The sequence below is a fragment of the Methylobacterium sp. WL119 genome (assembly GCF_008039875.1).
Taxonomy (GTDB): Bacteria; Pseudomonadota; Alphaproteobacteria; order Rhizobiales; family Beijerinckiaceae; genus Methylobacterium.
Map to the genome: position 1 here is coordinate 110397 of NZ_VRUU01000003.1, position 48854 is coordinate 159250.

General features: G+C 70.2%; 53 protein-coding genes (1 of these 53 only partly in view). 32 read left to right on the forward strand and 21 right to left on the reverse strand.

From position 1 onward, the window contains the following. Positions 1 to 387 carry the 3' portion of a hypothetical protein gene (locus tag FV227_RS29630; protein WP_243949321.1) on the forward strand. The gene continues 33 nt to the left of window position 1, outside the view, so only the last 387 of its 420 coding nucleotides appear in the window; its start codon lies off the left edge, out of view; its stop codon occupies positions 385 to 387. Positions 388 to 436: 49 nt separating this feature from the next. Here FV227_RS29630 and FV227_RS02730 read toward each other — a convergent pair whose 3' ends face one another. Next, the gene (locus tag FV227_RS02730) at positions 437 to 682 is read right to left on the reverse strand and encodes a hypothetical protein (protein WP_147726754.1); all 246 of its coding nucleotides are present in this window, start codon (positions 680 to 682) and stop codon (positions 437 to 439) included. A 646-nt stretch (positions 683 to 1328) separates the two neighbouring features. On the opposite strand from FV227_RS02730, the gene FV227_RS02735 reads away from it, so the two are divergent. From FV227_RS02735 to FV227_RS28800, 3 genes are all read left to right on the forward strand, one after another. Further along, positions 1329 to 1637, forward strand: a complete 309-nt coding sequence (locus FV227_RS02735; RefSeq protein ID WP_147726752.1) for a DUF1488 family protein — start codon at positions 1329 to 1331, stop codon at positions 1635 to 1637. 145 nt (positions 1638 to 1782) lie between these two features. Next, on the forward strand, positions 1783 to 2016 hold the full coding sequence (locus FV227_RS02740) for a hypothetical protein (RefSeq protein ID WP_147726750.1): 234 nt from the start codon (positions 1783 to 1785) through the stop codon (positions 2014 to 2016). A 12-nt stretch (positions 2017 to 2028) separates the two neighbouring features. Next, positions 2029 to 2199 carry a hypothetical protein gene (locus tag FV227_RS28800; protein ID WP_187274663.1) on the forward strand — a complete coding sequence of 57 codons (171 nt, stop codon included), beginning with the start codon at positions 2029 to 2031 and terminating at the stop codon, positions 2197 to 2199. 188 nt (positions 2200 to 2387) lie between these two features. Here the strand turns inward: FV227_RS28800 and FV227_RS02745 are convergent, their stop codons facing one another. Then, a complete protein-coding gene (locus FV227_RS02745; RefSeq protein ID WP_147726748.1) occupies positions 2388 to 2765 on the reverse strand; it encodes a DUF4440 domain-containing protein in 378 nt (125 codons plus the stop codon). Positions 2766 to 3176: 411 nt separating this feature from the next. Between FV227_RS02745 and FV227_RS02750 the strand changes: the two genes are divergently transcribed. Then, positions 3177 to 3419 carry a hypothetical protein gene (locus FV227_RS02750; RefSeq protein ID WP_147726746.1) on the forward strand — a complete coding sequence of 81 codons (243 nt, stop codon included), beginning with the start codon at positions 3177 to 3179 and terminating at the stop codon, positions 3417 to 3419. Positions 3420 to 3492: 73 nt separating this feature from the next. Here FV227_RS02750 and FV227_RS02755 read toward each other — a convergent pair whose 3' ends face one another. Continuing rightward, the gene (locus FV227_RS02755) at positions 3493 to 4764 is read right to left on the reverse strand and encodes a hypothetical protein (protein ID WP_147858230.1); all 1272 of its coding nucleotides are present in this window, start codon (positions 4762 to 4764) and stop codon (positions 3493 to 3495) included. Between the two features lie 232 nt (positions 4765 to 4996). Continuing rightward, a complete protein-coding gene (locus FV227_RS02760; RefSeq protein ID WP_147726742.1) occupies positions 4997 to 5296 on the reverse strand; it encodes a hypothetical protein in 300 nt (99 codons plus the stop codon). A gap of 298 nt (positions 5297 to 5594) precedes the next feature. Here FV227_RS02760 and FV227_RS02765 point away from each other — a divergent pair, with 298 nt between their 5' ends. The 8 genes from FV227_RS02765 (at position 5595) to FV227_RS29640 (ending at position 13956) form a co-directional block, all read left to right on the forward strand. Then, the gene (locus FV227_RS02765; RefSeq protein WP_246686412.1) at positions 5595 to 6386 is read left to right on the forward strand and encodes a DUF3108 domain-containing protein; all 792 of its coding nucleotides are present in this window, start codon (positions 5595 to 5597) and stop codon (positions 6384 to 6386) included. Positions 6387 to 6516: 130 nt separating this feature from the next. Beyond that, entirely contained in the window at positions 6517 to 6906 is a 390-nt protein-coding gene (locus FV227_RS02770) for a hypothetical protein (RefSeq protein WP_210246690.1), read from the forward strand. Positions 6907 to 7141: 235 nt separating this feature from the next. Beyond that, complete coding sequence (locus FV227_RS02775; RefSeq protein WP_147726737.1) at positions 7142 to 7345, forward strand: hypothetical protein; 204 nt, start codon at positions 7142 to 7144, stop codon at positions 7343 to 7345. Positions 7346 to 7505: 160 nt separating this feature from the next. Continuing rightward, on the forward strand, positions 7506 to 7700 hold the full coding sequence (locus FV227_RS02780) for a hypothetical protein (protein ID WP_147726735.1): 195 nt from the start codon (positions 7506 to 7508) through the stop codon (positions 7698 to 7700). A gap of 345 nt (positions 7701 to 8045) precedes the next feature. Next, positions 8046 to 8336: a hypothetical protein gene (locus FV227_RS02785; RefSeq protein WP_147726733.1), complete on the forward strand. Its 291-nt coding sequence runs from the start codon at positions 8046 to 8048 to the stop codon at positions 8334 to 8336. 146 nt (positions 8337 to 8482) lie between these two features. Beyond that, a complete protein-coding gene (locus tag FV227_RS02790; protein ID WP_147858232.1) occupies positions 8483 to 11401 on the forward strand; it encodes a bifunctional [glutamine synthetase] adenylyltransferase/[glutamine synthetase]-adenylyl-L-tyrosine phosphorylase in 2919 nt (972 codons plus the stop codon). Positions 11402 to 11527: 126 nt separating this feature from the next. Further along, on the forward strand, positions 11528 to 13003 hold the full coding sequence (locus FV227_RS29635; protein ID WP_246686413.1) for an MASE4 domain-containing protein: 1476 nt from the start codon (positions 11528 to 11530) through the stop codon (positions 13001 to 13003). Continuing rightward, positions 13000 to 13956, forward strand: coding sequence for an ATP-binding protein (locus tag FV227_RS29640; protein ID WP_246686414.1), 957 nt, complete (start codon positions 13000 to 13002; stop codon positions 13954 to 13956). Before FV227_RS29635 ends, FV227_RS29640 begins: the two co-directional genes overlap by 4 nt. Here FV227_RS29640 and FV227_RS02800 read toward each other — a convergent pair. Next, complete coding sequence (locus FV227_RS02800) at positions 13940 to 15043, reverse strand: OpgC domain-containing protein (protein ID WP_243937115.1); 1104 nt, start codon at positions 15041 to 15043, stop codon at positions 13940 to 13942. The genes FV227_RS29640 and FV227_RS02800 overlap by 17 nt on opposite strands. A gap of 390 nt (positions 15044 to 15433) precedes the next feature. On the opposite strand from FV227_RS02800, the gene oxlT reads away from it, so the two are divergent. The 3 genes from oxlT to FV227_RS02815 all read left to right on the forward strand — a co-directional run bounded on the left by oxlT (position 15434) and on the right by FV227_RS02815 (position 19440). After that, positions 15434 to 16720, forward strand: a complete 1287-nt coding sequence (gene oxlT, locus FV227_RS02805) for an oxalate/formate MFS antiporter (RefSeq protein WP_147726225.1) — start codon at positions 15434 to 15436, stop codon at positions 16718 to 16720. Between the two features lie 138 nt (positions 16721 to 16858). Beyond that, the gene (oxc, locus tag FV227_RS02810; RefSeq protein WP_147726226.1) at positions 16859 to 18622 is read left to right on the forward strand and encodes an oxalyl-CoA decarboxylase; all 1764 of its coding nucleotides are present in this window, start codon (positions 16859 to 16861) and stop codon (positions 18620 to 18622) included. A gap of 125 nt (positions 18623 to 18747) precedes the next feature. Further along, on the forward strand, positions 18748 to 19440 hold the full coding sequence (locus FV227_RS02815) for an esterase (protein ID WP_147726227.1): 693 nt from the start codon (positions 18748 to 18750) through the stop codon (positions 19438 to 19440). Positions 19441 to 19452: 12 nt separating this feature from the next. Here FV227_RS02815 and FV227_RS02820 read toward each other — a convergent pair whose 3' ends face one another. From FV227_RS02820 to FV227_RS02830, 3 genes are all read right to left on the reverse strand, one after another. Further along, positions 19453 to 20643, reverse strand: a complete 1191-nt coding sequence (locus tag FV227_RS02820) for an HPP family protein (protein ID WP_147726228.1) — start codon at positions 20641 to 20643, stop codon at positions 19453 to 19455. A gap of 293 nt (positions 20644 to 20936) precedes the next feature. Continuing rightward, positions 20937 to 22187 (reverse strand): formyl-CoA transferase, encoded by a 1251-nt coding sequence (gene frc, locus FV227_RS02825; protein WP_147726229.1) that lies wholly within the window; start codon positions 22185 to 22187, stop codon positions 20937 to 20939. Between the two features lie 204 nt (positions 22188 to 22391). After that, a complete protein-coding gene (locus FV227_RS02830; protein ID WP_147726230.1) occupies positions 22392 to 22811 on the reverse strand; it encodes a PAS domain S-box protein in 420 nt (139 codons plus the stop codon). 377 nt (positions 22812 to 23188) lie between these two features. On the opposite strand from FV227_RS02830, the gene FV227_RS02835 reads away from it, so the two are divergent. Next, entirely contained in the window at positions 23189 to 23632 is a 444-nt protein-coding gene (locus tag FV227_RS02835) for an OsmC family protein (protein WP_147726231.1), read from the forward strand. A gap of 50 nt (positions 23633 to 23682) precedes the next feature. After that, positions 23683 to 24057, forward strand: coding sequence for a nuclear transport factor 2 family protein (locus FV227_RS02840; protein WP_147726232.1), 375 nt, complete (start codon positions 23683 to 23685; stop codon positions 24055 to 24057). On the opposite strand, the gene FV227_RS02845 is transcribed toward FV227_RS02840, so the two are convergent. Then, positions 24045 to 25055 (reverse strand): NAD-dependent epimerase, encoded by a 1011-nt coding sequence (locus FV227_RS02845; RefSeq protein WP_147726233.1) that lies wholly within the window; start codon positions 25053 to 25055, stop codon positions 24045 to 24047. The two genes, FV227_RS02840 and FV227_RS02845, sit on opposite strands and share 13 nt — an antisense overlap. A gap of 353 nt (positions 25056 to 25408) precedes the next feature. Between FV227_RS02845 and FV227_RS02850 the strand changes: the two genes are divergently transcribed. The 6 genes from FV227_RS02850 (at position 25409) to FV227_RS02875 (ending at position 29871) form a co-directional block, all read left to right on the forward strand. Beyond that, positions 25409 to 25666 carry a hypothetical protein gene (locus FV227_RS02850; protein ID WP_147726234.1) on the forward strand — a complete coding sequence of 86 codons (258 nt, stop codon included), beginning with the start codon at positions 25409 to 25411 and terminating at the stop codon, positions 25664 to 25666. Positions 25667 to 26288: 622 nt separating this feature from the next. Beyond that, positions 26289 to 27965: a cache domain-containing protein gene (locus FV227_RS02855; RefSeq protein WP_147858233.1), complete on the forward strand. Its 1677-nt coding sequence runs from the start codon at positions 26289 to 26291 to the stop codon at positions 27963 to 27965. A 210-nt stretch (positions 27966 to 28175) separates the two neighbouring features. Then, positions 28176 to 28466, forward strand: a complete 291-nt coding sequence (locus FV227_RS02860; RefSeq protein ID WP_147726922.1) for a hypothetical protein — start codon at positions 28176 to 28178, stop codon at positions 28464 to 28466. Positions 28467 to 28938: 472 nt separating this feature from the next. Beyond that, positions 28939 to 29124 carry a hypothetical protein gene (locus FV227_RS02865; protein ID WP_147726923.1) on the forward strand — a complete coding sequence of 62 codons (186 nt, stop codon included), beginning with the start codon at positions 28939 to 28941 and terminating at the stop codon, positions 29122 to 29124. A 16-nt stretch (positions 29125 to 29140) separates the two neighbouring features. Then, entirely contained in the window at positions 29141 to 29434 is a 294-nt protein-coding gene (locus FV227_RS02870) for a hypothetical protein (protein ID WP_147726936.1), read from the forward strand. Between the two features lie 182 nt (positions 29435 to 29616). Further along, positions 29617 to 29871 (forward strand): hypothetical protein, encoded by a 255-nt coding sequence (locus FV227_RS02875; RefSeq protein ID WP_147726925.1) that lies wholly within the window; start codon positions 29617 to 29619, stop codon positions 29869 to 29871. Positions 29872 to 29879: 8 nt separating this feature from the next. Here FV227_RS02875 and FV227_RS02880 read toward each other — a convergent pair whose 3' ends face one another. From FV227_RS02880 to FV227_RS02890, 3 genes are read right to left on the reverse strand one after another with little or no spacing between them, the layout of a single operon-like run. Then, positions 29880 to 30638: an ABC transporter ATP-binding protein gene (locus FV227_RS02880; RefSeq protein ID WP_147726937.1), complete on the reverse strand. Its 759-nt coding sequence runs from the start codon at positions 30636 to 30638 to the stop codon at positions 29880 to 29882. 28 nt (positions 30639 to 30666) lie between these two features. Further along, positions 30667 to 31419, reverse strand: coding sequence for an ABC transporter permease (locus FV227_RS02885; protein WP_147726938.1), 753 nt, complete (start codon positions 31417 to 31419; stop codon positions 30667 to 30669). Next, the gene (locus FV227_RS02890) at positions 31416 to 32456 is read right to left on the reverse strand and encodes an ABC transporter substrate-binding protein (protein ID WP_147858234.1); all 1041 of its coding nucleotides are present in this window, start codon (positions 32454 to 32456) and stop codon (positions 31416 to 31418) included. The genes FV227_RS02885 and FV227_RS02890 overlap by 4 nt, the downstream gene beginning before the upstream one ends. A 332-nt stretch (positions 32457 to 32788) precedes the next feature. Here FV227_RS02890 and FV227_RS28805 point away from each other — a divergent pair, with 332 nt between their 5' ends. Then, entirely contained in the window at positions 32789 to 32941 is a 153-nt protein-coding gene (locus FV227_RS28805) for a hypothetical protein (RefSeq protein WP_187274661.1), read from the forward strand. A 90-nt stretch (positions 32942 to 33031) separates the two neighbouring features. Then, the gene (locus FV227_RS02895) at positions 33032 to 33439 is read left to right on the forward strand and encodes a DUF3597 domain-containing protein (protein ID WP_147726929.1); all 408 of its coding nucleotides are present in this window, start codon (positions 33032 to 33034) and stop codon (positions 33437 to 33439) included. Between the two features lie 86 nt (positions 33440 to 33525). Here FV227_RS02895 and FV227_RS02900 read toward each other — a convergent pair whose 3' ends face one another. Together FV227_RS02900 and FV227_RS02905 are read right to left on the reverse strand one after the other, a co-directional pair. Then, positions 33526 to 34632 carry a polyamine ABC transporter substrate-binding protein gene (locus FV227_RS02900; RefSeq protein WP_147726930.1) on the reverse strand — a complete coding sequence of 369 codons (1107 nt, stop codon included), beginning with the start codon at positions 34630 to 34632 and terminating at the stop codon, positions 33526 to 33528. Continuing rightward, positions 34629 to 34988: a RidA family protein gene (locus FV227_RS02905; protein ID WP_147726931.1), complete on the reverse strand. Its 360-nt coding sequence runs from the start codon at positions 34986 to 34988 to the stop codon at positions 34629 to 34631. The genes FV227_RS02900 and FV227_RS02905 overlap by 4 nt, the downstream gene beginning before the upstream one ends. A 225-nt stretch (positions 34989 to 35213) precedes the next feature. On the opposite strand from FV227_RS02905, the gene FV227_RS02910 reads away from it, so the two are divergent. Further along, positions 35214 to 35480 carry a GlsB/YeaQ/YmgE family stress response membrane protein gene (locus tag FV227_RS02910; protein ID WP_147726932.1) on the forward strand — a complete coding sequence of 89 codons (267 nt, stop codon included), beginning with the start codon at positions 35214 to 35216 and terminating at the stop codon, positions 35478 to 35480. Between the two features lie 83 nt (positions 35481 to 35563). Here FV227_RS02910 and FV227_RS02915 read toward each other — a convergent pair whose 3' ends face one another. The 3 genes from FV227_RS02915 to rpsO form a co-directional block, all read right to left on the reverse strand. Then, positions 35564 to 35785: a YgaP-like transmembrane domain gene (locus FV227_RS02915; protein WP_147726933.1), complete on the reverse strand. Its 222-nt coding sequence runs from the start codon at positions 35783 to 35785 to the stop codon at positions 35564 to 35566. Positions 35786 to 35933: 148 nt separating this feature from the next. Then, positions 35934 to 38153, reverse strand: coding sequence for a polyribonucleotide nucleotidyltransferase (gene pnp / locus FV227_RS02920; protein ID WP_147840990.1), 2220 nt, complete (start codon positions 38151 to 38153; stop codon positions 35934 to 35936). 210 nt (positions 38154 to 38363) lie between these two features. Next, positions 38364 to 38633 (reverse strand): 30S ribosomal protein S15, encoded by a 270-nt coding sequence (gene rpsO, locus FV227_RS02925; RefSeq protein WP_147726935.1) that lies wholly within the window; start codon positions 38631 to 38633, stop codon positions 38364 to 38366. Between the two features lie 295 nt (positions 38634 to 38928). Between rpsO and FV227_RS02930 the strand changes: the two genes are divergently transcribed. The 4 genes from FV227_RS02930 (at position 38929) to FV227_RS02945 (ending at position 42919) form a co-directional block, all read left to right on the forward strand. Continuing rightward, the gene (locus FV227_RS02930; RefSeq protein WP_147840989.1) at positions 38929 to 39129 is read left to right on the forward strand and encodes a hypothetical protein; all 201 of its coding nucleotides are present in this window, start codon (positions 38929 to 38931) and stop codon (positions 39127 to 39129) included. A gap of 18 nt (positions 39130 to 39147) precedes the next feature. Then, the gene (locus tag FV227_RS02935) at positions 39148 to 39720 is read left to right on the forward strand and encodes a DUF1003 domain-containing protein (RefSeq protein WP_147858235.1); all 573 of its coding nucleotides are present in this window, start codon (positions 39148 to 39150) and stop codon (positions 39718 to 39720) included. Positions 39721 to 39870: 150 nt separating this feature from the next. Then, positions 39871 to 41157 carry a phosphoglycerate dehydrogenase gene (gene serA, locus FV227_RS02940; protein ID WP_187274662.1) on the forward strand — a complete coding sequence of 429 codons (1287 nt, stop codon included), beginning with the start codon at positions 39871 to 39873 and terminating at the stop codon, positions 41155 to 41157. Between the two features lie 325 nt (positions 41158 to 41482). Further along, positions 41483 to 42919, forward strand: a complete 1437-nt coding sequence (locus FV227_RS02945) for an amino acid permease (protein ID WP_147858236.1) — start codon at positions 41483 to 41485, stop codon at positions 42917 to 42919. A 215-nt stretch (positions 42920 to 43134) separates the two neighbouring features. Here the strand turns inward: FV227_RS02945 and xth are convergent, their stop codons facing one another. Next, entirely contained in the window at positions 43135 to 43944 is an 810-nt protein-coding gene (gene xth / locus FV227_RS02950) for an exodeoxyribonuclease III (RefSeq protein ID WP_147728932.1), read from the reverse strand. Between the two features lie 175 nt (positions 43945 to 44119). On the opposite strand from xth, the gene FV227_RS02955 reads away from it, so the two are divergent. Beyond that, a complete protein-coding gene (locus FV227_RS02955) occupies positions 44120 to 44836 on the forward strand; it encodes a lysophospholipid acyltransferase family protein (RefSeq protein ID WP_147858237.1) in 717 nt (238 codons plus the stop codon). Positions 44837 to 44842: 6 nt separating this feature from the next. Here FV227_RS02955 and FV227_RS02960 read toward each other — a convergent pair whose 3' ends face one another. From FV227_RS02960 to FV227_RS02970, 3 genes are all read right to left on the reverse strand, one after another. Continuing rightward, a complete protein-coding gene (locus tag FV227_RS02960) occupies positions 44843 to 45313 on the reverse strand; it encodes a cupin domain-containing protein (protein WP_147728930.1) in 471 nt (156 codons plus the stop codon). 167 nt (positions 45314 to 45480) lie between these two features. Beyond that, complete coding sequence (locus FV227_RS02965; protein WP_147858238.1) at positions 45481 to 46422, reverse strand: outer-membrane lipoprotein carrier protein LolA; 942 nt, start codon at positions 46420 to 46422, stop codon at positions 45481 to 45483. A 189-nt stretch (positions 46423 to 46611) separates the two neighbouring features. Continuing rightward, positions 46612 to 48854 (reverse strand): DNA translocase FtsK (locus tag FV227_RS02970; protein ID WP_281407531.1); only part of this gene is annotated, 2243 nt, incomplete at its 5' end.

Sequence of the window (48854 nt, forward strand, 5' to 3'; positions counted from 1 at the left end):
CTCGGCTGCGTCGCCTGCCTACTGGGGCCGGCATGGCCTGCCGCGGCGCAGAGCACGGGCTACGTCACCGGCTTTCCGGGCAAGGATCCGGCCGGCGACGACGAGATCGGGTGGGGGCCGGCCTACAGGCCGGAGACGAGCTTCTCGCAACCCGGCACGCCGCCGACGCCCGGCGATTTCGCGGGCGCGGCCTATCGGGCGCGCACGGGCCGCGGGCCCTACGACGACGTGCAGAACGTCCGTAGCATGCGGCAGGTCCGTACAGAGCCCAGCGAGCGGTTCGCGACGGCATCGCAGCGCATCGTCCGCGCGCGTCGGATCGGCAAGCGGTCAGCGGCCGCACACGGTCACGTCCGGCACCGGGCGGCACGGCAGGCGATCCGATGAAGGGGCCCTTTCGCGTCGACCGCGACGCGTCTTCCGCGCGAGGGCGACGCTACAGGAAGTCGATCTTCCGGGCGAAATAGTCGCTGTGCGGATTGACGCCCATCGGCTCGGACGAGACGAAGGGCCGGGCCGCCTGGAACACGATCATCGCCATGATGGCCGCCATCGACCCACCGACCGGTGCCGATACGATGGCCAGGACCGGCGAGTATTTCCAGAGCAGCAGAGTCGTGATCGCGAGCCCGACGGCCGACGCCAGCACGATCCGAAAGATGCAGCATTCCGACGGTTGCATGCTTGCCTCCCAACCTGGGCACGTAAATCATAGGTTGTTAACATTGCCAAACATTCAATCGTGCCGTGTGTGCGTACTCATCCGCAAGGCATGACCGTGGCTTACCGCGTGCAGGCTGCGGCCTCGCGGTTTTTCGGAAGGCTGTTGCACCCCGGTCACGCTGGATCACGGCGGGCAACGATCCGCCGGCAGCGTCTCCTGCAATCATCCTGGCACCGACCTTGCTCCGGATGGTGCACCGCGACGTGTTGCGACGCAGCGTGCGCACCGGCACGTCACGGCCGAGGTCGGATCGCCATCTCTGGATCGACGCAGATCGCGGTGCGGCTGCACCGCCGGCGGATCGCTTCGCCACAACCGGTAAGGATGCCAAGCATGAAACTGAAGCTGTTCAGCTACGCGATGATCGGGGCCTTCGCTTTCGGCCTCGTTGCGACCGTCATCGGGACGGCCAGCGTGATTGTCGGCTTCTGACCGAAGGACTTGGGGCGCGATTCGAGGCGTGCGCGAGGGGACCGGGTCCCGCCGCGCGCGTCCCATGCTGGATCGGACCCACGCATTCAGGGCCCTGGTTCGGCGGTGATCGAACGCTAGGTGCGTGTGCCTGAGCGACGGCGATCCGCCGGCGCGAGCCGGATACCGTCCCATGGCCCTGGAAAAGCATTCCGATCAGGATGCGCACCTTTCCGCCACCGATCCGAACATCGTGGTCTTCGCAATGATCGAGGGTGGGCGGGTGATCCACGTCGAGATCCCGGTTGACGTGATGCATGCCGAGTTCGGCGCGACCAAGCTCGGGCCGGTCGACTTCTTCGAGTCGCATCGTGCCGTGATCGAGGGAACCGCGAAGCAGATCTATGAGCGCCTGTCCGAGCCGAGCGACCGCGTTCGGATCGGTGCTGCGGATTTTGCCGCGCCGGGCTCGCGGGCCAATGCGGCGGATGAGGTGACCTGACCGAGGACGACCCGTCGAGGCTCCCCGGCTCGGACGCGATCGGCACCGCGGATCATGCCGCCGGCGCCGCTCGGAACATCGCGACGCGCTTGCGAGAACCGCGACCGATCGCAGGACGTTGCTCTTCCGAACCGGAGAGTCCCCCATGCCCTATCAGGTCGCCAACACCGAAGATCTCGCGAACACCACCTACGACGCCGGCCGTCCCGCCGACGCTGGGGAAACGCGTGATGCGCCAGCCGCCCGGAAGCTGGAGGAAGGCCTGACCGACGCGACCAGTTCCGAGCCGCTCCCGGTGCCGGGAGAGGATGCCGAGGTCGGCTTGGCCCAGAAGGGCACCGGCGAGGCCGCGGTCGTCCGCCGCGAAACCGAGATCTGAAGGACCGCCCGCATGACCGCCGACACAACCGACACCCAGGCCCAGCGGATGCCGCAGGGAAAACCGAAGCCGGACGGCGCGGCGATCACGCCCCAGGACACCGTCACCGGGGAGACCAAGCCGGGCGCGGGCCCGATGGACCGGCCGGGAACGGAGGCCGAGGATAAGGCTCGGCGTCCGTAGGCCGCCAGGCGCGGCTGGACCCGACGACGCGAACTCGCAACCTGTCCCGAACGCGGATCGGCGCGAGCCGCTGGGTTCGCCATGCCATAGGGTTCGATCGGCGAAGCGACGCCGCCACGCGGTCGCGTCGAGGCCGCGAGGCCTCCGGCAGCGTGACGGCATCGGCGCTCTCGGCGAGACGGACCCGATCAGCCGGTCTTCTCGACGGCGCTCGGCAGGACGAGCGGCGGCGTCTGCTGGTGCTGGATCACGCGCCAGACCTCGTGCGACACGCGTCGATAGGTCGAGGTGCAGTTCGCCTGATACGCCTCGTCGTCGCGCGCGGCCTCGACGTGGTAGGCGACCACGATGATGCCCTCCTGCGGCCGGGCGATCTGGCCCTTCGAGAACGCGAGCTCGGTCCATCGCGGCGTATGAGCGACGGCCTCGATCGCCTGGGTGCCGCTGAGCACGAAGGGCGGGTGCGGCAGCACCATGAGGCATTCCTCGTCGACGAGCTCGCGATAATGGTCGGGACTGCCGTCCCAGAGGCTCTTCTCGAAAGACCAGACACGGTCGTCGTCCATGGCATTCACCTCAAGCAGCGGGAAGTCCCTCGGAGAAGTGCGGTCGCACCGCTTCGTTCCGTCGTGCCGCGACCCTGCGAGCGGGTCGACCGCTTGAGGCTCGGGTCTTCCGAAACCGTAAAACAGTATCGTCGACGCGCCCGAACGTGCTTGGCCCGACGTCGCGCAACGATCTTCGGAGAGGGCCATTCCGGCTGGGCGACGTCCCGCACTGTGCTTCGGAAGCCTTGTCGGACCGCGGCCGAATTCTGACGCCGGGCCGGCCGCCGCAGTCGCTTTCCGGTCGTCCGAAGCTCCGATGTCTAAATTCGGCACATCATCGACGGCATCGCTCTTGCCGAAACTTGGTGCGTTCGCCATTTCTTGTCTCACTCACGGACAAGCGGGGGCCCGCGATCCGGGATCGAAACGATGTCCTCATCAACGACGGAACGGCTCCTCGATGTCGGCGGCCCCTTGAGCCGCCGATCGACGGTCATCGCCAACGTGCGCTGGTTCCGAAAGCTCGCCGCGCGCGCGCTTCGCGACGGCGCGCCGAATGCGGAGGTGCGGGCGGCCAACGCCCGAGCCGCCGCGCGCATCCTGATCCGTCAGGGGAAGCGCGAAGCGCTGGTCGACCGCATGATCCGTGAGACGCAAGGGGCCGACGTTTAGGCCTTCCGCACCGATCCACGCCCTTCGCGAACAGTCCGCCGGCGCGCCGCATCCACGCACCGGCGGCCGACGGTCAGTGCCCGGCCGGCGCCGGCTGACCCGGCTGGAGCCAGGTCTTCAGCGCGTCGAGCCAGCCGGCAGGCAGCACGACCCAGCTCGGCAGGGCGGGCAGGACGTTGGCGGCCGAGCCGTTCCAGCGGCCGGCGAGGGTCTGGCGGCTTTCCGCATCCATCTCGCGGATCTTCATGTCGAGGATCTTCTCCTGGATCGGCAGCGTCTGCATCTGCGCCTGAGCCGACTGGGCGTTCTTCATCGCCACGAAGGTCAGGTCGATCGCCTTCTGGATCTCGGGGTTGTCAAAGGTCAGACCCTCGGCGTAGCCGAGCGTCGTCACCGTGATCCCCATCGGCTCGTAGACGCGCCGGACCTCCTTCTCGACGGCCTCGATGATCGCGGCCTTGCCGTGGATCGCCTCGTCGGTGGTGCGGCGGCCGAACTCCTTGGCCATCGCCGCCTGGACGAGGCGGTGGACGTTCTCGTCGACCACCTCGGCCAGCGACTTGCCCTGGATCACGCTCGCGAAGTTCACCTGCGGGTCGCTCGCGTTGCCGCCGGTGGCACGCGCGCCGAACCAGTAGACGAACTTGCTCGCATCCTCCTCCTTCACGAAGGCCGAGACGACGACGCCGGTGCGCAGGGTCACCGATTCCGCGGTCTCGAAGCGGATGCCCTGGTCCTTGGCCGAGGTGCCGCGATCGGTCGAGCTCACCCATTCGCGCGAGACCGGCGACCGGTCGACGAGCATCAGCCGCGCGGCGGGCACGTAGTAGTCGTAGGCCCAGCCGGGATTGCGGATCAGCGTGTGCGGGATCTGGACCCGCTTCATCGCGACCTTGCGCTCGTTCAGGAACTGCTCGGACATGAAGGCCGCCTGGCCGGACTTCGATTCGCCGACCTCGGGGATGAGGAAGGCGGTCTGGTTCGGCAGGACCTCGACGAATTCCGGGTAGTCGCGGGTGTCGTAGTAGGCCTGCGCCGGCTCGGGCTGCGCCTCGACCAGCAAGCCCGCGACCGCGAGCCCGGCATATCCGGCCCCGCGCCGTCCGACGCACCAGATCGCGGCGATCAGGGCCAGGGACAGGATTGCCGCGAACGGGCCGGCGCCGTTCAGGGCCGTCGCGGCCCAGGCGGTCTCGGCCGCCGGCCAGTCGGCATCCTGGAACTGGCGGGCCGCGATGCGCCCGGCCTCCGCGGCGCCGAGCCGGTCGCCCGGCCCTGCACGCAGGACGAAGACATCCGTGCCGACGACGAGCGTCGTCAACGCGATACGAAGCGTGGTGCTCATGGATGGGGGTCTGCAGCGAGACGTGAGATGCCCCAGATGGCCTGGGGCCGTCACCGTGGGCGGAGGGCACGCCGGAGTCTCGCCGGGGCCGCGTCGCGCGGTGCTCGCCGACCGGGATGGCGGCGAACGACGGTGATCATCGCGCCGCGTCGTGTGCGCCGCAACACCAAAGCGACAGGCGGTGCGTGCGGCGCGGACAACGAAGCCATGCGACCCTTGCAGGTCGCCGGCCTCACCGACCGAGGGACGGGCCGCCGGCCGCACCGCCGGTGCCGGGCGGTCCGCTGGTCGGCGTCCCGCCGATGTTCACGCTCGGGGTGGTACCGGGCACGGACGAGTTGCTCGGGTTGGCCTCGTTGCCGCGGGTGATCGGGCTCGGGCCGAGGTCGCGCGCTCCGCCGCCAACACCGCCGGTGCCGGGAGGGGCGGTGACGCCGGTATTGCCGGCGCCGCCCGTGACGATCTGCGCCGAGGCGGGACCGCTTAGGAGAACTCCGAGCGCGGAGGCGAGTGCGATCGTCGAGCGTGTCATCGGGCCGTCCATTTTATGAGAGGTCGCACGGCAACGGACGGAAGCAGGCGCGGTTCATCCGAAACCCGGGGGATTCGGCAGGTCGACCACCTGCCTAGCCTCGGCGGCATCGCTGCGAGGTCGCTCAAGTCGCTCTTCGATGGCTGGCACCGCTTCTCGACCGGTCGACGGGGTTGCCCTAGGCTTCGGCGACACGAGGATGTCCGGCATGCGAGGGCACGGGGTGAGGAGCGTGCGTTTCCCGAAGCGATCACGTCCGTCGGCCCCGCCGTCGACGTTCTCTGCGGTGCTCGTGGCGATGGTCGCCCTCGTGCCGGCGGCGTCCGCGGCGCCGCGCGGGGACGGATCTCGGCACGTCGTCGTGAAGTACGGCCTCAGCTTCCTCAATCTCGGCGTCGGCACCGCGGATCTCACGGCCGACCTCACCCCCGAGCGCTACGCGATCGGCCTCACCGGGCGCCTCACCGGTCTCGCCGGCTGGTTCTTCCAGGGCGACGGCACGGCGCGGTCGAGCGGGCGCCTGTCGCCGGCCGGGGCGGTGCCGAGCACCTTTCGGATCGACAGCCGCTACGGCACCGCACCGGTGCGCGTGCTGGTGACGTTCGATGCCGGCACCGTCCGCAAGGCGGAGGTCGAGCCCGAGCCGCAGCCGAAACCCGATCGCGTCCCGGTCACCGCCGCCGACACGACCAACGTCACCGATCCGATCGGCATGCTGGCGGTGCAGGTCGGCCCCGGCCCGCTGGTCCCCGCCATGTGCGATCGGCGCATCCCGGTCTTCGACGGCGCCGCCCGCGCCGACATCGCGCTGTCGCGCGGCACGGTGGTCCAGGTCACCGCCGGGCCCTACTGCGGGCCCGCGCTCGAGTGCCGGATCCGCTGGATCCCGGTGGCGGGCCACCGCGCCAAGGGCTCGTCAGTGCGCCGGATGTCGGAGAACGACGACATGCGCGTGCGCCTGGCCCCGATCACGGAAGCCGGGCTGCTGCTGCCGCTCTCGATCGCCGTCGGCACCGGCTGGGGCACGGCGCGCATCGAGGCGACGAGCTGGAATGCCGCGCCGGCCAAACCCGCCCACGCGGATCCATGAGGCCGGCTCGGGGCTTTCGGCATCGCGGCCCATGTTCGGACCTGGCGCCCCATGCGTCGGACGAAGGCCGCAGGAGGACGATGCGATGCGACGCCCACCCTTTGCGATCCGATCGCTCGCGGCCCTGGCGATGATCGTCCTCCCGGTCGCGGGCATGCCCCGCGCCCAGGCTCAGACCGTCGCGGCGCCGCCGTCCGGCTCCGCGGCGGCGACGCCCGACAACGCGATCCTGCTCACGGTCTTCCTGAAGCACGACCAGTCGCGGCCGCTGGCCGAGCTGAACGCGCAGCTCACCCGGCAGGGGTTCTACAAGGCCTTCCCGCCGCCCGGCATCGAGGTGGTGTCGTGGAACGTCGTGATGGGCATCGGCCAGGTCATCGTCCTGTGCCTGCCGGCGAACCGGATCCGCGAGATCAACCGCGTGCTGGAGGATACCGCCTGGGGCGCCTACCGGACCGAGTTCTACCCGACCTACGATTACAGGGCCGTCGGCCTCGGCGAGCACGAGAAGGCGCAGTAGGCCGCACCGATGACGACCGGTCAGGCCCGGCTTCGGCTCGGGCCACGGCGTTGAAGGCCGCTTTCGCGAGCGTGGTCGCAGACGTCTCGCGCTCCCCGCGGGCGTCCCGCGCCGATGCCCGCCGGCGGCATCGGCGCGGCGGACACGTCGCGCGGCGGATCGCACGATGCGGCATCTCGAGCCGATGTTTTAGACCGGACTTGGTCTGGCTCCCTGTCCGTGGCATAATCGGCGCATGAGCGATACATCAACGAACATCCATCCGTACTCCCTGGAGATCATTCCCCCGAAGGCCGACGGCGGCTCGTATCAGTGGGCCATCCGCAAGAATGGCAAGCTGACCCAGCGCTCCGACCGGAGCCTGCCGAGCGAGGCGAAGGCCCGCGAGAGCGGCCTCGGCCAGATCGAGAAGCTGCTGTCGGGCGTCGGCGACCGCTAAGGCCCGCGACCCTTCGATTTGCGAGACAGGAACGGCGCGGCCCCCCAGGGTCCGCGCCGTTCCGCTTTCCGGGCGTCGTCGTCGCCGCATCCCCGGGCCGGACGACAGGGTTCGACCGCAGGACGGTTGCCATGTCCGCCCCGGCGCCAATGTAAGGCTCATGCTCGAAACGAACCGCCAAGCCCAGACCATCGTCGCCAAGCCGGACGCGCCGCCGACCCTGGACGCGCTGACGCGCCAGCGCCTCGGGCGCCATCTCCAGGCGCTCTACGAGCCGGTGATCGACGAAGCGCTCGATCCACGCCTGGCCGAATTGATGCGGCAGCTCGACGACGATCGACAGGGCGGTTCCTGACGCCGCGTTCCGAAGCGGGGGGAACGCTGCGCTCCGTCATCGGTACGGAACGTCCGACGCTTGCATGGTGCGTCGCAACGCACTATTGGTGCGTTGCGGGATAGCGATGGCGTCGCAGTCCTGCTGCCCATCTTGGGCGTTTCCTCCCTAGACTTCGGGCCGCTCCTTTCGGGGCGGCCTTTTTTCTGTCCGGGCCGTCGCGTCGACCGGGGACGACACGTCCTGGCAAGCGCGCTGATGCGCGATCCGGCGGACGGCGTTATCCTCGTCCGGCCGAAGCTGCGACCCGAACCTCGGTCCGACGGAGCGGATGCCCGGCCCCACCGCGTGCGAGGGACTCGACGCATGAGCAACGTGATTCGTCCCACCTTCGGCCGCCAGCCGCATCCCGTCGACGCGGAGTCCGACGAGGCGGCCTATCAGCCGCTTCGGGTCTACGGCGAGGCCGCCGGCCACGTCGTCGCCCTGGTCGAGGATCCCGACGCGCCGGCCGGCGCCGTGCTCAAGGTCGTGGTCGGGCCGCTTTCGGGAAACATCGTCGAGGCCGTCGCGGTCCTGCCCCGGACGGAAGCCGGCGAGATCGATGCCGAGCTCGTCGGCATGGCGGTGCTGCGCACCCTCGCGCTGATGGATTAGGGCGTCGGCCCGGGAAAGCCGCCGTTGCCGGTGCGCCGAGACGCGGCAACCGCATCCCCAAAGGCGCGGCGATCGGGTAGCGTGTCGCCCGATCGGAGGACCGCCCGGCAACCTCCCCCATCCCGGCCACGGACGGGTCGAACCCCATGCCAGCCCTCGGCCCGTTGCGCGACCGCCTCGGGGCGGCCCCGGCGCTCCACGATCCGAACACCGCCGCCGCCCGGCTCGGCGACGTCGAAGCCGCATTCCCGGCGGGGTTCCTCACGCCGCCCCTGCGGCCGCTGCTCCTCGGGATCGCCGACCATTCCCCGTTCCTGTGGCGGCTGATCGCGCAGGCGCCGGAGCGCTTCGCCGCCCTGGTCGAGAAGGCCCCGGAAGCGTCCGACGCGGCGATCACGGCGCGCCAGCGCGCCGCCGGGCGCGCGGGCGGCACGAAGCCGGACCTCGTCGCGATCGGGCGAGCGCTCCGGTGGAACCGGGCGGAGCATGCGCTGCTCGTCGCGCTGGCCGATCTCGGCGGGCTCTGGGACCTCCCGACGGTGACGAAGGCCCTGTCGGACTTCGCCGACGCGTCCGTCGGCGCCGCGGCCGACGCGCTCCTGCTCCAGGCGGCCGGGGCGGGGAAGCTGCATCCGCCCGACCCGGGCGACCCGCAGGCGGGTTCGGGACTCGTCGTCCTCGGCCTGGGCAAGCTCGGCGGGGGCGAGCTCAACTATTCCAGCGACATCGACCTGATCGTGTTCTTCGACGCCGCCCGCGCGCCGCTCGCCGACGGCGTCGAGGCGAAGCCCTTCTTCGCCAAGGTCGCGCAGGGCATCGCCAAGCTGTTGGAGGAGCGTACCGCCGAGGGCTACGTCCACCGGGTCGATTACCGGCTGCGGCCCGATCCCGGCTCGACCGCGGTGGCGCTCTCCACCGATTTCGCCTTCGACTACTATCAGTCGCTCGGCCAGAACTGGGAACGGGCCGCCTTCATCAAGGCTCGGCCGATCGCCGGCGATCGCGAGGCCGGCGCGCGCTTCCTGGCCGAGCTGAGGCCGTTCATCTGGCGCAAATACTTCGACTTCGCCGCCATCGCCGACATCCACGCGATGAAGCGCCAGATCCACGTGGTGCGCGGGCACGAGGCCCTCGCCGTCGGCGGCCACGACATCAAGCTCGGCCGCGGCGGCATTCGCGAGATCGAGTTCTTCGTCCAGACGCAGCAGCTGGTCTTCGGCGGGCGGCGCCCGGAGCTGCGCGGCAGCCGGACGGTGCCGATGCTGGGCCGCCTCACCGACGCCGGCTGGATCACCGAAGCCGCACGGGACGAATTGCACGCGGCCTACGCGTTCCTGCGCACAATCGAGCATCGCCTGCAGATGCGTCGCGACGAGCAGACGCAGCGCCTGCCGCTCGAGCCGGACGATCTCACCGCCTTCGCACGCTTCTGCGGCTTCGCCACGCGTGCGGCGTTCGAGGCGGCGCTCCTGCACCATGCCGGCCGTGTCCAGGCCCATTACGTGCTGCTGTTCGAGACCGCGCCGAGCCTCTCGGCCGAGGTCGGCGACCTCGTCTTCAGCGGCAGCGAGGACGATCCCGCGACGCTGGCCACGCTTTCGGCGCTCGGCTTCGCCGAGCCGGCGCGCACGATCGAGACCGTGCGCGGCTGGCATTTCGGCCGGCGCCCTGCGGTGCGCACCGCGCGCGCGCGCGCCGTCCTGACCGAGCTGCTGCCGAGCCTGCTCCAGGCGCTCGGCGGCACGGCGGAGCCGGACGCGGCGCTGAACACCCTCGACCACGCCTTCGGCCGGATGCCGGACGCGGCCGAGCTGCTGACGATCCTGCTCGCGCACGAACGCCTGCGCCTGCTGTTCGCCGACATCCTCGGCACCGCGCCGCGCCTCGCGGCGACCGTCGGGAGCGGCCCGCACGTGCTCGACGCGGTGCTCGATCCCGACTTCGTCCTGCCGACCACCGATGCGGGGGCGATCGCCGCGCAGTACCGGGCGCTGGTCGGCAGCCCGGGGGACCACGAGACCTTCCTCGACCGCAGCCGCGACGCGGCCCGGCAGCTGCGCTTCGTCACCGGAGCGCGGCTGCTCTCGGGCATCCTGTCGGCGGCCCAGGCCGGCGAGGCCTATTCCGGGATCGCCGAAGCCGCGGTCGCCGCCAGCCTCGCGGCGGTCGAGCGCGGGTTCGCGGCGGAATACGGCGCCGTGCCGAAGGGGCGCTGCGCGATCCTCGCCGTCGGCCGCCTCGGCTCGCGCCAGCTCACGGCGGATTCCGACCTCGACCTCATCGTCGTCTACGATTTCGCCCCCGAGGACCGCACCACCACGGGCCCGAAGGCGATCGACGCGGTGGTGGCCTACAATCGCCTCGCCCAGCGGCTCTACGCGGCGCTGACCGTCCAGACCCGGCGCGGCGGCCTCTACGCCGTCGACCTGCGCCTGCGGCCGGGCGGCGAGCACAGCCCGACCGCGGTGCAGGTGCGGGGCTTCGTCGCCTATCACCAGGACGAAGCCGAGATCTGGGAGCACATGGTGCTGACCCGGGCGCGCGTGATCGCGGGCGATGCCGGCCTCGGCGGCGAGATCGCGAAGCGCATCCGCGAGACCGTGGCGCGGCCGCGCGACGCGACCGCGGTGTGCGCGGCGGTGCGCGACATGCGCGGGCTGGTCGCCCGCGAGAAGGGCCATCGCGGGCCGCTCGACCTGAAGCTGGCGCCGGGCGCCCTGCTCGATCTCGAGTTCCTGGCCCAGGCCCTCGTGCTCGGCCACGCGCAGGCCGATCCCGATCTGGTCGGCGCCACCGCCGACGCGGTGCTGGAGCGGGCCGGCGCCCGCGGGATCCTGCCCATCGACACCGCAACCCGGCTCGCCGACGCCTATCGGCTGTTCGACACGGTGCATCATTGGCAGCGGCTGGTCGGCGCGGACGGGTCGGCGCCGTCGCGCGGCGCGCTGGCCCGCATGGCCACGGCGATGGGCGTCCCAAGTGCCGAGACCCTGGTCGCGCAGATTCAGGCCGAGCGGCGCGCGACGCGTAAGATCCTTCTCGCTCTTCGACGCCCGAAGCACTGACGTCGCCGCATCGTTCGACGCCGAACGACTTTGCCGAGCTTCAAGGCGGGTATCGTAGGTTGTGGAAATCTGCCACAACCTTGACCGCTCGGCATCACCACTGATGTCGCGCGGTCGGAGACCATCGTGAACGACGCACCGCGCCCCACCGACCTGAGGACCCTCGCCACAGCGGCACCCGGGGCGGGGCAGCGCCGGTTCGCCGGCCTCGCCTGCGCGGCCTTCACCGCGCTGTCCTTCGCGCTGCTCCCCGTCGCAGGCCGCCCGATGGTCCCGATGCCGGGCTTCGTGGCGAGCTATCAGTCCGCGCTCGTCGTCGTCTACGCGGTGACCACCGTGCTGTTCTTCGCGCAGTACGGCCGCACCCGCTCGGTGCCGCTGCTGGTGCTCTCGGCAGGCAGCCTCTACGTGACGCTGATCGTCGCGGTTCAGCTTCTCAGCTTTCCGAACGTGTTCGGTGCCGACCGCATCCTCGGCTCGAGCCCGGCGACGACGACGTGGCTCTGGACCCTGTGGCATCTCGGGCCGCCGCTGTTCGCGCTCCCCTACGCGATCATGGAGGGCGACGGCCGTACGAGGCTGATCGAACCCGACCGATCCGCGCGTGCCGGGATCGCCACGGCGATCGGCGTCGCGGCGGCGGTAGCCGGCCTGAGCTACCTCGTGGTCGCCCATGTCGATCGGCTGCCGACGACGGTCGTCGGCGACGACTACTGGGCGCTGACCACCTCCGGCATCGGGCCGGCGGTCGTCGCGCTCACCCTGGCCTCGCTGGCGATCCTCTGCTGGACGACGCGCCTGCGCAGCCTGCTCCAGCTCTGGCTCGCGGTCTCGCTGTTCCTGCTGCTCCTCGACAACCTCGTGACGCAGACGGGCGCGGCGCGCGGCACCGTCGGTTGGTTCGCCGGGCGGATCGAGGCGCTGATATCGGGCGTCGTCGTCCTGTGTGCCTACCTGCGCAAGGTCGATCTGCTCTACGGCCATGCCGAGCGCATCGCCGAGGCGCGCGAGCGCCAGCGCGCCGACCTCCAGGGCGCACGCGACCACCTCGCCATCGCGCTGGACGCCGCCGACATGGGCGACTGGGAGTTCGACCTCGCCGCCGGCGCCTCCCGCCGGAGCCTGCGCCATGATGCGATCTTCGGATACGACGCCCTGCAGCCGCGCTGGGACGTCGCGACGACCCTCGCCCACGTCGTCCGCGAGGATCGCGACGTCGCGGAGGCGGCCTTCGCCGCCGTCGCCGCCACCGGATCGCTCGACCTGCAATGCCGCATCCTGCGCGCCGGCGACGGCGCGACGCGCTGGATCGAGCTCAAGGGCCGGGCGGCGCGGGACGAGGCCGGCCGGGCGACCGGCCTCGCCGGAATCGTCGTCGACGTCACCGCCCGCCAGGACGCGGACGAACGCCTGTATCAGGCTCAGAAGATGGAGGCGATCGGCCAGCTCACCGGCGGCATCGCGCACGACTTCAACAACCTGCTGACCATCGTCATCGGCAACCTCGACATGATCGTCCGGCGCCCGGGCGACGCGCAGCGGGTGGAGCGCCTCGCCGGCTCGGCGATGACCGCGGCGCGGCGCGGCGCGGTGCCGAGGTGACCGAGAAGCTGCTGTCCTTCTCGCGCCGGCAGGTGCTGCGGCCCGAGACGGTGAACCCGAACCGTCTGCTGAAGGATTTCCACACCCTGCTGCAGCGCGCCGTCGGCGAGACCATCGCCGTCGAATTCGACCTCGACCCCGCGCTCGATCCGGTGCGGCTTGACCCCGGTCAGTTCGAGAGCGCGATCCTCAACCTCGCGGTCAACGCCCGCGATGCGATGCCGTCCGGCGGCCGCCGTCTGATCCGGACCGAGAACCTGACCGTGACGGGCGAACCGGGTGCCGCGCCGCCGGAACTCGCGCCCGGGCACTACGTCCACGTCGCGGTCAGCGACACCGGCCTGGGCATGGAGGCCGGCACCGCTTCGCGCGCCTTCGAGCCGTTCTTCACCACGAAGGAAGTCGGCAAGGGCACCGGCCTCGGGCTGAGCCAGGTCTACGGGTTCGCGCGCCAGGGCGGCGGGCAGGTCGTGCTGCAAAGCGAGGTCGGCACGGGCACGACCGTGTCGATCTACCTGCCGCATTCGAAGGAGCAGCCCGCATCGGCCCGTCCCGAGGGCCCGATGCCGCTGCGCCGAGCGACCGACGGCGAGGTGATTCTCGTGGTCGAGGACGAGCCGGCGGTGCTCGACATGGCGGTCGAGAGCCTGAGCGAGCTCGGCTACCGCACCCTGACCGCGACCCGTGCCGCCGAAGCGCTCGCCCGCCTGCAGGGGCCGGAGCGGGTCGACATCCTGTTCTCCGACGTGGTGATGCCGGGCGGCATGAACGGGGTACAGCTCTCCGTCGCAGCGCGTCGCCTCCGGCCGGACCTGCGCGTGTTGCTCGCCTCCGGCTACACGGCGTCCGCGTTCGGCGAGGACGGCCTGCCGGCCGACCTGCCCCTGCTTAACAAGCCCTACGGCCGCGAGGATCTGGCCGACAAGCTGCGGGTGGTCATGGGGCGGCGCTGAGGCGCGCCCGGCGGTCGAGGAACCACGCCAGCGCGATCATCGCCGCGAGGCCGCCGAGGTTGACGCCCACCTGCAGCGGCCAGCTCGGCCCGAAGGTGCGGTAGCTGATCCGCCCGATCAGCGCCGCGAGGCAGCCCAGCGCGAACACTTCGAGCGAATGGCGCCCGCACCATTCGAGCGGCCGCAGGCGCGGGCTCGTCGCGAGGCGGTGGAGCACGGGAGAGCCGAACAGGAGGTAGATCAGCGCGAGGATGTGCAGGAGCCGCAGCGGCGAGACCCGGGCCTTGTCCGGCACCGCCATTTCGAACGGCCTCATATCGGGCAGGCCGAAGACGTCCCAGGGGACGGCCTGGAACAGCGAGACGGCGAGATAGGCCCAGCACGCCGCCGTGAGCCAGGCGCGGCGCGGCAGCAGTCCGTCGCCGGCCGCGACCATCACGGCGAGCGCCATCCCGATCGCGAACAGGAACTGCCAGGCGAACGGGTTGAAGTACCAGCCGTCGTCGGCCGCCGCGTTCGGCAGGTTGAGGGCCGGGTCGAGGTTGGCCAGCACCCAGACCAGGCCCGACAGGCTCAGCACCGCCCAGACGCTGCGGCGGATGCCGGCATAGTAGAGCGGAAACGCCGCCAGCAGCACGATGTAGAGCGGCAGGATGTCGAGGTAGTTCGGCAGGGCGTTGAGCAGGAGCCCGCGCCACAGGCCGGACCACAACCCCATCTGCAGCAGCGGCGCGACCCCGAAGCGCGGGACGAGGCCGGTCGCGTCCATCCAAGCGCGCACGATCAGCAGGGTGGCGAGCAGCAGGCCGGCCTGGAACACGTAGATGCGCAGGCACCGCATCGCGATCCGCTTCAGGGTCTCCGGCACGCCCGCCCGCCGGAACAGGCCGCCATAGGCCACCGTCGCCGAGTAGCCCGCAAACAGAACGAACAGCTCCGCGGCATCCGAGAAGCCGAGATTGTGCGGCGTGATCAGCGCCGGCGCGTTGTTCGGGATGTGGTCGATGAAGATGATCAGCAGGGCGAGGCCGCGCAGGACGTCGACGCGCGGGTCGCGCTTACGCGACGCAGGTGCGGGATCGGTCACGCGGGCAGTCGGAGGAGGGCGCAGGGCATCGGCATCTCGGAAGGCGTCGCCGCATGCTCTCGCACGCGGCGGGCCGGTCGAGCCAGCGCGCATCGCGGCGGCGCAGGCGCGATCCGATCACGATCGAACGACGGCCGGCCGGAGCGTCCGCGGGAGACGGCCGCAAAGCGGTCTTCGCGTGAGCCGACCGTGTACGGCCCCTACATCGCCAGGGCGCAATCGCGCCCGGCATTTCAACCGCCTTGCGCGGAGCGGCGTCGGGGCCGAATGACAGAAAGCGGCAGGATAATACGTTTCGCAGGCCTCTTCAGGTCTGGTATATTGCATACCTGCTGAATCGATGCATGATGCAGACACGCGAACAGAGAGTCGCAGGCGGAGGAGACCGGGATGGAACGTCAGGACGCCCCTGCGGCGAAATGGTGGCAGCTCGCCTTCGGCGTGCTCTGCATGGCGATGATCGCCAACCTTCAATACGGCTGGACGCTGTTCGTCGACCCGATCGACGCGGACCACCATTGGGGAAGGGCCTCGATCCAGCTCGCCTTCACCGTCTTCGTCGCCACCGAGACCTGGCTCGTGCCGGTCGAGGCCTGGTTCGTCGACAATTACGGCCCCAAGGTCGTCGTCGCCTTCGGCGGCGTGATGATCGCCCTGGCTTGGGTGATCAACGCCTACGCGGGATCGCTGCCGGTGCTGTATCTCGGCGCGGTGGTCGGCGGCATCGGCGCCGGGTCGGTCTACGGCACCTGCGTCGGCAACGCGCTGAAGTGGTTCCCGGATCGCCGGGGCTTGGCCGCCGGCGCCACCGCCGCCGGGTTCGGCGCGGGCGCCGCGATCACCGTCGTGCCGATCGCGAAGATGATCGCCTCGAGCGGCTACCAGAGCGCGTTCCTCACCTTCGGCCTGATCCAAGGCGCGGTGGTGGTGTTCCTCTCGATCTTCCTGCGCAAGCCGAGGCATGCCGGGCCGATCCAGCGCCGGCGCCACAACCTGCCGCAGAGCCAGGTCGACCGCACCCCAAGCGAGACCGTGCGCACCCCGGTGTTCTGGGTGATGTACGCGATGTTCGTGATGGTCGCGGCCGGCGGCCTGATGGCGGCGGCGCAGATCGCCCCGATCGCCCACGACTTCCACGTCGCCGACGTGCCGGTGAGCATGCTCGGCCTGACCATGGCGACGCTCACCCTGGCGATCTCGCTCGACCGGATCTTCGACGGGTTCGGCCGGCCGTTCTTCGGCTGGGTCTCCGACCAGATCGGACGCGAGAATACGATGTTCATCGCCTTCTCGACCGCCGCGGTCGCGGTGCTGCTGCTCCTGAGCTACGGCACCACCCCGGCGGTGTTCGTGCTGGCGACCGCCCTCTACTTCGGCGTGTTCGGCGAGATCTACTCGCTGTTCCCTGCCACCTGCGGCGACACGTTCGGCTCGAAGTTCGCCACCAGCAATGCCGGGCTGCTCTACACCGCGAAGGGCACCGCCTCGTTCCTGGTGCCGTTCGGCAGCCTGATCGCCGCGGCGTACGGCTGGTATGCGGTGTTCGGCATGATCGTCGCCCTCAACCTCGCCGCGGCGGCGCTGGCGATCTTCGTCCTGAAGCCGATGCGGAGCCGCTACCTCGCCCTCGACGCCACGCTGCCGGTGCCGAAGGCCGAGCCCGTCCGGATCGCCTGAGGCGGCGGGTCCGTCGCTTCAGGGCCCGCCTCCTTCGACGATCGCTCGATCGACCCGCGCGCGGCGCGGATCCTGCGACCAGCCATCCGGGGCCGAGGCCCCGGAGCGGCCCAACATTCATCCATTCGGGAGGCCGAGATGTCCGCACGCGCCCAAGTCATCGATATGCACACCGCCGACGTCAACATGGCCGAGGCCGACACGCAGCCGGCGCTGACCGACGGCTTCCACCTCGTCATCGACGCGCTCAAGCTCAACGGCATCACCACGATCTACGGGGTGCCCGGCATCCCGATCACCGATCTCGGGCGCCTCGCCCAGGCCGAGGGCATCCGGGTGATCTCGTTCCGGCACGAGCAGCATGCCGGCAACGCGGCCGCGATCGCCGGCTTCCTGACGAAGAAGCCGGGCATCTGCCTCACGGTCTCGGCGCCGGGCTTCCTCAACGGCCTGACGGCGCTCGCCAACGCCACCACCAACTGCTTCCCGATGATCCTGATCTCGGGCTCCTCCGAGCGCGAGATCGTCGACCTGCAGCAGGGCGACTACGAGGAGATGGACCAGCTCGCCATCGCCAAGCCCCTGTGCAAGGCCGCCTTCCGCGTGCTGCACGCCGCCGACATCGGCATCGGCGTCGCGCGCGCGATCCGCGCCGCCTGCTCGGGCAGGCCCGGCGGCGTCTACCTCGACCTGCCGGCCAAGCTGTTCGCGCAGGTGATGGACGCGGAAGCCGGCGTGAAGTCGCTGGTGCAGGTGATCGACCCGGCTCCCGCCCAGATCCCGGCGCCGGAGGCGATCGCGCGCGCGCTCGCGGTGCTGAAAGGCGCCGATCGCCCCCTGATCATTCTGGGCAAGGGCGCCGCCTACGCGCAGGCCGACGCGGCGATCCGCGAGCTCGTCGAGAGCAGCGGCATTCCCTACGTGCCGATGAGCATGGCCAAGGGCCTCCTGCCCGACACCCATCCCCAGTCGGCCGGCGCGGCGCGCTCGACGGTGCTGAAGGAGGCCGACGTGGTGCTCCTGATCGGCGCCCGCCTGAACTGGCTGCTCTCGCACGGCAAGGGCAAGACCTGGGGCGCGCCGGGCTCGAAGAAGTTCATCCAGATCGACATCGAGCCGCGCGAGATGGACTCGAACGTCGAGATCGTGGCGCCGGTGGTCGGCGACATCGGCTCCTGCGTCGCGGCGCTGCTCGACGGGATGAAGGGCGGCTGGCCGGCGCCGCCCGCCGCCTGGACCGACACGATCAAGGCGAAGAAGGACGCCAACATCGCCAAGATGGGCCAGCGCCTCCTGAAGAACTCCACGCCGATGGACTTCCACGGCGCGCTCGGCGTGCTGCGCACCATCATCAGGGAGCGGCCGGACGCGATCCTCGTCAACGAGGGCGCCAACACCCTCGACCTCGCCCGCGGCGTCATCGACATGTACCAGCCGCGCAAGCGCCTCGACGTCGGCACCTGGGGCATCATGGGCATCGGCATGGGCTTCGCCGTGGCGGCGGCTGTCGAGACCGGCAAGCCGGTGCTCGCGGTCGAGGGCGACTCGGCCTTCGGCTTCTCGGGCATGGAGGTCGAGACGATCTGCCGTTACGAGCTGCCGGTCTGCATCGTGGTGTTCAACAACAACGGCATCTACCGCGGCACCGACGTGAACCCCTCGGGCGCCGCCGACGTGGCGCCGACCGTGTTCGTGAAGGACGCGCGCTACGACAAGATGATGGAGGCCTTCGGCGGCGTCGGGGTCCACGTCACGACGCCGGACGCGCTGCGCGAGGCGGTCAACACGGCGATGGATTCGGGGCGGCCGACCCTGGTCAACGCGGTCATCGACCCCGCCGCCGGCACGGAGAGCGGCAACATCGGCAGCCTCAACCCGCAGAGCACCGTGAAGCGGAAGTAAGGCGAACAGATCGGGGCTCGTAACCCGTCGATCGACGCCGAGCCCGTCATTCCGGGCTCGGCTTCGCACCCCGGAAATGACGGGCTCGGCGTCAACGGCCTTCCAGGTTCTTCGGCGAGAACACGATGATCGACCCTCGCCTCATCGGCCGGATCGCCTTCGCGCACCGGCTGCCGACGCGGCCGCCGCTGGCGCCGGGGCGGCACGCGCTCGAGCTGTTTGCGCAGCGGGACGCGATCCTGCGGGTGCCGCGTGGCATCGACCCGCGCAGGCCGACGCCGCTCGTGGTGCTGTTCCACGGCGGCGGAGGCAGCGCGGAGAAGATTCTGCCGATGCTGGAGGCGCATGCGGAGACGCGCCGCTTCCTGCTGCTGGCGCCGCAATCGCTGTTCCCGACCTGGGACCTGGTCATCGCCGGCCACGGGCCCGACCGCGAGCGCCTCGAAGCCGCGCTCGCCGAGGTCGGTTCGCGGTTCCTGCTCGATCCGGCGCGGCTGGCCTTCGCGGGGCATTCGGACGGCGGCAGCTACGCCCTCTCATCGGGCCTGACCAACGGCGACGTCGTCACCCACGTCATCGCCTCGTCCGCCGGCTTCCTCAGCGTGCAGGTCCAGGCCGGCGCGCCGCGAATCTTCGTCTCGCACGGCACCCGGGACGCCCAGATCGCGGTCGCCCATGGCGGCCGCAGCCACGCCGCCCAGCTGGAGCGGGCCGGCTACGACGTCACCTACGTTGAGTACGACGGCCCCCACGCCTACGATCCGGCCGTGGTCGCGCAGGCGGTGGCGTTCTTCCTCGGCGAGCCGAGCCCGCCCTGACGTCGCGGCGGATCAGGCCGGCGCGACGGCGAGTTCGCGAGGCGCCGGCGCGTCGGCCCTCGGCCGTTCCGCGTCGGTGAGCAGCGCCGCCACGAGGTCGCCCTGCGAGACGATCCCGACGAGGCGGTCGTCCGGCCCGACCACCGGCAGGTGATGCAGGCCGAGGCCCGACATCTGCAGAACCACCTCGCCGATCGGGCTTTCCGGCCGCAGGGTGACGACCGGGCTGGTCATGATGTCCTCGACGCATCCGTGGGGGGCACGCCCGCGCGATGCGGTCAGGCGCAGGCGGCGTCCGAGCCCGAGTCGCGGGCCGCGCCGGTCCCAGGCCGCCTTGTCGAGGAGGTCGGTCTGCGTGACGATGCCGACCACGCGGGCGCTCTCGTCGGTGACGGGCAGGACCTTGATGTGGTGGCGTCGGAGCAGGGCGAGGGCGTCCATCAGCGGGGCGCCGGGCGCGATGGCGACGACGTCGCGGGTCATGATCGCGGCGCAGTCGGTCTGCCCCGAGCGCCGGCGGTAGGAGCGGATCTGCGCCTGGCGCAGGATCGCCTCGAGGTCGCTCCGGCCGACGTCGAGGAGCTGGTCGAAGTCCTCGAGCGCAGCGTCGAGGTCGGCGGAGGTGAAGCCGAGCGGTGCGGTGGCGGGCTCGGCGCCGATCCGGCCGGGCGAGGCGGCAACCGCGTGATGCGGATAGGGCCGGCCCGTCAGGTTGTTGAACAGCAGCGCCGAGGCCAGCAGCAGCAGCGAGTTCGCGCCGACCGGCCAGAGCACGAAGCCGTAGCCGAGGTCGTGGATCGCCGGGCCGCCGAGGACCGCGGTGAGCGCGACCGCGCCGCTCGGCGGGTGGACGCAGCGCAGCGCCATCATCAGGCCGACAGTGCCGGCGATGGCCAGCGCCGCCGCGGAGACCGGATCGGGCACGAAGGTCGCGACGCTCACGCCGACCAGGGCCGCGACGAGGTTTCCCCCGATGATCGACCACGGCTGCGCCAGAGGGCTCGCGGGCACGGCGAAGAGGAGCACCGCCGAGGCGCCCATCGGCGCGATCAGGACGGGCAGGGCGGTGGTCGGTCCCAGCGCCCAGGCCCCGATGACCCCGGTGACGAGGATGCCGAGCATCGCGCCGAGGGCCGACCGGATGCGCTCGCGGACGCTGAGCGGCGTCGCGGCCGGAACGAACCGGCGCCACAGGGCCTGCATGGATCCGAGCCTTTGCATGTTTCAGCGCCGCGCCACGCCTACACCCACCGAGGCCGTCGTCTTCGCACGGCCGACGGGACGAGGCACGGGTCCCTTCTCCCATGGGGAGAAGGACAGGATGAGGGGCGTGAGCTTTCCGGAGAGGTCACGCCCCTCACCCCAACCCTCTCCCCTTGGCAGAGGGGGCCGTCTGGTGCTTCGCGCGACCCATCCAGTCGTTCTCACGCGAAAACGGCGGAAGCCGCCCCCGCGTCCTGTGGGACCGGAAGCGGCTTCGCAGAGCGTCGGACTGCTCAGACCGCGCGGGCCTGATGCAGCTCCTCGATCTGCTGCTGGGTGTAGCCGAGGTCGACCAGCACCTCGTCGGTGTGCTCGCCGAGCAGCGGCGAGGACTTGATCTCGACCGTCATGTCCGAGAACTTGATCGGGCTTCCGACCGTCAGGTACGAGCCGAGATGCGGATGCGGCACCTCGACGACCGTGCCGCTGGCGCGCAAGGACGGATCGACCGAAATCTCCTTCATCGACATCACCGGGGCGCAGGGGATGTCGAACTTGCGCAGGATGTCGACCGCCTCGAACTTGGTCTTGTCGGCAAGCCACTCCTCGATCGTGCCGAAGATGTCCATGATCTTGTCCTGGCGGGCGGATGCGGTCTTGTAGGCCGGATCGTCGATCCACTCCTCCTTGCCGATCGCCCGGCAGATCGGGGCCCAGGCATGGCCCTGGATCGTGAAGTAGATGTAGGCGTTCGGGTCGGTCTCCCAGCCCTTGCACTTGAGCACCCATCCGGGCTGGCCGCCGCCGCCGGCATTGCCGCCGCGCGGCACCACGTCCGAGAACGTGCCGTGCGGGTACTGCGGGTACTCCTCGAGGTAGCCGAGCGCATCGAGGCGCTGCTGGTCGCGCAGCTTCACGCGGCAGAGGTTCAGCACCGAATCCTGCATCGACACGGCGACCTTCTGGCCCTTGCCGGTCTTGTTCTTCTGGTGGAGCGCGGTGAGGATTCCGATGGCGAGGTGCATGCCGGTGTTGGAATCGCCGAGCGCGGCCGCGCTGACCGTCGGCGGCCCGTCCCAGAACCCAGTGGTCGAGGCGGCGCCGCCGGCGCACTGGGCGACGTTCTCGTAGACCTTGAGGTCCTCGTAGTGGTGGCCGTCGGAGAAGCCCTTCACCGAGGCGACGATCATGCCCGGGTTGAGCTCGTTGATCCGCGGCCAGGAGAAGCCCATCCGGTCGAGGGCGCCGGGGCCGAAATTCTCGACGAGCACGTCGGATTCGGCGATCAGCTTCTCCAGCACCTGCTTGCCCTCGGGCGTCTTGGTGTCGAGGGTCAGCGAACGCTTGTTCGAGTTCAGCATCGTGAAGTAGAGCGCATCCGCGCCCTCGACATGGCGCAGCTGGTTGCGGGTGACGTCGCCGGAGCCGGGGCGCTCGACCTTGATCACGTCGGCGCCGAACCAGGCCAGCAGCTGCGTGCAGGCCGGCCCAGCCTGGACGTGGGTGAAGTCGATGATCTTGATCCCCTCGAGTGGCTTGCTCATCGTCGGCTTTTCCTCTCTTGCGTGGATGGGTGGCGACGCCGACCCTCGATCGGTGCCGCGTTCGGCGAGCGGAGACCGGGCTCTTCTGCGGAGCCTCGATCCGCGGTCACGTTGCTTTCGGCCGGATGCCGTCTTGCTTGCGAAATCCGGCCTTGATCTCGAGGACGTCGGCTGTTCCCGGCGGCGGACCGCCGAACGCCGTCGTCAGGCTTGCAGCTCGGCGAGGCGGCGCCGCATCGCGCGCTCCGCGTTCCAGCGTTCCGTCTCGTCGCGGATCACGGCGGTGATGCCGGTGACGTTCTCGTCAGCGTCGAACAGCATGCTGACCGTGAAGGCGATCGACAGGGCGCGGCCGTCCTTGTGCAGGGCCGGAACCCGCAGCACCTCGGCGCCGTAGCGGGTGACGCCGGTGCGCATGGTCTTGCGGTAGCCCTCCCAGTGCCGGTGCCGGTGGCGATCGGGGGTGATCAGGTCGAGCGATCGCCCGAGCGCCTCCTCCGGCGTGAACCCGAAGATGCGCTCGGCGGCAGCGTTCCACACCACGATCGCCCCCTCCGGATCCGAGACCACGATCGCGTCGCCGGCATTCGAGACCAGTTGTTCGAAGTCGATCGCCTCAGACATGAAGGACGCTCATCAATCCTGGACCCGTCGTCCACCGCCGATCGTCGATCCGCGAGGGTCGTCGTCGGTCGCGCGGGCCGCGGAGCACGCGACGACGCGGACCCTGATCGGGATCGAGGTCAGCGGTCGGGAATTCGGCCGGGCATGGAAGCTCTCCCTGCGGCGGAGCCGGGCCACGCTCGCAATCGCCGAGACGATCCGTCGAGGGCTCGATTCCTTATTTGGTATTTGGTATGCCAGAGCAGAAATCGCGTCAAGGCACGCGATGCCCGCGCCGCCTCGCTTCGGTTTCAAATCGCGGATCTGTCAGCCGACCGGGCTCGAACCACGGAACGCCGGTGCCGATCGCAACATTCGGCAGCACAGGGAGCAATGCGATGACGCCGGCGCCGAGCATCACGATCAGCCAGGTCGGCGATTACGTCTTCACGGTGGATTTCGGCAAAGCATTGCCGGCCTTGCGCGTGGATGAGGCGGAGCCGATCGGCGGCGGGACCGGCCCCCATCCGGAACAGCTGCTGATCGCCGGCGTGGCGAACTGCCTGTGCGCCAGCCTGGTCTTCGCGCTGGGGAAGTTCCGCCAGGACGGCAAGGGCGTGTCCGCGGAAGCCACCTGCCGGATCGCGCGCAACGAGGCCGACCGCCTTCGGATCGTCGGCGTCGACGTGCGGATCGCGCTCGGCGCCGCAGCCGCCGACATGCCGCGGATCCACCGGGTGCTCGACCAGTTCCAGCGGTTCTGCACGGTGTCGGAGAGCGTGAAGCTCGGCATTCCCATCGCCGTCTCGGTGCACGACGGCACCGGCACGGCGTTGACCTGACGGCGGCCCCGCGAAGCGGGAGCGCGGCGCCCACCACGAGAGGAGATGCGATGTCGGACATGCACAGGGCGGGCGCCGAGGCGCCGGAGGCGTTGGCCCGCCTGTTCAACCAGCGCGCCAATGCCGGCGACGTCGAGGGGCTCGTCGCACTCTACGAGCCCGATGCGGTGCTCGCCGCGGGCCGCATCGTCGCCACCGGGCACGCGGAGATCCGCGCCTTCTACGCCGACCTGCTGTCCCGGCGCTCGGACTTCCCGGCCGCGGACGTGCTGCCGCCGCTGCGCAACGGGCCGATCGCGATGACGTTCGCGCGGCTGCCCAACGGCACGATCTCCGCGGAGACCGCGCGCGAGCAGGCGGACGGGACGTGGCGCTGGGTGATCGACCAGCTGAAGATCAAGCCGTCCGAAGGTCAGGCCCGGTAATACGCGCGATACCACCGCACGAACCGCTCGACGCCGGCCTCGATCGGGGTCGACGGCGCGAAGCCGACGGCGGCGGAGAGGTCGTCCACGTCGGCGAAGGTCGCCGGCACGTCGCCGGCCTGCATCGGCAGCATCCGCCGGACCGCCTTCACGCCGAGGCAGCCTTCCAGCACGTCGATCAGGTGGAGCAGCTGCACCGGCTGGTTGTTGCCAATATTGTAGAGCCGGTAGGGCGCGGCGCTCGTGCCCGGGTCGGGGCGTGCACCGTCCCAGCCCGGGTTCGGCGCGGCGATGCGCTCGCCGATCCGCACCACCCCGTCGACCACGTCGTCGACGTAGGTGAAGTCGCGCTGCATCAGCCCGTTGTTGAACACCGAGATCGGCTCGCCTGCGAGGATCGCCCGGGTGAACAGGAACAACGCCATGTCGGGCCGGTACCAGGGGCCGTAGACCGTGAAGAAGCGCAGGCCCGTGGTCGGCAGACCGTAGAGGTGGCTGTAGGAATGGGCGAACAGCTCGTTCGCCTTCTTGGTCGCCGCGTACAGGCTGACCGGGTGGTCGACGTTGTCGTGGATCGAGAACGGCATCTTGGTGAGCGCGCCGTAGACCGAGCTCGACGAGGCGTAGACGAGGTGCGCGCAGCCGTGATGGCGGCAACCTTCGAGGATGTTCAGGAATCCGTCGACGTTGCTGCGCGCGTAGGCGCGCGGGTTCTCGAGCGAGTAGCGCACGCCCGCCTGCGCCGCGAGGTGGACCACGAGCCGAAAGCGGTGCTCGGCGAACAGCGCATCGACGGCATCGGCCTCGGCGATGTCGAGCTTCAGGAAGCGGAAGTTCGGATGGGCCTCGAGCCGTGCGAGCCGCGCCTGTTTCAGGCCGACGTCGTAATAGGCGTTGAGGTTGTCGATGCCGATCACCGGCCGGCCGGCCGCGAGGTAGCGCTCGGCGACGTGGTACCCGATGAACCCGGCCGCCCCGGTGATCAGTACAGGATCCATGAGCGTCCCCCTTCGTGCGGCCGCATCCGCGGTCCGAAGCTGCGCCTCCCTAGACCATTTCCAGCGCTTGGTGGATGCCGTCGCGGAACGGGATCGATGTCGCGTCCGACACGGGGAACCGCGCCGGCGGCGGCCTGCGCGGAGCGCGTCCGCACGGGGGTGGAATACCGAGTTCGATCATCAACCGTGAGTAGAGCGAGCCGATCGGATCGTCGCGCCCGCGGAATCGCTTCCCGGCGGAGGAACCCCGACGCGACGGCGACGGTTCACCAGCGTACGCCGACGCCGAATCGGGCAGCGGCGCCGTTCGAGGCGGAGGCTCCGCCTCCGCAGACGACCCAAGGACTTCCCCAATGAAGAAACTGTTCCTGATCGCCGCGTCGCTGACGCTCATGTCCGCGACCGCCTTCGCCCAGGGGAACTCCCCCTACAACTCGTCCGGCTCCCAGGCCGGCGGCCCGCGCGGCGGCATGGAGCGTGCGATGGGTGCGCCGGGCGGCACGCCGGAGATGGGCTCGTCGATGCGCCCCGGCATGCGCCCGATGGCCCGTCCGATGATGCGCCACCAGCGCCGCCACCGCATGATGCATCACCGTCGCCACCGCATGTGATCGGTTCGACGTTCGCGTGAAAGGCCGCCCGAGAGGGCGGCCTTTTTCGTTTCCGGGATCGCTTTCCGGCCGGCATCGACCGGAGGTCGGCCGAAAAAGTCACGGGGCGGCGAGCGCCGGGCGCTGGTCGGCGCAGATGCCCCCAGCCCTTGTGTAACCCCATCACCTGGTGCGCCTCCCGGTCGGCCGCGCTTCGGTGCCCGGCAACGGCCGCGCAGAGGCAGCTGCCCTTGGCCGCGAAGGTGACGATCAGCGTCGTGAACGGCTTGTCAGGGGGCGCCCATGCCGCGGTCTCGGCGTCGGTCACGACGCGGCGGGCATTCTCCGCGACGTCGCGGTGGACGCCGCGATCGGGAAAGGCGTCGCCCTGCAGGCCCTGCATCTGACGACGCCGGTGTCGCCCGATCCGGCGTCGAATTCCACCGACGCGTGGTGTCGGGCAGAGGCGCGATCGGTCCCCATCCCCGATCGCCGGCCGGCTTTCGAACGCGCATGCACGGAACCGGGCTTCGCTTTCGCGACGCCGCGGAGTCGCGCATCCTAGGTTCGAATTCACCTCCCCTTAACCGGATGCGGACATCACTCCTACGGATAGGGATCCGTCTTCGTGCCGCGGTGAATCATGAGCTTGTCGATCGGTACGAAGATCCACGCGATCACGGTGATCTGCGTGCTGGGGCTGATCAGCCTCATCGCCCTCTCGGTCATCGAACTCCGCGACGAGGTGACGAACAGCCGGGCGGTCAAGACGCAGCAGCTGGTCGAGGTCGCCGCCGGCGTGCTCGAGCATTTCGAGGGGGAGGCGCGGTCCGGCCGGATGACCGAAGCGGCCGCCAGGCGGTCGGCGCTCGAGGGCGTACGGAACCTGCGATACGGCGCGAACGAATACTTCTACATCATCGACGACCAGGTGCGGATGGTGATGCATCCGATCAAGCCGGCTCTCGACGGCACGGATCTCGCCGCGCTGAAGGATCCGGTGGGCAAGGCCCTGTTCGTCGAGATGGCCGACGTGGCACGGAGACGGGGGGCCGGCTTCGTGTCCTACATGTGGCCGAAACCCGGGGCCGAGCAGCCCGTCGACAAGATCTCGTTCGTGAAGCGCTTCGAGCCGTGGGGCTGGATCATCGGCTCGGGCGTCTACGCCGACGACACGCTGGCCCACCTCAAGGCCCTCGTGATCGAGCTGTCGCTCGGCCTCGGCGGCATCGCGCTGCTGGTCGGCAGCGCCGCCTTCCTCATCGGGCGGCAGGTCACCCGCCCGATCTACGGGCTCACCGACACGATGAGCCGGCTCGCCCGCGGCGCGACCGCCGTGGACATTCCGGGGATCGCGCGCCGCGACGAGATCGGCGAGATGGCCCGGGCGGTCGACGTCTTCCGCCAGAACGGGATCGAGCGCCTCGCCCTGGAAGCCCAAAAGGTCGCGGAGCAATCCGCCCGGCAGCGCCGGGCCGACCGGGTCGACCAGCTCGTGGTCGATTTCGACCGGACGATCGCGGGCGCGATCGGCATCGTCACCTCGGCCGCGACCGAGCTCGACGCGACCGCCCGCTCGATGACCCAGGTGGCCGACGCCACCAGCAACCAGGCCCTGGCATCCAGTGCGGCGGCGGAGGAGACCTCGGCGAACGTCCAGACGGTCGCCGCCGCCGCCGAGGAGATGGTCGCCTCGCTTCGGGAGATCGAGCGCCAGGTGCAGGAATCGAACGCGGTCGCCGCCACCGCATCCCGCGAGGCGCGCGCCACCGACGCCGCGATGGCGACGCTGTCGGAGGCGGCGGAACGGATCGGCGAGGCCGTGGCCACCATCACCGCGATCGCCGGGCAGACCAACCTGCTGGCCTTGAACGCCACGATCGAGGCGGCGCGGGCCGGGGAGGCGGGCCGCGGCTTCGCGGTGGTCGCCGCCGAGGTCAAGGCGCTGGCCGGCCAGACCGCGCGGGCGACGGACGAGATCGGCGGCCAGATCCTGGCGATCCAGAACGCCAGCAGCCAGGCGGCCGCGACCATCTGGCAGGTCGGACAGACCATCGTGTCGGTCAACGCGATCACCGGCACCATCGCGTCCACCGTCGTCGAGCAGACGGCCGCGACCGACGAGATTTCCCGCAACGCCGTCGAGGCGGCGCACGGGACGCAGGACGTCTCGCGGAACGTGGCGCAGGTGCTGGCCTCGGCCGGGGAGACCGGGACCGCCGCCCAGCAGGTGACGATGGCGGCCAACGAGCTGGCCACGCAATCGGTGAACGTGCAGCGCGAGGTCGAGGCGTTCCTGTCGGCCATCCGCACGGCCTGATCGACGGCGATCGATCGGATTCGGACGCAGGGCGATCCGCGTCCGTCGGGCCCGAACCCGGCGGAGCGTGCGGTCGCGATCACGAAACCCCGAGCTGGGCGCCGCGGCCGGAGCGGTTAACACCCCGGTAACCATAACCTTCGAGAACCGGGCCCTGAACGGCGGCGGGCTCGCCCATGCGCCCCGGCCGAGTTCGAAGGAGCAACGACCATGGCCCCCGGTTACGTGATCGCCGCCTGTCTGGAAGGCGCCGGAGCCATCGGGATCGTCGTGGCGCTGTTCCGCCTTCACCGGGAGCAACGTGCCAAAGCCGCCGAGCTCGCCCGCTTCCTGCGGTCCGGGCAGGTCCGGGATGTGCCGCTGCCGAAGCCTCGACCGGCTGCCACCGCCCGCCCGGCGCCTGCCATCCGGCTCGGCGCGACGATGCGGCCGCCCGAGCCGATCGATCCCTCCGACGCGCTGCTCGCCCTTCGAAGCGCGTTCGGCGCCTCGGTGCGTTGACGCCGCGCGCTCCGCGCTCGCCTCAGCGCAGCAGGGCGTCGAGACCGAAGCCGCCGAAGACCACGAAGGCGAGCGTCATCAGGAACTTGAGGTCGTCGATCGTCTCGGTCGTGGCCGCCGCCCGCACGTGCTCGAACGCTGAAGACCGGGTCAGCCCGGCCTCCTCACCCTCCGCCGTCGCGCGATTTCGAGCGAATCGATTCAGGCTTTCTTAACCGGCCGTCCCGGACTTCTCGGAGACGTGCTTCACGCCTCGTTAAGGCCTCTGACATTCGTCAGGCCGCCGTCAACCATGTTCCCGCCGCGGCGGCTCGCCGGAACCCGAGCCGCATCCCGCTCGTTAGGTGCGCGGAACCTGCCTCCACGTTGAGGTGCCGCGACGACCGCTCGGCCCGCGCCTTTCCCGGCAGGCGGGCCTTTTTCATGGACGTCCGGTCGCTTGGCGGCAGCCCGTCCCGATCGGAGCCCCGTGATGCGCAACCTCCTCCTCACCCTCATCGTGCTCGCCGCCGGCTTCGTCCTCGTCGCGATGTACATCGCGCCGACCCAGCCCGGCCTGCGCACTTGGTATCGCGACAACGCCTGCGTCCACCTGGACAAGGTGAGCCCGCAGATCTGCGCGCCCATCCGTCAGGCCGAGGGCAGCGACAAGGTCTGACCCCCGGATGTCGGCCCTGCGTCGCGCCGTCGATTGGACGTTCCGCGACCGGAACACCGGCGCGATCGTGATTGGACAATGGCCCAATCTGCCGCTCTGGTTGTTCCTCGGATTGTCTGCCGCGCGATGGCTGCTCGCGCCGAACGCTGACGGCGGGCAGAATGACGTCGGGATGTGGCTTCGGATCGCGTCCGGCGCGGCGCTCGCCTGGTGGGCGGCGGACGAGATCCTGCGCGGCGTGAATCCCTGGCGCCGCCTGCTCGGTGTGATCGCGTTGGCCGGTTTGGCGGTCTCCGCGGTGTTCGGCTGATCCAGGGCAGCTTCGGAGCGAGGCCGCGCCGGCATTCACGCCATTTCGTAATTTCTACGCAGCATCGAAACTTGTCGTTGCGTGCACAACGAATTCCGTGAATACGGTTTCGACCGATGGGTCCGTTCGCGCTCGCGTGTGACTATGCGAACAGAAGCCGGAAATCTGGGCGGGCGAAACCGATGACCAACCTGGGAACCACGCGCCGCCTGCAGGACGGCCCGCATCCGTCGACCGGCCTGCAGGTCCTGGGCAAGATCGCCGCCGTGCTCGCGATCCCGGTCCAGGATTTCTTCCGCGACGAGGTGCAAGCCTCCAGCGCCGCGACGCCCTCGGCAGCCGAGTGCGAGCTGCTGATGACGGCGTTCCTGCGGGTGCGCGATCCCGAGATCCGGAACCGCATCGTCGGCGTGCTGCGGGCGTATTCCGGCAACTGATCGCGGCGTCAGAGTTCGGCCGAATCGCGGGAGAGCTCGCTCCGCAGGCGCCGTGCCGCTTCGAGCAATGCGCTATCGCGCCGCCTGCGCGGACGGGGCAGGTCGATCCGCACCTCCGCCGACACCCGGCCGGGCTTGCCGGCCAGCACCACCACCCGGTCGGCCAGCGTCACCGCCTCGTCGATGTCGTGGGTCACGAACAGCACCGTCTTGCCGGTGGCGGCCTGGATGCGCTGCACCTCATCTTGGAGACCCTCGCGGGTGAAGCTGTCGAGGGCCGAGAACGGCTCGTCCATGAGCAGCACGTCCGGGTCGACCGCGAGCGCACGGGCGATGGCGACGCGCTGGCGCTGCCCGCCCGAGAGCTGGTGCGGCCAGCGCTGGGCGAGATCGTCGAGCCCGACGAGGGCCAGCATATCGGCGGCCTTGGCCCGACGCTGGGAACGCGACAGGCCGCTGTTCTCCAGGCCGAAGGCGACGTTGTCGACGACCCGCCGCCACGGCAGCAGGCGTGCATCCTGGAACACCAGGGCCATCGGCGTGCGGCAGCCGGGCCGCGTCGCCAGCTCGACCGTGCCCGAGCTCGGCGCGGCGAGGCCGATCAGCACCCGCAAGAGCGTCGACTTGCCGACGCCGGATTCGCCGACGATCACCAGGAACTCGCCGCGCGCGACGGTGAGGTCGAGGTCCGACAGGATGACGTTGCGCGTGCCCCCGCGCGCGTAGGCGAGGCTCAAAGCCCGGAAGGCGATGATCGGGTCGCGCATGGCGGTGTCGGCCTGGGTCGCCATGCGCTCAGGCCCGCCAGCGCAGGAGCCAGCCCTGCAGGGCGACGAACGCCGAATCGAACAATCCGTAGAGCCCGGCCATGGTGAGCATGTAGACGACCACGATGTCGGTGGAGAGCAGGCTCGAGGCCTGCATCATCCGCTGCCCGACGCCCGGCACGCCGAAGATCTCCGCCGCGACCACCGCCATCCAGGCTTGGCCGAGCGCCGTGCGCAGGCCGACGAGGATGCCCGGCGTCGCCGCCGGCAGCAGGATCTTGGTCAGACGTGCGGGGGCCGAGCGGAAGCCGAAGGCCTGTGCCACCTCAATCAGGTCGCGGTCGACGCCGCGCACGGCGCCCTGCGTCGCGAAGAAGACGATCCAGAACACGCCGATGGCGATGATGAACACGGCCGCCGACGGCTCGACGCCGAACCAGATGATGGCGAACGGCACCCAGGCGAGGCCCGGGATCGGCCGCAGCAGACGCACAACCCAGGCGGTCGCGGCTTCGAACGTCCGCGACATGCCGCCGACGAGGCCGAGCGCGATCCCGGCGCCCGCGCCGACGGCGAGGCCGACGAGGTAGTGGCTCAGGCTCGACGCCACCGCCTCGAACCACACCCCGAGCTCGATCTCGCGCAGGAACGCGGCCGGGATCGTGCTCGGCGGCGGCAGGAAGGCCGGGTTGATCAGCCCGAGCCGGGGCGGCGCCTCCCAGACCAGGAGGAAGGCGGCGAGCCCGAGGGCCGACAGCAGGATCGCGCGGAGGACGGTCAGCGCGCGATCGCCTTCTCGTAGAAGCCCGGCACGAACAGGCCGTCGATCGGCACGTCCTTGTCGAGGGTGCCGATGCTCACCTGATAGGCCTGCATCTTCCGCGTCGCCTCGACGATCACCCGCGGGTCGGCGGTGAACTTCGCCGCCGGCGAGGACAACGCCTTCCGGATCGTGGCGAGATCGGTGATGCCCTTGCCGAGCGCCTTCTCGACCGGCGGCGCGGCGCGGGCCGGATCGGTCTTGAGCAGGTCGGTCGCCTTCACCAGCGCGTCGACGAGGCCCTGCACCGCGGCCGGGTTCCTGTCGGCGAAGGCGCCCGAGACGGCGACCACGGTGCCGGGCTGGTCGGGGAACATCTCGGCGCCGGTGGCGATCAGGGCGATCGCCGGGTTGCGCTGCTGGACGATCGTCAGCGCCGGCTCGCGGATCGAGGCGCCGTCGACGGCGCCGGCGAGCAGAGCCTGCTGCGTCGCGTCGATGCCCATGGCGACGACCTCGGCGTTCGTCTTGTCGGTCTTGGCCACCTGCCAGAGCCAGTGCTGCAGCGTGGTGTTCGGCACCGAGCCCGGCGGCTGGGTCGCGAGGCGGGCGGCGCGGCCCTCCTTCTCCCGGTAGCGGCGGAAGGCCTCCGCCTTGTCGGCGGTCGCCGCGAAGTAGGGCGCGAGCTTGGGGCCTGCGACGAACACCATCTCCTCGACCGCGGTCGCGGCGACCACGCGCACGTCGATGTTCTTGGTGCGCGCCACCGCCAGCGGCGCGATGCCCGCGACGTAGACGTCGATGGTGCCGGAGGCCAGCGCCTGGATCATGTTCGGCCCGGACTCGAAGGTGGTGAATCCCGGCTTGAGCCCGGCGGCCTCGAGCCAGCCCTCTCCGTTGGCGACGAAGATCGGCGCCGCGCCGATCACCGGGATCACGCCGATGCGGACGGGCACCGGCGCGGTCTGCGCCGTCGCGGAGCCCGCCCCGAGGGCGTCCGCCCCGAACGCGAGCAGGCCCGCAGCGAGGATCGTACGGCGATTGGGGAACTGACGCATGGGCTCGGGATTTCCGGGCTCGGGAGCGGAGCGGCTTCGGCCGCTCCCATGCCACAGGCCGGCGAAAGTGCAAATCGGCGCGCCGAAAACGCCATCCGCCCTCGCTCGCGCGTGGCAAGCACTTCGATTGCGACCACATGGTTACGAAGGATGAAGCCGCGCAAAATCGCCTAGGTATTCCAATGCAACTTTCAGATGCTGGAAAACGGTTCTGTACTCATAGAAAGCGTGTCTGAGAGATATCCACAGAGTCGAATTTTATTGCCATTCATTTCTGTATAAGGCATCCATCCTTTCCACCAGAGAAGTCTGCCTTGGGGATGATCGTCGCGATGCTCAGCTTCGCTTGCCTGACCTGCGGCGTTGGCCTTGCCCGCATGTCGACGCGCGACCCGGATCGGGCGCCGATCCTGGAACGATGGAGCGGGCTCTGCCTGCTCGCCGGCCTCGCCCTGCTCGGAGCCGCCCTGCCGCTCTTCCGCTGACGTTGCGGCGCGGCCGGAACAGGCCGGTCCGGCTCCCGTTGTCACGCGACTGCGGCGCTTTTCCGCGGCATCGATCGAGGGAATGATCTCATGAGCCTACTCGGCAGCATCGTCAGCAAGATCCTGCATCCGTTCGGAGGCGCCTCCTCCGCGGCGGCCCCCTCGACCGCGGATGCCGGCGGCGCCAGCAGCCCGGCCTCGACCACCACGGCCGACGCGACGCCGTCCGCCTCGGGCGAGCCCGTGGACGTGGAGGCGGTGCTCAACGGCATGGCCCAGAAGAATTCCCAGACGCTGAACTGGCGCACCTCGATCGTGGACCTGATGAAGCTCCTCGATCTCGATTCGAGCCTGACTGCCCGCAAGCAGCTCGCCGACGAGCTGCACTACACGGGCGACAAGGACGATTCGGCCACGATGAACGTCTGGCTGCACAAGCAGGTGATCAAGAAGCTCGAGGAGAACGGCGGCAAGGTGCCGGCCGACCTCAAGGACTGATCACGGTCGCCCGCGACGATCGAAGCCCGGCCATCGCGCCGGGCTTTTTCGTGCGCGCTCCCCGCGGCGACGGCTCACTTGACGGCTCACTTGCCGGTGCGCACCCGCGTCCAGGCCCGTGTGACGAAGCGCTGGGTGCGGTCGTCCCAGGCGGTGTTGACCGAGAGCCGCTGCATCGTCGCGTCGTCGGGATAGATGCCGGGATTGGCCAGGATGTCCGGCTTCACGAGCTTCTTCGCGGGCAGGTTGCCGCTGGCATAGGACACGAAGTTGGTGTTGGCCGCCGCAACCTCGGGGCGCAGCATGTAGTCGATGAAGCTCAGCGCCTCCGCCGCATGGGGGGCGTCCTTCGGGATCGCGAAGGCATCGAACCACATCAGCGTGCCCTCCTTCGGGATGAGGTAGGCGATCTCGACGCCGTTCTTCGCCTCGTCGGCCCGCTTCTTCGCCTGCAGCACGTCGCCGGAATAGCCGACCGCGACGCAGAGATCGCCGTTGGCGAGCGACTGGATGTATTCCGACGAGTGGAACTTCCGCACCGTCCCGCGCACCTTGAAGAGCGCGTCGGCGACCTGGGTGATGTCGTCCCAGCGCTTAGAGTCGCTCTTCAGGCCGAAGGTCGGCAGCATGCTCGGGATCAGGTCCTCGGGCGAGTCGAGCATCATGATCCCGCAATCCTTGAGCTTGTTCGCCGAGGCCGGGTTGAGGACGAGGTTCCAGGTGTTGAGCGCGGCGCCGGCGCCGAGACGCTCGCGCACCAGCCCGAGGTTGAGCCCGAGCCCGGTGGTGCCCCACATGTAGTCGACGGCGTAGGCGTTGCCCGGATCGTAGGTCGCGAGGCGCCCGGCGATCTCCGGCCAGACGTTGCCGAGGTTCGTCAGCTTGGCCTTGTCGAGGGGCAGGAACGCGCCGGCCCGGATCAGCCGCTGCAGGAACGGCCCCGACGGCACCACCACGTCGTAGCCGGACTTGCCGGCGAGCAGCTTGGTCTCGAGGATCTCGTTGTTGTCGTAGGTGTCGTAGACCACCTTGATCCCGGTCTCGCGGGTGAAGGCCTCTAGCACCTTCGGATCGATGTAGTCCGACCAGTTGTAGATGTTGACGACCCGCTCCGGCCCCGCCGCCAACGCCGGCCCGCTCACGAGCGTGAGGCCCGCGAGGAGGATCGCGCGTGCGAGGGCGGCGGCCCTCATGCGCCCGACCGCGCGGCGACGACGACGATCTCGACGAGGTATTCCGGCCCGGCGAGCTTGGCCTCGACCGTGGCGCGGCCGGGCGGGTTGTCCTTCGACACCCAGGCGTCCCAGGCGGCGTTCATCTCGGCGAATGTGCCCATGTCGGCCAGGTAGATCGTCGCCATCAGGATCCGCTCCTTGTCGCTGCCGGCAGCCGCCAGCAGGCGCTCGATCTGGCCGAGGATGGCCTGCGTCTGCGCGGTGACGCCGGTGCCGACCGTGTCGGCGGCGACCTGGCCGGCGAGATACACCGTGTCGCCGTAGGCCACGCCTTGCGCCATCCGCGCGCCCGGCTCGAAGCGTTCGATCGTCATGTCCTGTCCCCCGGCTGATCTTCGGATCGCTTCTGCCGCCGGGCGCGTGCGAGGTAAAGGGGCGCCGGGCCGGCGGCCTTGGCCCATTGCAGTGCGGAAAAAGATCCGGCGACGGCCAATCCGTCGCAACCCCCGCTGCCACCGTGCGTTTCAACACCGTTCCAGCGTCGCGTCATCCGAAAGCGGCGTCACATCGTCAGGCGTCACGTCGCCAAGGGGTTCGTCATGGGTATTCTCTGGACCATCGTCATCGGTTTCCTCGCCGGCATCGTCGCCAAGTTCATCATGCCCGGCTCGAACGAGCCGTCGGGCTTCATCCTGACCACCATCCTCGGCATCGTCGGCGCCTTCGTCGCCACCTTCCTCGGCCAGGCGCTCGGCTGGTACGGCCCGAACCAGGGCGCGGGCTTCATCGGCGCCGTGGTCGGCGCGATCGTCGTCCTCGCGATCTACGGCTTCATCGCCAGCCGCGGCCGCACCACCACGCTCTGAGGTCGCGCTCGCCGACACGGACCACGACGTAGAAAAGGGGGCGCCGCAAGGCGCCCCCTTCTTCGTTGCGACTGGTCCGATGCTCAGATGTGGTCGGAGGCCGCCTTGATTGCGCAATGGCCGGTGGCGCCGCGCAATGCGAGGCCGACGCCGACCACGAGGGCCGCGAGGCTCAGCCACTTGTTCGGGCGCGGCTGCGCGGCCGCCGCCGCGATGCCGAGGCCGAGCGCCACCGAGACCGCGCGCTCGGTGGTGCTGAGGTTCGGCTCGCCGCTGAAGATGTCGTGGATCATGTCGTTGGCCATGGGGTCGGGTGCGCTCCTGTTGGGGTCGCGGATCGAACGCCCTCCGAAGGCCGGCGTTCCTTGCCGCCGCGCCGGAACCGCCCACGAAAAAGGCGCGGCCCCGAGGGGACCGCGCCGTCTTCGCCGTCAGGACCGCGGGTCCGGACGATCAGTCGTTCGACTGGCGACGCTCGCCGCGGCTGCTGCGCTCGCTCCGCTCGCGCGGGGCCCGCTCCTCGCGCTCGGGCTCGCCGCGCTCGGCGCGCTCGGCCTTGAGCTTCTCGGTGAGGTCCTCGCCGGTCTCCTGGTCGACGACCTTCATCGAGAGGCGGATCTTGCCGCGATCGTCCTGGCCGAGGAACTTAACCTTGACCTTCTGGCCCTCGCTGACGACGTCCGTCACCTTGGCGACCCGCTGGGCGGCGAGCTCCGAGATGTGGACGAGGCCGTCCTTGGCGCCGAAGAAGTTCACGAAGGCGCCGAACTCCATCGTCTTCACGACGGTGCCCTCGTAGATCATGCCCGGCTCGGCTTCCGCGACGATCGAGCGGATCCAGTTGTAGGCCGCCTTGATCGCCTTGCCGTCAGCCGAGGCGATCTTCACGGTGCCGGAATCGTCGATGTTGATCTTGGCGCCGGTCTTCTCGACGATCTCGCGGATCACCTTGCCGCCGGTGCCGATCACTTCCCGGATCTTGTCGGTGGGGATCTGCATGGTCTCGATGCGCGGCGCGTACTCGCCGAGCTCGGGGCGGGCGGCGGTGAGCGCCTTGGCCATCTCCACGAGGATGTGGGCGCGGCCGTCCTTCGCCTGGGCGAGGGCGACCTGCATGATCTCCTCGGTGATGCCGGCGATCTTGATGTCCATCTGGAGCGAGGTGATGCCCTCGTCCGTGCCGGCCACCTTGAAGTCCATGTCGCCGAGGTGGTCCTCGTCACCGAGGATGTCGGAGAGCACCGCGTAGCGCTCGCCCTCGAGGATGAGGCCCATGGCGATGCCGGCGACGGGACGGCGCAGCGGGACGCCCGCATCCATCAGCGACAGCGAGCCGCCGCAGACCGAGGCCATCGAGGACGAGCCGTTCGACTCGGTGATCTCGGACACGACGCGGATCGTGTACGGGAACTCGTGGGCCGGCGGCAGCACCGGGTGGATCGCGCGCCAGGCGAGCTTGCCGTGGCCGATCTCGCGGCGACCGGGGGAGCCCATGCGGCCGGTCTCACCCACCGAGTAGGGGGGAAAATTGTAGTGCAGCAGGAAGGTCTCCTTGTAGGTCCCCTGCAGCGCGTCGATGTACTGCTCGTCCTCGCCGGTGCCCAGCGTCGCGACCACGAGCGCCTGGGTCTCGCCGCGGGTGAACAGCGATGAGCCGTGGGCGCGCGGCAGCACGCCGACCTGGCTCTCGATCGGGCGGACGGTCTTCACGTCGCGGCCGTCGATGCGCGAGCCGGTGTCGAGGATGTTCCAGCGAACGACCTTGGACTGGGCCTCCTTGAAAGCGGCCTTGACCTTCTCGGGGGCGAACTTCTGCTCGCCTTCGGCCGGGCACAGAGCCGCGACCACCTTCGCCTTCACGGCGTCGACGGCCTTGTAGCGCTCCTGCTTGACGGTGATCTTGTAGGCGTCGCGCAGCTCGGACTCGCAGACGCCGAGCACGGCGGCCTCGACGTCGGCATTCTCCGGCGGCGAGAAGGCCCGCGGCTCCTTGGCGGCCTTCTCGGCCAGGCGCACGATCGCCTCGATCACCGGCTGGAAGTGCTTGTGGCCGAACATTACGGCGCCGAGCATGATCTCCTCGGACAGCTCCTTGGCCTCCGACTCGACCATCAACACCGCGTCGGTGGTGCCGGCGACGACGAGGTCGAGCACCGCGCCGTCCATCTCCGGGACCGGCGGGTTGAGCACGTACTGGCCGTTGGCGTAGCCGACGCGGGCGGCGCCGATCGGGCCCATGAACGGCACGCCGGACAGGGTGAGCGCCGCCGAGGCCGCGACCATCGCCAGGATGTCGGGGTCGTTCTCGAGGTCGTGGGTGAGCACGGTCACGACGACCTGGGTGTCGTTGCGCCAGCCCTCGACGAAGAGCGGGCGGATCGGGCGGTCGATCAGGCGGGAGACCAGCGTCTCCTTCTCGGACGGCCGGCCCTCGCGCTTGAAGTAGCCGCCGGGGATGCGGCCGGCGGCGTAGGCGCGCTCCTGGTAGTTCACGGTCAGCGGCAGGAAGTCGATCCCGACCTTCGGCTCCTTGGAGGAGACGACGGTGGCGAGAACCGAGGTCTCGCCGTAGGTGGCCATCACCGAGCCGTCGGCCTGGCGGGCGACCTTGCCGGTCTCCAGAACGAGGCGGCGGTCGCCCCACATCAGCTCTTCACGTTGTACGTCGAACATTCTTGTCGTCCTTGCCATCATGCGGCGGGCGAACCCGGCGCGGCCAGGGGCAAGACGGCGGGGCACTCCGGCTGGAGGAGTGCCCTGCGATCCTGTCCCTGGTGTTCGCGCCTCGAAGTCGCCCGTTGCTCGCGGGGCCGGACCCGTTCCGGCCACCCGAGATCTTGAAAAAAGCGGTCCCGAGCCGGGCTCGGAACCGCGTGGGCTGGATTAGCGGCGGATGCCGAGGCGCTCGATGAGGCTGCGGTAGCGGGCCTCGTCGCGACGCTTCACGTAGTCGAGCAGCGAGCGGCGCTGCGAGACCATCTTCAGGAGGCCGCGGCGGGAATGGTTGTCCTTGCCGTGGGTCTTGAAGTGGCTGGTGAGGTTGGTGATCCGCTCGGTGAGGATCGCCACCTGGACCTCCGGCGAGCCGGTGTCCTTGGCGACGGTCGCGTATTCCTTGATGAGCGCGGTCTTGCGCTCTGCCGAGATCGACATCGCAGTGCCTTTCAGGTGAGGTTTTCAGAAGCGCCGTGCGGCCGCCCCTCCGGATCGGGAGGACGGCGCCTGAGGCATGCTCGAGCCTTGGCCGATGCCGGGATGTCGTCCAGCAGGGTCGTTGGTCCAAGCGGTTTCGGCCCCGCCCGTCGCCGGGCCGAGGCCGCGCGGACCATACACGAAACGGTTCGCGGCGCCAGTCCCGGCCACCGGGCGTCTCCCGGGCCGCGATGCGAATTCTTCGCTGCTGCCCGCCCGTTTGAGATATGTTCGCTGAACATCAGGGGGCGACATCATGATCTGTCAGACTGCGATCGAGGCGATGGGTGTCCAGAACGACCGCCTCACGACGATGATCAGGAACATCGACGGCGGCATCTGGTGGCAGACGGATGCGAACGCCAAGGTCGAAGCCGGGAAGATCCTGGCCCAGACCGCACGCATCGGCGATGCCCTCGACGCCATCGAACGCCTCGTGAAGGGCATGGCGACGTAGCAGGAGAGGGGCACCGGCATGTCCGCCGACGGAGACGAGGCGGTCGCCCGGCTCGCCCGGCAGCTCCTGGATCAGGGCTTGGGCTGCCTGTCGCCGCACGATCGGCGCGTCCTCGCGCACATCGCCGGGCGCGTCCATGCCCGCGACGCGGGCGCCGCCGCGACGTCGCGCGCGGGCCCGGATTTCGGCGAACGCCTCGCCGACCGGGTCGCCAGGCTCGGCGGCTCGTGGGGGTTCATCATCGCCTTCACCGGCCTGCTCGTCGGCTGGGTGGTCCTGAACACCGTCGTCCTCGCAGGGTCGGGGGGCGGCTTCGACGCCTATCCCTACATCTTTCTCAACTTGATCCTGTCGATGGTCGCGGCGTTGCAGGCGCCGGTGATCCTGATGTCGCAGAACCGGCAGGCGGAGCGCGACCGCATCGCCGCCGGCCTCGACTACGAGGTCAACCTGCGCGCCGAGATCGAGATCGTGTCCCTGCACGACAAGCTCGACCGCATCCGGACCAAGCAGCTGGAGGATCTGATCCGCGCGCAGACCCGGCAGATCGCCGAACTCGGCGCCGCGCGGACCGCCCGCCCGCGCGGGTGAGCGGCGGCCATTTCGCATGACGGAACGGTCGCACCGGAAAGCCGATGCATCCCAGCCATCCGCCCGCGTCGTTGCATCGCGAAATCACCGCTCCTATCGCTGCCGGCCTTCGGCGCCCGGAGGCGCCCTCGTCGAACGGCCGATCGCACCATGAACTCCGAACCGCTCCCGCTGCCCGAAACCCTGGCCCTGCCCGAGAAGCTGTCGCTGCCGAAGGACAGGATCCGGGTGCTGCTGCTCGAAGGCATCAACGACAGCGCCGTCGGGCTGATGCGCGCGGCCGGCTACACCAACCTCGTCCGCCTGCCGAAGGCGCTCGACCGCGATGCGCTGCACGAGGCCCTGAAGGGCATCCACATCCTCGGCATCCGCTCGCGCACGCAGCTCGACGCGGCGGCCCTCGACGCCGCCGACCGCCTGCTCGCGGTCGGCTGCTTCTCGGTGGGCACCAACCAGGTCGACCTCGACGCCGCGCGGCGGCGCGGCGTGCCGGTGTTCAACGCGCCGTTCTCGAACACCCGCTCGGTCGCCGAGCTCGTCATCGGCGAGATCGTGATGCTCCTGCGCCGGATCGTGCCGCGCTCGGTCGGGGCGCATGCCGGCCAGTGGGACAAGTCGGCGGCCGGCTCGGTCGAGGTGCGCGGCAAGACGCTCGGCATCGTCGGCTACGGCAACATCGGTACGCAGCTCTCGACGCTGGCCGAGGCCATGGGCATGCGGGTCGACTTTTACGACCACACCGACAAGCTCCGCCACGGCAACACCGAGCCGACCGCCTCGCTCGCCGAGCTGCTCGCCCAGAGCGACGTGGTCTCGCTGCACGTGCCCGAGACCGACGCCACCGCCAACATGATCGGCGAGGCCGAGATCCGCGCGATGAAGCCGGGCGCGTACCTGATCAACAACGCCCGCGGCACCGTCGTCGACCTCGACGCGCTCGCACGGGCCCTGCGCGACGGGCACCTCGCCGGCGCCGCCGTCGACGTCTTCCCGGTCGAGCCCGGCTCGAACCAGGAGCGCTTCGTCTCGCCGCTCCAGGGCCTGGAGAACGTGATCCTCACACCCCACGTCGGCGGCTCGACCGAGGAGGCCCAGGAGCGCATCGGCTCGGAGGTCGCGCGCAAGCTGGTGGATTACTCCGACATCGGCTCGACCATCGGCGCGGTGAACTTCCCGCAGGTGCAGCTCCCGCCGCGCCCGACCGGCGCGCGCTTCATCCACGTGCAGCAGAACCTGCCCGGCATGCTCAACCGCCTCAACGCGGTGTTCTCGAGCGCGGGCATCAACATCGCCGGGCAGTTCTACCAGACCGACGGCGAGGTCGGTTACGTGGTGCTCGAGACCGACGCCACCAACGCCGACGCCGAGACCCTGCTCGCCGAGATCCGCGCGATCCCGGGCACGATCCGCGCGCGGCTGCTGTACGAGCGCCGCTGAGCGGGGCGTTCGCGGACGCCGCCCTGCGATCGATCCGGTCTCCATCGCGGCGTGACGGCGCCGGATGGATCCTGCGAAGCACGCCGCGCTCGCTCTCCCATGAAAAGTGTGTCGGGGAGAGGGGCGTGACTCTCCGAAAGCTCACGCCCCTCATCCTGTCCTTTTCCCCCTGGGCGAAGGGACCCGTGCTCGATTCGGCGTCCGGCCGGTGCCTGAGCGCTCCGTCGCGGACGACCCTGAGAAACTTTCCGTGGCGCGGCTATCGCTGGCGCGGCACTTGCCGCAGCCTCGCTGCATCTTCCGCGGGCTCGGACATCGCCACGCCATGACCACAGGCTTCTTCGCCGCGAAGAAATCCGTCGCCGCGCTCGTCGCCGGGCATGAGGACGACCACGGGCCGGCGCTGGCGCGGAGCCTGTCGGCGTTCGGGCTGGTCTGCATCGGCCTCGGCGCGACGATCGGGGCGGGAATCTTCGTCCTCACCGGCACCGCGGCGGCGGACTATGCCGGCCCGGCGCTCGCGCTATCCTTCGTCGCCGGCGGGATCGCCTGCGCCTTCGTCGGGCTGTGCTACGCAGAGCTGGCCGCGATGATCCCGGTGCCGGGCTCGACCTACGCCTACACCTACGCGACGCTCGGCGAGCTCTGCGCGTGGATCATCGGCTGGGACCTCGTCCTCGAATTCGCCTTCGCCGCCGCCACCGTCGCGGTGGGCTGGTCGGGCTACGCGCAGAGCCTGCTCGCGGATGCGGGCCTGCGCCTGCCGGCGGCGCTCGCCGCGGCGCCCGGCGGAGGCGGCCTCGTCAACCTGCCGGCGGCCAAGATCGTGCTCGCGCTGACGGCGCTCCTGATGCGCGGCAGCCGCGAGGCCTCGCTCGTCAACACCGCGATGGTGGCGCTGAAGGTCGCGATCATCCTTGCCTTCGTCGGCGTCGGGGCGGCGCACCTGAAGCCGGAGTTGTGGCACCCGTTCATCCCGGAGAACACCGGCACCTTCGGGGAATTCGGCTGGAGCGGCATCCTGCGCGGCGCCGGCGTGGTGTTCTTCGCCTTCATCGGCTTCGAGACGGTCTCGACCGCCGCCGGCGAGACCCGCGACCCGCAGCGCGACGCGCCGATCGGCCTCCTCGGGTCCCTGGCGGTGAGCACGGTGCTCTACGTCGCGGTCGCCGCGGTGCTCACCGGGCTCGTGCCCTACCGGGCGCTGAACGTCGCCGACCCGATCGCCAAGGCGATCGACGCGATCGGGCTCGGCGGCTTCGCCGTCGCGATCAAGCTCGGCGCGCTGATCGGGCTGACGACCTCGACGCTGACCGCGCTCTACGGCCAGGCGCGGGTCTTCTACGCCATGGCCCGCGACGGCCTGCTGCCGCGGCTGTTCGCGCGGGTGAGCCCGACGACGCGCACGCCCATGCTGAGCCAGGCGACGATCGGCCTGATGACCGCGCTCGTGGCCGGCCTCGTGCCGATCGAGGAACTCGGCGAGCTGGTTAGCATCGGCACGCTCTTCGCCTTCGTGCTGGTCTGCACCGCCGTGCTGATCCTGCGCCGGACCGAGCCGGAGCGGCCGCGCCCGTTCCGGGTCCCGGCGGTCGGGCTGGTGGCGAGCCTCGGGATCCTGTCCTGCCTGCTGCTGATGGCGGGCCTGCCGGGCCAGACCTGGATCCGCCTCGCGGTCTGGCTGACGCTCGGCCTCGCCCTGTACGTGGGCTACGGACGCAGGAACGCCCGCCGGGTGAGGGCGGGCGCGTCGCGGGCTTAGAGCTGGAACCGAGCCTCATGGGGCCTGACCCATGAGGCTGGGTACGGACGCTCAGAACGAGCGGCGGTGCGGGGTCTGGGCGCCGCCGTAGCGGCGGCGGAGATAAGAGACGACCTTCGGCAGCAGGAAGGCGAGCAGGATCTTTCGCATGGGGTCGGCGAACCTTCTTCACGAGCGTGTGAAGATGCAATGCGCCGGCCCCGTTCGCGTTCCGGTCAGAGCTCCAGCGTCAACGTCACGGGCGCGTGGTCGGACGGGCGCGCCCAGCCGCGGGCCTCGCGCGCGACCTCGACCTTGCGCACGGTGCCGGCGAGGTCGGGCGAGACCCAGGCATGGTCGAGGCGGCGGCCCTTGTCGGCCGCCGACCAGTCGGGCGAGCGGTAGCTCCACCAGGTGAAGATCTTCTCCGGCGGCGGCGTCAGCAGGCGCGCGGTGTCGACCCAGCCGGCCTCGTTGCGCAAGCGTTCCAGCGCCTCGGTCTCGACGGGGGTGTGGCTCACCACGTCGAGCAGCTGCTTGTGCGACCAGACGTCGTGCTCCAGCGGCGCGACGTTGAGGTCGCCGACGAGGATCGCGGGGCCCTTCACGCGCCGCCCGCCCCAGGCGCGCAGGTCGCGCAGGAAGTCGAGCTTGTGCGCGAATTTCGGGTTGAGCGCGGTGTCGGGCACGTCGCCGCCGGCCGGCACGTAGAAATCGTGCAGCGCGATGCCCGCCGCGGCGCCGGCCTCGGGGCCGAGCACCGCCGAGATGTGGCGCGCGTCCTGGCGCTCGCAGAAGCTCATCACCGCGCGGGTGACGAGCGGAAACCGCGACAGGATCGCGACGCCGTTGTAGCCCTTCTGCCCGGCGAAGACGACGTTCTCGTAGCCCGAGCCGCGCAAGGCCTTCAGCGGGAAGGCGTCGTCCGGGCACTTGGTCTCCTGCAGGCACAGCACGTCGGGCTTCGCCTCGGCGAGGAAGCGCAGCACGAGATCGATGCGCAGGCGCACCGAGTTGATGTTCCAGGACGTGACGGTGAGGCGCAACGGAAACGCTCGCGGTTGTCGGGGGGAGGCCGGTGGATAGCGCGATTCGCCGGCGCGATCGACGCTGCGACCGGGCGGCCTGCGGAAATGGCGTGCTCCGCCCCGGACGACGGGGTATGTCCGCGCAAAGACCATCGGTCGGCCCCGCTCGACGACACGCCAGAGACATAGCCCCTTGCCGCGCATCCGCTCCGTCCTGTTCAACGCCTACTGGGCCGCCTGGACGGCCTTGTTCCTGGCACCGCTCGCGGTGCTGGCCGCCTCCGGCTCACCGGTCCGGCCGATCCGCGCGGCGACGCGCCTGTGGGCGCGGGGCATCCTGTTCGGGCTCCGCACGATCTGCGGCCTGCGCTACGTCGAGGAGGGGCGCGAGCGCATCCCGGCCGAGCCCTGCCTGATCGTCGCCAACCATCAGTCGGCCTGGGAGACGCTGGCCTTCCTCATCTTGGTGCCCGACGTGGCGATCATCGCCAAGCGCGAGCTCGTCGCGATCCCCGTGGTCGGCTGGTTCCTGCGGCGCTCGCCGATGATCATCATCGACCGGGCCAACGGCACCCAGGCCCTGCGCACGATGATCGACGAGAGCCGCGCCGCGGTAGCCGACGGGCGCTCGGTGCTGATCTTCCCCGAGGGCACCCGCGGCACCATCGACGAGAAGCTGCAGTTCAAGCGCGGCGTCGAGCTGCTGTACGGGCGTCTCGGCCTGCCGGTGCTGCCGGTGGCGGTCAATTCCGGGCTGTACTGGCCGACCGGGTCGTCGACGCGCGCCGGCACCGTGACGGTGAGCTACCTCGCCACCCTGGCGCCGGGCCTGCCGGCCGCCGAGTTCATGCGCGGCACCGAAGGCGCGATCGACAGCGAGCTCGACCGCTGGCGCCCGCAGGCGGCGTGAGGGCCCTCAATCGACCGCGCCGTAATAGGTGAAGTGCTTCCGCACCGGCTCGATCACGTCCCAGGTGCCGGAGAAGCCCTTCGGCGTGACGAAGGCGTCGCCCGCGCGATAGGTCTTCGAACGGCCCTCGGCGTCGGTGACGGTCACCACGCCTTCGAGCAGGTGGATGAACTCGTCCCGGCCGAAATCGATGCGGAACTTGCCCGGCCGGCAGGTCCAGATCCCGGCGGCGAACAGCTTGTCGGGGCTCTCGTAGACGTAGGTCGCGGTCTGCTCGGGGCGGCCCGAGAGGATGCAGGAGCGCTCGGGCCAGTACGTCGCGCTCGGCGGCTGGACGGCCGGGAAGTCGACGTTCGTCATCGTCGGCCCATCCAGCACCGGCGGCGGCGGGCCGGCCGGGCGGCGAAGGCCCGGCACCACCGCGAGGAACGCGGCGACGGGACCTGCGAAGGTGTGGAGCAGCCTGGCGATTTCCATGTCGAACCCTTCCTCGAATCGATCGAGGGGCACGATCGGGCGGCGCGCCTTGACGGCGGGTTCACCGGCGCGCCAGGCCACGCCGATCGGCGCGCTTCGGGACGTCCTTCCCCGGATCGATGCGGAAAGCGTTAAGGAAGCCTCACCATGGCGGCCTTTCGCGGACCTCAGGGGGTCTGGGACTGCTTGATCCGCTCCTGCATCGCCTTGTCCTCGGGGCGCCCGTAATTGATGAAGAACAGGTTGCCGTCGACGGCCTTGCCCTTCTGCAGGTTCGAGAGCTGCACGGTGGTGAGGTAGCCCTGCGGATCGGTGATCCGCCACTGGCCGAGCACCTTCATGTCGGCATCGAAGTACAGCTGGATCTTCGAGGTCCCGCCGAGCGTGGCGCGGTCCTCCAGGCTGATGCGGACGCCGCCCGGGTCGTTCGAGACGTCGGTGACGGTGAGGTCGCGGGCGAGGTCGATCTTCTCGCGGACCAGGAATTTCAGCGGGGTCTGCGCGATGAAGTACAGGTCCTGGGTCGCGAGCTTGCGGTCGCGCACCGCCACCGAGGTGCCGTCGGCCACCACCTCCAGCGGCGAGGGCGCGTCGTAGTCGAAACGCAGGCGCCCGGGCTTGGCGATGGTGAGCTTGCCGCCGATCTTCCGCCCGTCCGCGGCGATCTGGATGAACGAGCCGGTGAGCGTGCTCATGCCGTTGAAGTAGGCGTTGGCCTGGGCCAGCACGGTGGCGGCGTCCGGCGCCTCGTCGGAGGCGGCGGCTGGGGCGGGGGTCGGCGCGCCGACGGCGGCGACCTTCGCATCCGCCGCGGCGGGCTTGGCGGCGACCGGCTTGGCGGCGGGCTTCTCGGCCGAGCGCGACTTCGCGTCCTTCGCCGAGTCCTTGCTCGCATCCTTGGCCGCAGGCTTGGCGACCGTCTTCTTCGCGGGTGCCGCGGCCGGTGCGGCGGGGGCCGCCTCGGGCTCGGGCGCGGGAGCGGGCTGCTCCTTGCGGCCGAACAGGCCGTCGAGGAAGCTGCTGACCTGTGCGTCGGCCGGCGCCACAGGGGCGATCCAGGCCGCGACCGCGAGGAGCGATCCGGCAAGTCGGGTGCGGCGGCCGAGCATGGTCAGGCGTCTCCTGGGCGGGTGCGGCGTCCCGCAAGCGATGGTCGGCTTCAAGCGCGAAGGCGTGCGAAACGCCCGTCGCGCCGTGATGCCCCCTCGGGGCGCCGGGCCGTGTCGTCGGATGCCGTTAGAGCGGCGCCCTGTGGCGAAGATGCGACGCCGGCCGCGTTTCCGGCCGGCGCCTCGTCGTCACTCGTCGTCGTACATGCTGGCGGCGTGGGGCGCGCCCTCGACCAGGATCTCGCGCTTGCCGGCGTGGTTGGCCTGCCCGACGATGCCCTCGATCTCCATCCGCTCCATGATCGACGCGGCGCGGTTGTAGCCGATCTGCAGACGGCGCTGGATGTAGCTGGTCGACGCCTTGCGGTCGCGTAAGACCACCTGGATCGCCTGCTCGTAGAGGTCGCCGGCCTCGCCGCCCGACGCCGCCACGAAAGCGCCGACGTCGAAGACCGGAAGGTCGGCCTCCTCGGTCTCGGCCTCGACCGCCTCGGCCTTGCCCTTGCCCCTGCCGGCCGATTTCGGCGCCTCGTCGGACCCGTCGTCGGCGGTGACCGCCTCGAGGTAGGCCGGGCGGCCCTGGCGCTTGAGGTGGGCGACCACGCTCTCGACCTCCGAATCCGAGCAGAACGGCCCGTGCACCCGGGTCGTGCGCCCGCCGCCGGCCATGAACAGCATGTCGCCCTGGCCCAGGAGCTGCTCGGCGCCCATCTCGCCCAGGATCGTGCGCGAGTCGATCTTGCTCGTCACCTGGAAGCTGATCCGGGTCGGGAAGTTCGCCTTGATCGTCCCGGTGATCACGTCCACCGACGGACGCTGCGTCGCCATGATCAGGTGGATGCCCGCCGCGCGCGCCATCTGCGCCAAGCGCTGGATCGCGCCTTCGATGTCCTTGCCGGCCACCATCATCAGGTCGGCCATCTCGTCGACCACGATCACGATGTAGGGCAGGGCCGCGAGGTCCATCGCCTCGTCCTCGAACACCGCCTCGCCGGTCTCGCGGTTGAAGCCGGTCTGGATCGTCCGCGTGATGGTCTCGCCCTTGGCGCGGGCCTCGGCCATCCGGGCGTTGTAGCCGTCGATGTTCCGGACCGCGATCTTGGACATCTTCTTGTAGCGCTCCTCCATCTCGCGCACCGCCCATTTGAGGGCGATGACCGCCTTCTTCGGGTCGATGACGACGGGGGAGAGCAGGTGCGGGATGCCGTCGTAGACCGACAGCTCCAGCATCTTCGGGTCGACCATGATCAGGCGGCACTCCTCCGGCTTCATCCGGTAGAGGAGCGAGAGGATCATGGTGTTGATCGCCACCGACTTGCCCGAGCCGGTGGTGCCGGCCACCAGCAGGTGCGGCATGCGGGCGAGATCGGCGATGATCGGCTCGCCGCCGATGTTTTTCCCCAAGCACAGCGCGAGCTTGTGCTTGCTGGCGAAGAAGTCCGGCGCCGAGAGCAGCTCGCGCAGGAAGACCGTCTCGCGGATCTCGTTCGGCAGCTCGATGCCGATGACGTTGCGGCCCGGCACGACGGCGACGCGGGCCGAGACCGCCGACATCGAGCGCGCGATGTCGTCCGACAGGCCGATGACGCGGGAGGACTTGGTGCCGGGCGCCGGCTCGAGCTCGTAGAGGGTCACGACCGGGCCTGGGCGCACCGCGAGGATGTCGCCGCGCACGCCGAAATCCTGGACCGTCTGCTGCAGGTTGAGGGCGTTCTGCTCCAGCACGTCGGCATCGACCTCGGGGCTCTCGCCGGGCACCGGCATGGCGAGGAGATCGAGGGCGGGAAGCTCGTAGTCGGCGTTCTCGACCGAGGCGATGGCGAGGTGCCGGCCGGCGGCGATCAGGTGTGGGCGGCCGACGATCGGCATCGCCGGGGCGGGGATCGCGGGCGCCTGGACGACCGGTTCGGCGTAGGCCTCCACGGGGGCGGGGACCTCCTCGGGCTCGGGGGCCGGCGCGACCGCGACCGGCTCCGGTGCCGGGGCGGCCTTGCCGCGCAGCAGCACGGGACGCGGCGGGATCGGGACGATCACCGGCGGCGCGGCGGCCGGCATCGCGAAGGAAGGCTCGAAGGCGTGCGCCGCGAAAGCATGCTCGCTGAAATCCGGCTCGGCAAAGTCCGGCTCGGCAAAGTCCGGCTCGGCAAAGTCCGGCTCGGCAAAGTCCGGCTCGGCGTTCTCGAAGCCGAGCTCGATCTCCGGCTCGCGGACCTCGGGCAGAGAGACCTCGGGCAGGGAGACCTCGGACAGGGAGACCTCGGGCAGGAACGGTCGCGGCGAGGCGACCGCCGGCTCCATCGCGCGCGCGGGCCGGATCGCGGCGCGGGCGGCCATGGCCGACAGGACCGGTGCACGGCGGATCTCGACGGTCTCGGCAGGCGGCGGAGAGGGGAGGGGGGTTCCGGGTCCGAACACCAGCGACAGGGCCGGGC

Excerpts from the sequence above, each read along its gene's own strand:
- oxlT (WP_147726225.1), top strand. The coding sequence starts at position 15,434 with ATGGAACGTCAGGACGCCCCTGCGGCGAAATGGTGGCAGCTCGCCTTC.
- oxc (WP_147726226.1), top strand. The coding sequence starts at position 16,859 with ATGTCCGCACGCGCCCAAGTCATCGATATGCACACCGCCGACGTCAAC.
- FV227_RS02895 (WP_147726929.1), top strand. The coding sequence starts at position 33,032 with ATGAGCCTACTCGGCAGCATCGTCAGCAAGATCCTGCATCCGTTCGGA.
- FV227_RS02765 (WP_246686412.1), top strand. The coding sequence starts at position 5,595 with ATGGTCGCCCTCGTGCCGGCGGCGTCCGCGGCGCCGCGCGGGGACGGA.
- FV227_RS02830 (WP_147726230.1), bottom strand. The coding sequence starts at position 22,811 with ATGTCTGAGGCGATCGACTTCGAACAACTGGTCTCGAATGCCGGCGAC.
- frc (WP_147726229.1), bottom strand. The coding sequence starts at position 22,187 with ATGAGCAAGCCACTCGAGGGGATCAAGATCATCGACTTCACCCACGTC.
- FV227_RS02815 (WP_147726227.1), top strand. The coding sequence starts at position 18,748 with ATGATCGACCCTCGCCTCATCGGCCGGATCGCCTTCGCGCACCGGCTG.
- serA (WP_187274662.1), top strand. The coding sequence starts at position 39,871 with ATGAACTCCGAACCGCTCCCGCTGCCCGAAACCCTGGCCCTGCCCGAG.
- FV227_RS02820 (WP_147726228.1), bottom strand. The coding sequence starts at position 20,643 with ATGCAGGCCCTGTGGCGCCGGTTCGTTCCGGCCGCGACGCCGCTCAGC.
- FV227_RS02890 (WP_147858234.1), bottom strand. The coding sequence starts at position 32,456 with ATGCGTCAGTTCCCCAATCGCCGTACGATCCTCGCTGCGGGCCTGCTC.
- FV227_RS02915 (WP_147726933.1), bottom strand. The coding sequence starts at position 35,785 with ATGGCCAACGACATGATCCACGACATCTTCAGCGGCGAGCCGAACCTC.
- FV227_RS28805 (WP_187274661.1), top strand. The coding sequence starts at position 32,789 with ATGCTCAGCTTCGCTTGCCTGACCTGCGGCGTTGGCCTTGCCCGCATG.
- FV227_RS02910 (WP_147726932.1), top strand. The coding sequence starts at position 35,214 with ATGGGTATTCTCTGGACCATCGTCATCGGTTTCCTCGCCGGCATCGTC.
- FV227_RS02780 (WP_147726735.1), top strand. The coding sequence starts at position 7,506 with ATGCTCGAAACGAACCGCCAAGCCCAGACCATCGTCGCCAAGCCGGAC.
- FV227_RS02850 (WP_147726234.1), top strand. The coding sequence starts at position 25,409 with ATGAAGAAACTGTTCCTGATCGCCGCGTCGCTGACGCTCATGTCCGCG.
- rpsO (WP_147726935.1), bottom strand. The coding sequence starts at position 38,633 with ATGTCGATCTCGGCAGAGCGCAAGACCGCGCTCATCAAGGAATACGCG.
- FV227_RS02835 (WP_147726231.1), top strand. The coding sequence starts at position 23,189 with ATGACGCCGGCGCCGAGCATCACGATCAGCCAGGTCGGCGATTACGTC.
- FV227_RS02905 (WP_147726931.1), bottom strand. The coding sequence starts at position 34,988 with ATGACGATCGAACGCTTCGAGCCGGGCGCGCGGATGGCGCAAGGCGTG.
- FV227_RS02785 (WP_147726733.1), top strand. The coding sequence starts at position 8,046 with ATGAGCAACGTGATTCGTCCCACCTTCGGCCGCCAGCCGCATCCCGTC.
- FV227_RS02790 (WP_147858232.1), top strand. The coding sequence starts at position 8,483 with ATGCCAGCCCTCGGCCCGTTGCGCGACCGCCTCGGGGCGGCCCCGGCG.
- FV227_RS02880 (WP_147726937.1), bottom strand. The coding sequence starts at position 30,638 with ATGCGCGACCCGATCATCGCCTTCCGGGCTTTGAGCCTCGCCTACGCG.
- FV227_RS02900 (WP_147726930.1), bottom strand. The coding sequence starts at position 34,632 with ATGAGGGCCGCCGCCCTCGCACGCGCGATCCTCCTCGCGGGCCTCACG.
- FV227_RS02875 (WP_147726925.1), top strand. The coding sequence starts at position 29,617 with ATGACCAACCTGGGAACCACGCGCCGCCTGCAGGACGGCCCGCATCCG.
- FV227_RS02730 (WP_147726754.1), bottom strand. The coding sequence starts at position 682 with ATGCAACCGTCGGAATGCTGCATCTTTCGGATCGTGCTGGCGTCGGCC.
- pnp (WP_147840990.1), bottom strand. The coding sequence starts at position 38,153 with ATGTTCGACGTACAACGTGAAGAGCTGATGTGGGGCGACCGCCGCCTC.
- FV227_RS02935 (WP_147858235.1), top strand. The coding sequence starts at position 39,148 with ATGTCCGCCGACGGAGACGAGGCGGTCGCCCGGCTCGCCCGGCAGCTC.
- FV227_RS02740 (WP_147726750.1), top strand. The coding sequence starts at position 1,783 with ATGCCCTATCAGGTCGCCAACACCGAAGATCTCGCGAACACCACCTAC.
- FV227_RS02930 (WP_147840989.1), top strand. The coding sequence starts at position 38,929 with ATGATCTGTCAGACTGCGATCGAGGCGATGGGTGTCCAGAACGACCGC.
- FV227_RS02775 (WP_147726737.1), top strand. The coding sequence starts at position 7,142 with ATGAGCGATACATCAACGAACATCCATCCGTACTCCCTGGAGATCATT.
- FV227_RS02840 (WP_147726232.1), top strand. The coding sequence starts at position 23,683 with ATGTCGGACATGCACAGGGCGGGCGCCGAGGCGCCGGAGGCGTTGGCC.
- FV227_RS02865 (WP_147726923.1), top strand. The coding sequence starts at position 28,939 with ATGCGCAACCTCCTCCTCACCCTCATCGTGCTCGCCGCCGGCTTCGTC.
- FV227_RS02770 (WP_210246690.1), top strand. The coding sequence starts at position 6,517 with ATGATCGTCCTCCCGGTCGCGGGCATGCCCCGCGCCCAGGCTCAGACC.
- FV227_RS02860 (WP_147726922.1), top strand. The coding sequence starts at position 28,176 with ATGGCCCCCGGTTACGTGATCGCCGCCTGTCTGGAAGGCGCCGGAGCC.
- FV227_RS02960 (WP_147728930.1), bottom strand. The coding sequence starts at position 45,313 with ATGGAAATCGCCAGGCTGCTCCACACCTTCGCAGGTCCCGTCGCCGCG.
- FV227_RS02760 (WP_147726742.1), bottom strand. The coding sequence starts at position 5,296 with ATGACACGCTCGACGATCGCACTCGCCTCCGCGCTCGGAGTTCTCCTA.
- FV227_RS02745 (WP_147726748.1), bottom strand. The coding sequence starts at position 2,765 with ATGGACGACGACCGTGTCTGGTCTTTCGAGAAGAGCCTCTGGGACGGC.
- FV227_RS02750 (WP_147726746.1), top strand. The coding sequence starts at position 3,177 with ATGTCCTCATCAACGACGGAACGGCTCCTCGATGTCGGCGGCCCCTTG.
- FV227_RS02735 (WP_147726752.1), top strand. The coding sequence starts at position 1,329 with ATGGCCCTGGAAAAGCATTCCGATCAGGATGCGCACCTTTCCGCCACC.
- FV227_RS02855 (WP_147858233.1), top strand. The coding sequence starts at position 26,289 with ATGAGCTTGTCGATCGGTACGAAGATCCACGCGATCACGGTGATCTGC.
- FV227_RS02845 (WP_147726233.1), bottom strand. The coding sequence starts at position 25,055 with ATGGATCCTGTACTGATCACCGGGGCGGCCGGGTTCATCGGGTACCAC.
- FV227_RS02945 (WP_147858236.1), top strand. The coding sequence starts at position 41,483 with ATGACCACAGGCTTCTTCGCCGCGAAGAAATCCGTCGCCGCGCTCGTC.
- FV227_RS02965 (WP_147858238.1), bottom strand. The coding sequence starts at position 46,422 with ATGCTCGGCCGCCGCACCCGACTTGCCGGATCGCTCCTCGCGGTCGCG.
- FV227_RS28800 (WP_187274663.1), top strand. The coding sequence starts at position 2,029 with ATGACCGCCGACACAACCGACACCCAGGCCCAGCGGATGCCGCAGGGA.
- FV227_RS02755 (WP_147858230.1), bottom strand. The coding sequence starts at position 4,764 with ATGAGCACCACGCTTCGTATCGCGTTGACGACGCTCGTCGTCGGCACG.